The 53,592-nt window shown below is 65.1% G+C and carries 61 protein-coding genes (1 of these 61 running past the window's edge); 20 read left to right on the forward strand and 41 right to left on the reverse strand.

Going from position 1 to position 53,592, the window contains the following annotated elements; all coding sequences use genetic code 11:
- Positions 1-165, reverse strand: partial view of a HupA family protein gene (locus tag ACZZZM_RS16425; protein WP_463596149.1) — the 5' end (the start) only. The gene continues 837 nt to the left of window position 1, outside the view; 165 of the gene's 1,002 nt are visible here — the first part of the coding sequence; it begins with the start codon at positions 163-165; its stop codon lies off the left edge, out of view.
- Positions 166-340: 175 nt separating this feature from the next.
- Here ACZZZM_RS16425 and ychF point away from each other — a divergent pair, with 175 nt between their 5' ends.
- Positions 341-1,438 carry a redox-regulated ATPase YchF gene (gene ychF, locus ACZZZM_RS16430; RefSeq protein WP_463596150.1) on the forward strand — a complete coding sequence of 366 codons (1,098 nt, stop codon included), beginning with the start codon at positions 341-343 and terminating at the stop codon, positions 1,436-1,438.
- A gap of 75 nt (positions 1,439-1,513) precedes the next feature.
- The gene (locus tag ACZZZM_RS16435; protein WP_463596151.1) at positions 1,514-2,095 is read left to right on the forward strand and encodes a hypothetical protein; all 582 of its coding nucleotides are present in this window, start codon (positions 1,514-1,516) and stop codon (positions 2,093-2,095) included.
- Here ACZZZM_RS16435 and ACZZZM_RS16440 read toward each other — a convergent pair whose 3' ends face one another.
- Positions 2,096-2,491 carry a MerR family transcriptional regulator gene (locus ACZZZM_RS16440; protein WP_463596152.1) on the reverse strand — a complete coding sequence of 132 codons (396 nt, stop codon included), beginning with the start codon at positions 2,489-2,491 and terminating at the stop codon, positions 2,096-2,098.
- 42 nt (positions 2,492-2,533) lie between these two features.
- On the opposite strand from ACZZZM_RS16440, the gene ACZZZM_RS16445 reads away from it, so the two are divergent.
- Genes ACZZZM_RS16445 through ACZZZM_RS16460 form a run of 4 tightly spaced genes read left to right on the forward strand, consistent with a single transcriptional unit; the run spans position 2,534 to position 6,385 of the window.
- The gene (locus tag ACZZZM_RS16445) at positions 2,534-3,289 is read left to right on the forward strand and encodes a MauE/DoxX family redox-associated membrane protein (RefSeq protein WP_463596153.1); all 756 of its coding nucleotides are present in this window, start codon (positions 2,534-2,536) and stop codon (positions 3,287-3,289) included.
- A complete protein-coding gene (locus ACZZZM_RS16450) occupies positions 3,289-4,590 on the forward strand; it encodes a hypothetical protein (protein ID WP_463596154.1) in 1,302 nt (433 codons plus the stop codon). The genes ACZZZM_RS16445 and ACZZZM_RS16450 overlap by 1 nt, the downstream gene beginning before the upstream one ends.
- A gap of 41 nt (positions 4,591-4,631) precedes the next feature.
- Entirely contained in the window at positions 4,632-5,897 is a 1,266-nt protein-coding gene (locus tag ACZZZM_RS16455; protein WP_463596155.1) for an alkaline phosphatase family protein, read from the forward strand.
- Between the two features lie 41 nt (positions 5,898-5,938).
- Entirely contained in the window at positions 5,939-6,385 is a 447-nt protein-coding gene (locus ACZZZM_RS16460) for a MaoC family dehydratase (RefSeq protein WP_463596156.1), read from the forward strand.
- A gap of 185 nt (positions 6,386-6,570) precedes the next feature.
- On the opposite strand, the gene ACZZZM_RS16465 is transcribed toward ACZZZM_RS16460, so the two are convergent.
- From ACZZZM_RS16465 to petA, 3 genes are read right to left on the reverse strand one after another with little or no spacing between them, the layout of a single operon-like run.
- Positions 6,571-7,407, reverse strand: coding sequence for a cytochrome c1 (locus ACZZZM_RS16465; protein WP_463596157.1), 837 nt, complete (start codon positions 7,405-7,407; stop codon positions 6,571-6,573).
- Between the two features lie 15 nt (positions 7,408-7,422).
- Positions 7,423-8,712, reverse strand: coding sequence for a cytochrome b (locus ACZZZM_RS16470; RefSeq protein ID WP_463596158.1), 1,290 nt, complete (start codon positions 8,710-8,712; stop codon positions 7,423-7,425).
- A gap of 12 nt (positions 8,713-8,724) precedes the next feature.
- Positions 8,725-9,306 (reverse strand): ubiquinol-cytochrome c reductase iron-sulfur subunit, encoded by a 582-nt coding sequence (gene petA / locus ACZZZM_RS16475; RefSeq protein ID WP_463596159.1) that lies wholly within the window; start codon positions 9,304-9,306, stop codon positions 8,725-8,727.
- A 171-nt stretch (positions 9,307-9,477) separates the two neighbouring features.
- Here petA and ACZZZM_RS16480 point away from each other — a divergent pair, with 171 nt between their 5' ends.
- The 3 genes from ACZZZM_RS16480 to ACZZZM_RS16490 all read left to right on the forward strand — a co-directional run bounded on the left by ACZZZM_RS16480 (position 9,478) and on the right by ACZZZM_RS16490 (position 11,448).
- On the forward strand, positions 9,478-9,930 hold the full coding sequence (locus tag ACZZZM_RS16480) for a tRNA (cytidine(34)-2'-O)-methyltransferase (protein ID WP_463596160.1): 453 nt from the start codon (positions 9,478-9,480) through the stop codon (positions 9,928-9,930).
- Between the two features lie 88 nt (positions 9,931-10,018).
- Positions 10,019-10,861: an oxygen-dependent coproporphyrinogen oxidase gene (gene hemF, locus ACZZZM_RS16485; protein ID WP_463596161.1), complete on the forward strand. Its 843-nt coding sequence runs from the start codon at positions 10,019-10,021 to the stop codon at positions 10,859-10,861.
- Entirely contained in the window at positions 10,852-11,448 is a 597-nt protein-coding gene (locus ACZZZM_RS16490) for a GNAT family N-acetyltransferase (protein ID WP_463596162.1), read from the forward strand. The genes hemF and ACZZZM_RS16490 overlap by 10 nt, the downstream gene beginning before the upstream one ends.
- Here ACZZZM_RS16490 and ACZZZM_RS16495 read toward each other — a convergent pair.
- Together ACZZZM_RS16495 and ACZZZM_RS16500 are read right to left on the reverse strand one after the other, a co-directional pair.
- Positions 11,415-12,152, reverse strand: coding sequence for a hypothetical protein (locus tag ACZZZM_RS16495; RefSeq protein WP_463596163.1), 738 nt, complete (start codon positions 12,150-12,152; stop codon positions 11,415-11,417). The genes ACZZZM_RS16490 and ACZZZM_RS16495 overlap by 34 nt on opposite strands.
- On the reverse strand, positions 12,149-12,982 hold the full coding sequence (locus ACZZZM_RS16500; protein WP_463596164.1) for a hypothetical protein: 834 nt from the start codon (positions 12,980-12,982) through the stop codon (positions 12,149-12,151). The genes ACZZZM_RS16495 and ACZZZM_RS16500 overlap by 4 nt, the downstream gene beginning before the upstream one ends.
- 95 nt (positions 12,983-13,077) lie before the next feature.
- Here ACZZZM_RS16500 and lipB point away from each other — a divergent pair, with 95 nt between their 5' ends.
- From lipB to ACZZZM_RS16515, 3 genes are all read left to right on the forward strand, one after another.
- On the forward strand, positions 13,078-13,764 hold the full coding sequence (lipB, locus tag ACZZZM_RS16505; RefSeq protein WP_463596471.1) for a lipoyl(octanoyl) transferase LipB: 687 nt from the start codon (positions 13,078-13,080) through the stop codon (positions 13,762-13,764).
- Between the two features lie 68 nt (positions 13,765-13,832).
- On the forward strand, positions 13,833-14,075 hold the full coding sequence (locus ACZZZM_RS16510; RefSeq protein WP_463596165.1) for a hypothetical protein: 243 nt from the start codon (positions 13,833-13,835) through the stop codon (positions 14,073-14,075).
- Positions 14,076-14,270: 195 nt separating this feature from the next.
- Entirely contained in the window at positions 14,271-14,945 is a 675-nt protein-coding gene (locus tag ACZZZM_RS16515) for a hypothetical protein (protein WP_463596166.1), read from the forward strand.
- 6 nt (positions 14,946-14,951) lie between these two features.
- Here ACZZZM_RS16515 and queE read toward each other — a convergent pair whose 3' ends face one another.
- The 9 genes from queE to ACZZZM_RS16560 all read right to left on the reverse strand — a co-directional run bounded on the left by queE (position 14,952) and on the right by ACZZZM_RS16560 (position 22,530).
- Positions 14,952-15,584, reverse strand: coding sequence for a 7-carboxy-7-deazaguanine synthase (queE, locus tag ACZZZM_RS16520; RefSeq protein ID WP_463596167.1), 633 nt, complete (start codon positions 15,582-15,584; stop codon positions 14,952-14,954).
- Positions 15,581-16,264: a 7-cyano-7-deazaguanine synthase QueC gene (gene queC / locus ACZZZM_RS16525; protein WP_463596168.1), complete on the reverse strand. Its 684-nt coding sequence runs from the start codon at positions 16,262-16,264 to the stop codon at positions 15,581-15,583. The genes queE and queC overlap by 4 nt, the downstream gene beginning before the upstream one ends.
- Positions 16,265-16,408: 144 nt before the next feature.
- Positions 16,409-16,720: a DUF3617 domain-containing protein gene (locus tag ACZZZM_RS16530; RefSeq protein WP_463596169.1), complete on the reverse strand. Its 312-nt coding sequence runs from the start codon at positions 16,718-16,720 to the stop codon at positions 16,409-16,411.
- 182 nt (positions 16,721-16,902) lie between these two features.
- On the reverse strand, positions 16,903-17,829 hold the full coding sequence (hslO, locus tag ACZZZM_RS16535) for an Hsp33 family molecular chaperone HslO (RefSeq protein WP_463596170.1): 927 nt from the start codon (positions 17,827-17,829) through the stop codon (positions 16,903-16,905).
- Between the two features lie 39 nt (positions 17,830-17,868).
- Complete coding sequence (locus ACZZZM_RS16540) at positions 17,869-18,285, reverse strand: hypothetical protein (protein ID WP_463596171.1); 417 nt, start codon at positions 18,283-18,285, stop codon at positions 17,869-17,871.
- A 7-nt stretch (positions 18,286-18,292) separates the two neighbouring features.
- Entirely contained in the window at positions 18,293-19,207 is a 915-nt protein-coding gene (gene argF / locus ACZZZM_RS16545) for an ornithine carbamoyltransferase (protein ID WP_463596472.1), read from the reverse strand.
- Between the two features lies 1 nt (position 19,208).
- The gene (locus tag ACZZZM_RS16550; RefSeq protein WP_463596172.1) at positions 19,209-20,405 is read right to left on the reverse strand and encodes an acetylornithine transaminase; all 1,197 of its coding nucleotides are present in this window, start codon (positions 20,403-20,405) and stop codon (positions 19,209-19,211) included.
- Positions 20,406-20,551: 146 nt separating this feature from the next.
- On the reverse strand, positions 20,552-21,571 hold the full coding sequence (locus ACZZZM_RS16555; protein WP_463596173.1) for a hypothetical protein: 1,020 nt from the start codon (positions 21,569-21,571) through the stop codon (positions 20,552-20,554).
- Positions 21,572-21,687: 116 nt separating this feature from the next.
- Positions 21,688-22,530 carry an ABC transporter permease gene (locus ACZZZM_RS16560; RefSeq protein WP_463596174.1) on the reverse strand — a complete coding sequence of 281 codons (843 nt, stop codon included), beginning with the start codon at positions 22,528-22,530 and terminating at the stop codon, positions 21,688-21,690.
- A gap of 52 nt (positions 22,531-22,582) precedes the next feature.
- Between ACZZZM_RS16560 and ACZZZM_RS16565 the strand changes: the two genes are divergently transcribed.
- On the forward strand, positions 22,583-23,251 hold the full coding sequence (locus ACZZZM_RS16565; RefSeq protein WP_463596175.1) for a GcrA family cell cycle regulator: 669 nt from the start codon (positions 22,583-22,585) through the stop codon (positions 23,249-23,251).
- Between the two features lie 68 nt (positions 23,252-23,319).
- Here the strand turns inward: ACZZZM_RS16565 and ACZZZM_RS16570 are convergent, their stop codons facing one another.
- A complete protein-coding gene (locus ACZZZM_RS16570) occupies positions 23,320-24,150 on the reverse strand; it encodes an outer membrane protein (protein WP_463596176.1) in 831 nt (276 codons plus the stop codon).
- A 470-nt stretch (positions 24,151-24,620) separates the two neighbouring features.
- On the opposite strand from ACZZZM_RS16570, the gene parE reads away from it, so the two are divergent.
- Positions 24,621-26,603: a DNA topoisomerase IV subunit B gene (gene parE / locus ACZZZM_RS16575; protein WP_463596177.1), complete on the forward strand. Its 1,983-nt coding sequence runs from the start codon at positions 24,621-24,623 to the stop codon at positions 26,601-26,603.
- Between the two features lie 150 nt (positions 26,604-26,753).
- Positions 26,754-28,091, forward strand: coding sequence for a serine hydrolase (locus tag ACZZZM_RS16580; protein WP_463596178.1), 1,338 nt, complete (start codon positions 26,754-26,756; stop codon positions 28,089-28,091).
- 3 nt (positions 28,092-28,094) lie between these two features.
- Here the strand turns inward: ACZZZM_RS16580 and ACZZZM_RS16585 are convergent, their stop codons facing one another.
- Genes ACZZZM_RS16585 through ACZZZM_RS16620 form a run of 8 tightly spaced genes read right to left on the reverse strand, consistent with a single transcriptional unit; the run spans position 28,095 to position 34,190 of the window.
- A complete protein-coding gene (locus ACZZZM_RS16585; RefSeq protein WP_463596179.1) occupies positions 28,095-28,349 on the reverse strand; it encodes a hypothetical protein in 255 nt (84 codons plus the stop codon).
- Entirely contained in the window at positions 28,349-29,419 is a 1,071-nt protein-coding gene (locus ACZZZM_RS16590) for a DUF5700 domain-containing putative Zn-dependent protease (RefSeq protein ID WP_463596180.1), read from the reverse strand. Before ACZZZM_RS16590 ends, ACZZZM_RS16585 begins: the two co-directional genes overlap by 1 nt.
- Positions 29,420-29,456: 37 nt before the next feature.
- Positions 29,457-29,996, reverse strand: a complete 540-nt coding sequence (locus tag ACZZZM_RS16595; RefSeq protein WP_463596181.1) for a GNAT family N-acetyltransferase — start codon at positions 29,994-29,996, stop codon at positions 29,457-29,459.
- An 11-nt stretch (positions 29,997-30,007) separates the two neighbouring features.
- Positions 30,008-30,829: a TIGR00266 family protein gene (locus ACZZZM_RS16600; RefSeq protein ID WP_463596182.1), complete on the reverse strand. Its 822-nt coding sequence runs from the start codon at positions 30,827-30,829 to the stop codon at positions 30,008-30,010.
- Between the two features lie 60 nt (positions 30,830-30,889).
- Positions 30,890-31,783: a hypothetical protein gene (locus tag ACZZZM_RS16605; RefSeq protein WP_463596183.1), complete on the reverse strand. Its 894-nt coding sequence runs from the start codon at positions 31,781-31,783 to the stop codon at positions 30,890-30,892.
- 9 nt (positions 31,784-31,792) lie between these two features.
- Positions 31,793-32,584: a LysR family transcriptional regulator gene (locus ACZZZM_RS16610; protein WP_463596184.1), complete on the reverse strand. Its 792-nt coding sequence runs from the start codon at positions 32,582-32,584 to the stop codon at positions 31,793-31,795.
- A complete protein-coding gene (gene apaG / locus ACZZZM_RS16615) occupies positions 32,581-32,979 on the reverse strand; it encodes a Co2+/Mg2+ efflux protein ApaG (RefSeq protein ID WP_463596473.1) in 399 nt (132 codons plus the stop codon). The genes ACZZZM_RS16610 and apaG overlap by 4 nt, the downstream gene beginning before the upstream one ends.
- A 2-nt stretch (positions 32,980-32,981) precedes the next feature.
- Positions 32,982-34,190 carry a trans-sulfuration enzyme family protein gene (locus ACZZZM_RS16620; RefSeq protein WP_463596185.1) on the reverse strand — a complete coding sequence of 403 codons (1,209 nt, stop codon included), beginning with the start codon at positions 34,188-34,190 and terminating at the stop codon, positions 32,982-32,984.
- Positions 34,191-34,252: 62 nt separating this feature from the next.
- Between ACZZZM_RS16620 and ACZZZM_RS16625 the strand changes: the two genes are divergently transcribed.
- Positions 34,253-35,572, forward strand: a complete 1,320-nt coding sequence (locus ACZZZM_RS16625; RefSeq protein ID WP_463596186.1) for a glycosyltransferase family 39 protein — start codon at positions 34,253-34,255, stop codon at positions 35,570-35,572.
- On the opposite strand, the gene ACZZZM_RS16630 is transcribed toward ACZZZM_RS16625, so the two are convergent.
- The 9 genes from ACZZZM_RS16630 to uvrC all read right to left on the reverse strand — a co-directional run bounded on the left by ACZZZM_RS16630 (position 35,559) and on the right by uvrC (position 46,045).
- Positions 35,559-36,200 carry a hypothetical protein gene (locus ACZZZM_RS16630; protein ID WP_463596187.1) on the reverse strand — a complete coding sequence of 214 codons (642 nt, stop codon included), beginning with the start codon at positions 36,198-36,200 and terminating at the stop codon, positions 35,559-35,561. The two genes, ACZZZM_RS16625 and ACZZZM_RS16630, sit on opposite strands and share 14 nt — an antisense overlap.
- A gap of 38 nt (positions 36,201-36,238) precedes the next feature.
- A complete protein-coding gene (locus ACZZZM_RS16635; RefSeq protein WP_463596188.1) occupies positions 36,239-37,342 on the reverse strand; it encodes a glycosyltransferase in 1,104 nt (367 codons plus the stop codon).
- Positions 37,339-38,391, reverse strand: a complete 1,053-nt coding sequence (leuB, locus tag ACZZZM_RS16640; protein ID WP_463596189.1) for a 3-isopropylmalate dehydrogenase — start codon at positions 38,389-38,391, stop codon at positions 37,339-37,341. Before leuB ends, ACZZZM_RS16635 begins: the two co-directional genes overlap by 4 nt.
- A 46-nt stretch (positions 38,392-38,437) precedes the next feature.
- On the reverse strand, positions 38,438-39,169 hold the full coding sequence (gene recO, locus ACZZZM_RS16645) for a DNA repair protein RecO (protein WP_463596190.1): 732 nt from the start codon (positions 39,167-39,169) through the stop codon (positions 38,438-38,440).
- Between the two features lie 147 nt (positions 39,170-39,316).
- A complete protein-coding gene (locus ACZZZM_RS16650; protein ID WP_463596191.1) occupies positions 39,317-40,270 on the reverse strand; it encodes a GNAT family N-acetyltransferase in 954 nt (317 codons plus the stop codon).
- A 5-nt stretch (positions 40,271-40,275) separates the two neighbouring features.
- Positions 40,276-41,232, reverse strand: coding sequence for a polysaccharide deacetylase family protein (locus ACZZZM_RS16655; RefSeq protein WP_463596192.1), 957 nt, complete (start codon positions 41,230-41,232; stop codon positions 40,276-40,278).
- Positions 41,233-41,274: 42 nt separating this feature from the next.
- The gene (locus ACZZZM_RS16660; RefSeq protein WP_463596474.1) at positions 41,275-41,760 is read right to left on the reverse strand and encodes a tetratricopeptide repeat protein; all 486 of its coding nucleotides are present in this window, start codon (positions 41,758-41,760) and stop codon (positions 41,275-41,277) included.
- Entirely contained in the window at positions 41,757-44,072 is a 2,316-nt protein-coding gene (locus tag ACZZZM_RS16665) for a DUF3857 domain-containing protein (RefSeq protein WP_463596193.1), read from the reverse strand. Before ACZZZM_RS16665 ends, ACZZZM_RS16660 begins: the two co-directional genes overlap by 4 nt.
- A gap of 50 nt (positions 44,073-44,122) precedes the next feature.
- A complete protein-coding gene (gene uvrC, locus ACZZZM_RS16670) occupies positions 44,123-46,045 on the reverse strand; it encodes an excinuclease ABC subunit UvrC (RefSeq protein ID WP_463596194.1) in 1,923 nt (640 codons plus the stop codon).
- A gap of 97 nt (positions 46,046-46,142) precedes the next feature.
- On the opposite strand from uvrC, the gene ACZZZM_RS16675 reads away from it, so the two are divergent.
- On the forward strand, positions 46,143-46,976 hold the full coding sequence (locus ACZZZM_RS16675; protein ID WP_463596195.1) for a class I SAM-dependent methyltransferase: 834 nt from the start codon (positions 46,143-46,145) through the stop codon (positions 46,974-46,976).
- 7 nt (positions 46,977-46,983) lie between these two features.
- Here the strand turns inward: ACZZZM_RS16675 and ACZZZM_RS16680 are convergent, their stop codons facing one another.
- Complete coding sequence (locus ACZZZM_RS16680; protein WP_463596196.1) at positions 46,984-47,178, reverse strand: hypothetical protein; 195 nt, start codon at positions 47,176-47,178, stop codon at positions 46,984-46,986.
- Positions 47,179-47,228: 50 nt separating this feature from the next.
- On the opposite strand from ACZZZM_RS16680, the gene ACZZZM_RS16685 reads away from it, so the two are divergent.
- Both ACZZZM_RS16685 and ACZZZM_RS16690 read left to right on the forward strand, forming a co-directional pair.
- The gene (locus tag ACZZZM_RS16685; RefSeq protein WP_463596197.1) at positions 47,229-48,281 is read left to right on the forward strand and encodes a serine hydrolase domain-containing protein; all 1,053 of its coding nucleotides are present in this window, start codon (positions 47,229-47,231) and stop codon (positions 48,279-48,281) included.
- The gene (locus ACZZZM_RS16690; RefSeq protein ID WP_463596198.1) at positions 48,278-48,904 is read left to right on the forward strand and encodes a DUF2272 domain-containing protein; all 627 of its coding nucleotides are present in this window, start codon (positions 48,278-48,280) and stop codon (positions 48,902-48,904) included. The genes ACZZZM_RS16685 and ACZZZM_RS16690 overlap by 4 nt, the downstream gene beginning before the upstream one ends.
- A gap of 103 nt (positions 48,905-49,007) precedes the next feature.
- On the opposite strand, the gene ACZZZM_RS16695 is transcribed toward ACZZZM_RS16690, so the two are convergent.
- Genes ACZZZM_RS16695 through ACZZZM_RS16715 form a run of 5 tightly spaced genes read right to left on the reverse strand, consistent with a single transcriptional unit; the run spans position 49,008 to position 51,608 of the window.
- The gene (locus ACZZZM_RS16695; RefSeq protein WP_463596199.1) at positions 49,008-49,652 is read right to left on the reverse strand and encodes a F0F1 ATP synthase subunit B family protein; all 645 of its coding nucleotides are present in this window, start codon (positions 49,650-49,652) and stop codon (positions 49,008-49,010) included.
- Positions 49,645-50,136: a F0F1 ATP synthase subunit B family protein gene (locus ACZZZM_RS16700; RefSeq protein ID WP_463596200.1), complete on the reverse strand. Its 492-nt coding sequence runs from the start codon at positions 50,134-50,136 to the stop codon at positions 49,645-49,647. Before ACZZZM_RS16700 ends, ACZZZM_RS16695 begins: the two co-directional genes overlap by 8 nt.
- A gap of 54 nt (positions 50,137-50,190) precedes the next feature.
- Positions 50,191-50,418 carry a F0F1 ATP synthase subunit C gene (locus tag ACZZZM_RS16705; protein ID WP_044330387.1) on the reverse strand — a complete coding sequence of 76 codons (228 nt, stop codon included), beginning with the start codon at positions 50,416-50,418 and terminating at the stop codon, positions 50,191-50,193.
- A 45-nt stretch (positions 50,419-50,463) separates the two neighbouring features.
- Positions 50,464-51,249: a F0F1 ATP synthase subunit A gene (locus ACZZZM_RS16710; RefSeq protein ID WP_463596201.1), complete on the reverse strand. Its 786-nt coding sequence runs from the start codon at positions 51,247-51,249 to the stop codon at positions 50,464-50,466.
- 41 nt (positions 51,250-51,290) lie between these two features.
- Entirely contained in the window at positions 51,291-51,608 is a 318-nt protein-coding gene (locus ACZZZM_RS16715; protein ID WP_463596202.1) for an AtpZ/AtpI family protein, read from the reverse strand.
- A gap of 273 nt (positions 51,609-51,881) precedes the next feature.
- Between ACZZZM_RS16715 and radC the strand changes: the two genes are divergently transcribed.
- The gene (gene radC, locus ACZZZM_RS16720) at positions 51,882-52,565 is read left to right on the forward strand and encodes a RadC family protein (RefSeq protein ID WP_463596203.1); all 684 of its coding nucleotides are present in this window, start codon (positions 51,882-51,884) and stop codon (positions 52,563-52,565) included.
- A 198-nt stretch (positions 52,566-52,763) separates the two neighbouring features.
- Here radC and ACZZZM_RS16725 read toward each other — a convergent pair whose 3' ends face one another.
- Entirely contained in the window at positions 52,764-53,357 is a 594-nt protein-coding gene (locus ACZZZM_RS16725; protein ID WP_463596204.1) for an EF-hand domain-containing protein, read from the reverse strand.
- Between the last annotated feature and the right edge of the window lie 235 nt (positions 53,358-53,592).

The raw sequence follows: 53,592 nt of genomic DNA on the forward strand, positions 1-53,592 counted from the left end.
AGTGGCTGCCAGCGGAAGCGCCGCATAGGTCGGCGACGCAGTCGGTGTCGGAGTGGGCGTGGCAGTCGGGGTCGGCGTCGGGCTGGGGGTGTCGTTGCCGCCCTTGCAGCCGGAGAGAATAATGGTCGCTGCGGCAGCGCTCATGAAGATGTGACGGCGAATCATTCCCAACTCCTCGGAATACGGTCTTTGCCCTTAAGGGCTCGGCCCCCCTGTACCCCAGATGAACGGGGGTAGGTCAAGCCAAGCCCGACGAGCATGAGACCAACGTGCTGGAAAAGCCGCCGGGAAGCCTCTATCGGGCGCGCTTCTCCATCATTTCTTCGAACGGGCATTTCTCATGGGTTTCCGCTGCGGCATCGTTGGTCTGCCCAACGTCGGCAAATCGACGCTCTTCAACGCACTCACCGAAACTGCAGCGGCGCAGGCGGCGAATTATCCGTTCTGCACGATCGAGCCGAATGTCGGCAACGTTGCGGTCCCCGATGCGCGGCTGAACAAGCTCGCCGAAATCGCCGGCTCGGCCAAGATCATCGAAACCCAATTGGGCTTTGTCGATATCGCCGGCCTGGTGCGCGGCGCGAGCAAGGGCGAAGGTCTTGGCAACCAGTTCCTCGGCAATATCCGCGAAGTCGATGCAATCGTCCATGTGCTGCGCTGCTTCGAGAATGACGACATCCAGCATGTCGACAACAAGGTCGATCCGATCGCCGATGCCGAGACGGTCGAGACCGAGCTGATGCTCGCCGATCTGGAATCGCTCGAGAAGCGCGTCCCCGCCGCCGCCAAGAAGGCGACGCAGGGCGACAAGGACGCAAAGGTCGTCGCCTCCGTGCTTGGGCAGGCGCTCGAGCTGCTGCGCGAAGGCAAGCCCGCGCGTCTCACCCAGCCGCGCGATGCCGAGGAAGCACGCGCCTTTGCCCAGGCGCAGTTGCTCACCGGCAAGCCCGTCCTCTATGTTTGCAACGTCAACGAGGAGGACGCCGCGAACGGCAATGCGCTGTCCGCCAAGGTCTTCGAGAAGGCCAAGGCCGAGGGCGCCGAGGCAGTGGTCGTCTCGGCCGCGATCGAAGCCGATATCGCAACCATGCCTGCCGAAGAGCGCGGCGACTTCCTGGCCGAGCTGGGCCTTGAGGAAACCGGCCTCGCCCGCGTGATCAACGCTGGATACAAGCTCCTGCACCTGCTGACCTTCTTCACTGTCGGCCCCAAGGAAGCACGCGCCTGGACGGTGCATCAGGGCGCGACTGCACCCGAGGCCGCAGGCGTGATCCACACCGATTTCGAGAAGGGCTTCATCCGCGCCGAGACGATCGCGTTCGACGATTATGTCGCGCTGGGCGGGGAATCGAAGGCGCGCGAAGGCGGCAAGCTGCGCGCCGAGGGCAAGGCCTATGTCGTCCATGACGGCGACGTGATGCACTTCCTGCACAGCTAATACGCAAGCGCGAAGGTCTGGCGCTCGGGATTTTGCGTGTTAGCGTGGTCGCACACTAACACCGAAAGGTTCCGCATGCCCCGTCTCGCAGTTCGTGCCCTCGCCGCAGCGGCGTTACTAGCCCTTTCCGCGCTTCCTGCCGGTGCCCAACAGGCGCCCGCCGCCGCACCCGTGGCAGACCCGTTTGCCGGCCTGCCCGCGCCCAAGGCCGAGGACGTCGCCTCGATCGAAGGCATCCTGGCGGCGCTGTACGGCTCGATCTCTGGCGATGTCGGGCAGAAGCGCGACTGGGACCGCTTTCGCTCGCTTTTCTATCCCGGCGCCAAGCTGATGCCGACGGGCACGCCCAAGGGCGCCGAGGTGGCGCGGGTGCGGGCGCTGACGCCGGAGGATTATGTCCGCACCAGCGGGGCTTTTCTGGAGCGCATCGGCTTCCACGAAGTCGAGATCGCGCGGAAGATCGAGCGCTACGGCCATGTCGCGCACGTTTTCTCGACCTATGACGGCAAATCGCAGAGCACCGACCTGCCGCCCTCGATCCGCGGCATCAACAGCATCCAATTGTTCAACGACGGCAAGCGTTGGTGGGTGATCAACATTTTCTGGATGCAGGAATCCGAGGCGTTTCCGATCCCGAAGGAATATCTGCCGGGCTGATCACCCCTCGAACGCCGAGAGGATCGGGCACGGCCCTGCCCCGCCCTTTCCGCATTCGTGCGCGAGCTTCTGGAGCGAATCGCGGGCGCGGGTGAGTTCGGCGATCTTTTGGTCGAGCGCCTCGATGCGCTCGCGGGCAAGGCTGCGGGCCTGGGCGCGATCGTCGCGGGCGTCCAGGTCGAGCAACTCGGCGATCTGATCGAGGGTGAACCCCGCCGCCTGGGCCGAGCGGATGAAGCGCAGCCGGCGCGCGTCCACTTCGCCATAGCGGCGGACGCCGCCATAGAATGCCGCGCGCTCGGGCGCCTCGAGCAGCCCGCGGCGCTGATAATAGCGCACCGTCTCGACACCGACGCCGCCCGCCGCGGCGAGTTTTCCGATGGTCATTCCCGACATCGCTTGACTCCGTACCATGGTACAGGGGCTATATAGCGCGGCATGGCGAACGAATCCAAGCGCGCTGCGCTCTATCGCATGGTCATGCCGGGGCATGTCTGCCCTTATGGCGTGAAATCCAAATGGCTGCTCGAGAGCCATGGCTATGCGGTCGACGATCACTGGCTGACGACGCGCGCCGAGACCGATGCGTTCAAGGCCGACCATGGGGTCGCCACGACGCCGCAGACCTTTATCGGCGGCAAGAGGATCGGCGGGAACGACGATCTGCGGCGTTTCCTCGGCAAGCGCGTCCCCGAAAAGGGCGCGACCAGCTACACGCCGATCGTCGCGGTGCTGGGGATGACCGCGCTGATGGCGATGGCGGCGAGCCATGCCGTGACGGGGTCGCCCTTCACGGTGCGCGCCGCCGAATGGTTCGTGAGCTTCGGGATGATCGTGCTGGCGATGCTCAAGCTGCAGGATGTCGAGCGCTTCTCGACCATGTTTCTCAATTACGATCTGCTTGGCAACCGTTGGGTGCCCTATGCCTATCTCTATCCCTTTGCCGAGGGGCTGGCAGGGGTGCTGATGGCCGCGGGGGTGCTCGACTGGCTGTCGATCCCGCTGGCGTTGTTCATCGGCGGCGTGGGCGCGGCTTCGGTGTTCAAGGCGGTGTATGTGGACAAGCGCGAACTGAAGTGCGCTTGCGTGGGCGGCGCGAGCAATGTGCCCTTGGGGTTCGTCTCGCTCACCGAGAATTTGTTCATGATCGGCATGGCGGTGTGGATGCTGGTTCGCCCTATGGGGGGCATGTGATGCGCGCGGCTTTGACGGCTCTGGCCCTGCTCGCCCCCGGCATTGCCGCGGCGCAGGATCATTCGATGCATGGCGTGCCGATGCCGGCTCCCGCGCCTTCGCCGACGCCGGCGCCTGCCCCGCAGGATCATTCGATGCACGATATGGGCGCGAAGGCACCCGAACAGGCGCCCAATGCTTCGCCGGGCTCGGGCACGGCTCTGCTGCCCGCTGCCGAAGGCGCGATGCACGGGCTGCATCTTACCGCGGGAGACTGGATGGTGATGGCGCATGGGGTGGTCAATCTGGTTCACACCGATCAGGGCGGACCGCGCGGCGGGGACATGAGCTTCGTCCAGTCGATGGCGATGCTGAGCGCCAGCCGCGAACTGGAGGGCGGCCGGGTGGAGTTCCGCGCGATGGGCAGCCTCGAGCCGGCAATGGGCCAGCGGGGCTATCCCAACCTGTTTGCGAGCGGCGAGACTGCGCATGGCCGGCCGCTGGTCGATCGGCAGCATCCGCATGACTTGTTCATGGAGCTCTCGGCCCGCGCCGAATTGGATGTCGCGCCGGGCACCAGCCTCTCCCTGTACGGCGGCCCCGTCGCCGAGCCTGCGCTCGGTCCCAGCGCCTTCATGCACCGCCGCTCAGCGCGCTATCTGGCGCTGTCGCCGATCTCGCACCATTGGTTCGACAGCACGCACATCACTTATGGCGTGGTGACCGCAGGCGTGCGCAACCGGACTTTCCAGCTCGAAGGCTCCGCGTTCAAGGGCCGCGAGCCGGACGAGGAGCGCTGGAATCTCGATGCCCCGAAGCTCGACAGCTGGAGCGTGCGTGCGACCTTCACGCCATCACCGAACTGGGCGGTGCAGCTCAGCCATGGCAGGCTGAAGGAGCCCGAGGCGCAGCATGCCGGCGAGGACGAAAGGCGGACCACCGCGAGCGTGCATTATGCGCGGGGCGGCTTTTCGGCGATGCTTGCCTTCGCGGCAAAGGACCGCGTGCCGGGCGATACGCTGACGGCCTGGGTCGGCGAGGCGAATTGGGACCTGTCAAAGCATCACAGCCTGTTCGGGCGAATCGAGAATGTCGCGAATGACGAGCTGTTTCCGGATCACGCGCATCCGCTGCACGATCGCAAGTTTCGCGTTACGCGGTTCGAGGGGGGCTATGCCTATCGCGTGCCGCTGGGCGACGCGGTGCAGCTCGCTTTGGGGGGGAGCGTTGCCGCTTATGCCAAGCCCCGCGCACTGGATGGCTTTTACGGCCGCGCGCCGGTGAGCGGCACGCTGTTCGCACGGCTTTCGCTTGGCGATTAGGAGACTTTCGCGCGCAACAAAGCGGTGCCACAAGTCTGGCCATGCGCTCAATTTTCACTCTCGCCGCGGTGCTCGCCGCTTTCCTTCAGCCAGGCGCGGCCGCCACCGCCGCCGCGCAAACCGTGGCAACGGAGGCCGGGCCGCCGGTCACTATCCTGATCTCGATCGACGGCTTTCGGCCCGATTATCTCGAGCGCGGCGTCACTCCCAATCTCTCGGCGCTCGCCGCGAAGGGCGCGAGTGCAGCGATGCGGCCGAGCTTTCCGAGCAAGACCTTCCCCAATCACTGGACGATCGTCACCGGCCTGCGCCCCGACCGCAACGGCATCGTCGCCAACAAGATGGAGGATGCCGCCCGCCCCAAGGAAGTCTTCACCATGGCGACCGACGATCCGTTCTGGTGGAACCAGGCCGATCCGATATGGGTGGACGCGGAGAAAGCGGGCATCCGCACCGCGACGATGTTCTGGCCCGGCTCCAACGTGCCCGTGGGCGGCACCAAGGCGCAGCAATGGCCGTATAAGATCACCGGCGGCACGCGGCCTTCGGACTGGGCGCAGTTCAACCAGATGATCAGCGACGAGCAGCGGGTCAATGGCGTGCTCGACTGGATGCGCCGTCCAGCGGCGATCCGCCCCCGCTTCGTCACTACCTATTTCGACTTGGTTGACACGATCGGCCATGAATACGGCCCCGATGACCAGCGCACGACCGATGCGGTTGCCGAGATCGATAGACGCATCGGCGATCTGGTGGCCGGGCTGGCGCAGCTGAACCAGCCCGCCAATCTAGTCATCGTCGCCGATCATGGCATGGCGCAGACGAGCAGCGAGCGCGTCGCCTTGCTGACCGATTATGTTGCCAAGGACGATTTCCGCCTGGTCGAAGGCGGCCCCTATGCCAGCCTGTTCCCGGCCGAGGGCAAGCAGGCCAAGGTCGAAAAGGCTTTGCTGGGCAAGCATCCCCATTTCGAATGCTGGCGCAAAAGCGAGATCCCGGCGCGCTTCCATTATGGAACGCACCCGCGCATCCCGCCGATCCTGTGCCTGGCTGAACCGGGCTGGGAAGTGGGCGATCGCGCGCCCAGGGAGCCGGGCGTCGGCGGTGCCCATGGCTATGATGCCGAATCGCCCGAAATGGCGGCCTTGTTCATTGCCAACGGCCCGGACTTCCGCCCGGCGAAGCTGCCGGCGTTCGACAATGTCGATGTCTATCCGCTGCTGCGCCATTTGCTTGGGCTAGGGCCCAAGACGGGTCTGGACGGAACCGACACGACCTTCGTGAAGGTGCTGACCGCCCGCAGGTGAGCGGCCTTGCCAAACATCGGTTTTCATCCGAAACTGAAGCCATGCTCTATCTCGACGATATCCAGCCCGGCATGAAGCGCAGCTTCGGCCGCTATGAAGTCACGCGCGAAGAGGTCATCGACTTCGCCGGCAAATATGACCCGCAGCCATTTCACTTGTCCGACGAGGCTGCGGCGGCGACGCATTTCAAGCGGCTTGCCGCGAGCGGCTGGCACACCTGCGCGATGACCATGTCGATGTTCGTCGCCGAGATGAAGGCAAACCCCCAAGCCAGTTTGGGCGCGGCGGGAATCGACGAATTGCGGTGGCTCAAGCCGGTCTATCCCGGCGACGTGCTGCGCTGCGAGACCGAAGTGCTGGAAGTGACCCCTTCGCGCAGTCGCCCCGAAATGGGCAGCGTGCGCAGCCAGATGCGGACCTTCAACCAGGACGACGTGGCGGTGCTGAGCTTTATTTCGCTCGGGCTGATCGGGCGGCGGCCGGGCTGAGCGACCCCCCCCGGAACGGGGAGGTGGCAGCCGCAGGCTGACGGAGGGGGCACGCCACTAGCGGATCGCCCGCGGCACGCCCCCTCCACCAGCTTCCTGGTCCCCCTCCCCGTTCCGGGGAGGATCTAGAATCAAAAAGGCCGGGGTCTCCCCCGGCCTTTTCTGTTTGAGTCCTCAGCCGAAGCTCAGTGCTTCACGCCGCGCCAAACGGTCAGATACGCGCCATAGGCCAGGATCGTCGCGAAGATCAGGAAGCCGATCACTGCGAAGCCGGCCATCTTGCGGGTCTGCGCATGGGGCTCGGCAGTCCAGACGAGGAACGCCGAGACGTCCTTGGCCATCTGATCGACCGATGCGCGGGTGCCGTCGACATACGTCACCTGTCCTTCGCTGGTCAGCGGCGGCGGCATCGAGATGTTGAGGTTGGCGAAATAGGGATTGAAGAACATGCCCTCGGGCGGCTTGGCATAGTCGGGGAAGTGCTTGACCGCTTCCGCCGACGGCTTTTCGCCATAGCCGGTCAGCAGCGAATAGAGATACGCCCCGCCATCATGCCGCGCCTTGGCCATCAGGCTCAAATCGGGCGGGCTGCCGGTGCCGGCATAATAGACCTTGGGGATGCGATCCGAAGGCAGATTGTCGCGCTCGCCCCAGGTGCCGCCCTTCTCGTCGAACTGCGGATGCTTGGTGCCCCAGTCCTTGGCGATCTTCTTCACTTCGGCCTCGGTGTAGCCGAGCTGATGGAGTTCGCGGAACGAGACCATGTTGAGCGAGTGGCAGGTCGCGCAGACTTCCTTGTAAACCTGGAAGCCACGCTGGAGCTGCGCATTGTCGAACTTGCCGGTGATTCCGTCCGAGGCGAGATCGAGCTTCTTGGGATGCTTGTGCATCGCATGCTCGGCGGTCTCCGCCTCAGGCTCGGTGATCATCGTCTTGACCGTGCCAAACAGCGCGAGGCCGAGCACGAAGACGAACGCGCCCCCGATGAGGAATTTGAGCGAACGGATGAAGAGCGGAAACATTGGTCCTAATTCCCCTTACGCGCTCAGCGCCGTTTCGGTCATCCGCGAACCACCCTTGTCGCCCAGCACCGCCTCGGTGATCGAGTTGGGCAGCGGCTTGGGACGCTCGAGGCGCGAGATGATCGGCACGATGATCAGGAAGTGCGCGAAATAATAAGCGGAGGCGATCTGGCTGGTGATCACGACCCAGGGCGTTGCCGCCGAGCCGCCGCAATAGCCGAGGATCAGCACGTCGAGCACCAGCACCCAGAAGGCGATGCGATACATCGGGCGGAAATTGCCCGAGCGCACCGGCGACTTATCGAGCCAGGGCAGGAAGAACAGGATCAGGATCGACCCGAACATCGCCACCACGCCCCACAGCTTGGCCGGGATGATGAAGTCCGCGGTGAAGGCGCGGAGAATCGCGTAGAACGGCCAGAAATACCATTCGGGAACGATGTGCGCCGGCGTCGAGAGCGGGTTCGCCGGGATATAGTTATCGGGGTGGCCCAGATAATCCGGCAGGAAGAAAATGAAGATCGAGAAGACGATCATGAACACGCCGACCCCGAAGCCGTCCTTCGCCGTATAATACGGATGGAACGGCACGGTATCCTGCTCGCCCTTCACTTCCACGCCGGTCGGGTTGCCCGAACCGGGGATGTGCAGCGCCCAGATGTGCAGGATGACTGCACCCAGGATCACGAACGGCAGCAGATAATGGAGCGAAAAGAAGCGGTTCAGCGCGGCATCGTCCGGCGCATAGCCGCCGAGCAGCCAGATGCGGACCCAATCGCCGACCACCGGGATCGCCGAGAAGAAGCCGGTGATGACCTGCGCACCCCAGAAGCTCATCTGACCCCAGGGAAGCACATAGCCCATGAACGCGGTTGCCATGGTCAGCAGGAAGATCGTCACGCCAAGCAGCCACACCATCTCGCGCGGCGCCTTGTACGATCCGTAATAGAGCCCGCGGAACATGTGGATGTAGATCACGGTGAGGAACATCGAGGCGCCGTTGGCGTGCGCGAAACGCAGGAACCAGCCGGCGTTGACGTCGCGCATGATGCCGACATTGACCGAATTGAATGCGCTGGCGGCCGAGGAGTGGAAGTGCATCGCCAGCACGATGCCGGTGATGATCTGCACCATCAGCGCGACCCCGGCGAGGACGCCGAAGTTCCAGAAATAATTGAGATTGCGCGGGACCGGATAGCCGGCGCCGACAGCGTTATAGACGAAGCGCGGAAGCGGCAGCTTCTCGTCGAGATACCGCATCAGCGGGTTCTTCGGCTCGTAATGCTTTGCCCAGGGGAAGCTCATTGGCTGCTATCCTCAACCGACCACGACGACAGTGTCGGACGTGAATTCATATTCGGGAACCATCAGGTTCGTCGGCGCCGGACCCTGACGGATGCGGCCCGCAGTATCGTATGCCGAGCCGTGGCACGGGCAGAAATATCCGCCGAACGGTCCGCGATTTTCGCCCTCGCCCGCGCCCAGCGGCACGCAGCCGAGATGGGTGCACACCCCGAGCGTGATCAGCCAGTTCTGCTTGCCTTCCTTCGTGCGGTCGGCGAGCGACTGCGGGTCGCGCAGGCTGGAAATCGGCACGGCATCGGCCTGTGAGATCTCGGCAGGCGTCAAATTGCGAACGAACAAGGGCTGCTTGCGGAAGCTCGTCTTGATCGCCTGGCCCGGCTCGATCGCCGACAAATCGATCTCGGTGCTCGAAAGCGCGAGCACGTCGGCCGAGGGGTTCATCGAATTGACCAGCGGCAGCACCACGACGCCAGCGCCCACGGCGGCGACCGAGGCCGCGGCATAGGTCAGGTAATCGCGGCGGCGCGGATTCTCGATCACGTCGCCGGGCGGGACCACCGTCTGGGTCGGGGAAACACCATCTTGCGTTGCCATGCTTCAGCCCTTGCACTTCAAAACTGCCCGCGGCGAACGCGCGGGATACGGACGTAGAGCCGCCCGGTTGCCCCCGGTGGCTTGGGGCGCTGATAGACGCGGGGATGCGCGTTTGCCAACAGCATTTTGACGGGCTTGTTCGCCGGCTGTGGAGAGCGCTAAGCGCGCACCATGCGCATCGCCCTGTTCCAGCCCGAGATCGCCGGCAATGTCGGTGCCGTCCTGCGGCTCGCCGCGTGCCTTGGGGCGGCGGTCGACCTGATCGAGCCGATGGGCTTTCCGTGGAGCGACAAGCGCCGCAAGCGATCGGCGATGGACTATGAGGATCATGTCGAGATCGCGCGCCATGCGGATTGGAATGCGTTCGCGGCGCAGGTACCGAGGCGGCTGGTGCTGTTCAGCACCAAGGGGGATACGCTGTTGCCCCAGGCAGGCTTCGACGCTGGGGACACCCTACTTTTCGGATCCGAAAGCGCCGGCGCGCCGGATTATGTCCACCTTTGCGCCGATCTGGTGGTGCGAATCCCGCTGAGGCCGGAGGTGCGTTCGCTCAACCTTGGCGTGTCGGCGGGCATCGCGCTCGCGGAAGCGCTGCGGCAGACCGATGGCTGGCCGGAGGGCTAAACACTCGCCTCCCCGGAAGGGAAGGGAATTTTAGTGAGACATTCTGCCCGCTCGACTTGTCCGCCCCGGTGCGGATAGGGACACGGCCATGAAACCGCTCGACACCCAACAGCAAACCGCGCGCACCTGGTTCGAGAGCTTGCGGGACCAGATCTGCGCGGAGTTCGAGCGCATAGAGTCCGAGACGGGATCGGATGCGCGTTTCGAATATGCCTCGTGGGACCGCACCGATCCCTCGGGCGCCCCCGGCGGCGGCGGGGTGCGCGGGGTGATGAAGGGCGAGGTCTTCGAGAAGGTCGGGGTCAACGTCTCGACCGTCGGCGGCGCATTCGAGGGCGATTTCGCCAAGACCATCCATGGCGCCGCAGAGAACCCCGAATTCTTCGCGACCGGCATCAGCCTGGTCGCGCATATGGCGAATCCGCATGTGCCCGCAGTGCATATGAACACGCGCTTCCTGTGCACCACCAAACGCTGGTTCGGCGGGGGTGCGGACCTCAACCCTCCAATTCCGTATGAAGCGGACACTGCCGAGTTCCATTCGGTTCTCAAGGCCGCCTGCGACCGCCATGATTCGGCGCATTATCCGCGCTTCAAGCAATGGGCCGACGATTATTTCTACATCCCGCACCGCAAGGTGCATCGCGGCGTCGGCGGGATCTTCTACGATCATCTGGAGAATGACTGGGACGCGGATTTCGCCTTCACCCAGGATGTCGGCCGGGCCTTTCTCGAGATTTTCCCGGCGCTGGTCCGGCGGCGGATGGGGATGGCGTTCACCGCGGCCGACAAGCAGCGCCAGCTCGAGTGGCGCGGGCGCTATGCCGAGTTCAACCTGATCTATGACCGGGGGACTTTGTTCGGGCTCAAGACCGGCGGCAATGTCGATGCGATTCTGATGAGCCTGCCGCCGATGGCTGCGTGGGACTGACGCCGGTCCCCGGCGACCATCTCGCCACGGTGGTCACGGCGCTCGAAATGGTCGAGCGGCCGCGGCCCAGGCCCCTGCCCGCCTCGCCCTTCCGGCTGGTCCGCTGGGAAACGCCCGATAGCGACCGCTATCGCGCATTGTTTCGCCGCGTCGGCGGGCCGTGGCTATGGTATTCGCGGCTGGCGATGGACGAGGAGCGGCTGCGCGCGATTCTCGATGATCCGCAAATCCATGTCTATGCTGCAGTGGATCGCGCCGGCGTCGAGATCGGCATGGTCGAGCTCGATTTCCGGACCGAGGCGATGTGCGGGCTGGCCTATTTCGGGCTGGTCCCGGAATTGACCGGCCGGGGGCACGGCAATTGGCTGATGGCGCACACTTTGGCGCTGGCGTGGCGGAAGGAGGTCCAGCGGCTGTGGGTGCACACCTGCACCCTCGATCATCCCGCAGCGCTGGGCTTTTATTGCCGGCATGGCTTCGTGCCGACCAAGCGGACGCTGGAGACCTTTCCCGATCCGCGCCTGCTCGGGCTGCTTCCGCCCGAGACTGCGCCTCAGATCCCGCTGCTCGGTTCGGTCCGCCGATAGGCCGAGACGCGCACCAGCGCGAGCGTGATCCAGGCCAGTCCGCCGATGACGGCGATCAGCACATAGCCCGCCGCTTCCAGGATCTGATTATCGCCGGCCATCGCGCTGGCGAGCCCCAAGAGCACGCTGCCGAGCAGGATCACGAACAATGCGGCGAGGAGCGTCGCCGCGACGGCGCCGAGCAGCACCAGCCAGCGGACACCGTCGCTGCGCTGCCAGCCCTGGCGGAATGCGCCGAGAATGCCCTGTTCGGGGGCGGCGACCAGCGCCGGCACCGCAAGCCATGTTTTCCCGAATATCAACAGCCCTGGCAGCAGGAAAAGCGACGCGCCAAGGCCGAACAGGACCGAGCCGATCAAATCGACTGCGATCAACGGCAGCAGCTGGCGCAAGGTGAGCGCCAGCGCCTCCCCCAGCGTCCGCTGCCCAGGGCGCAGGAACAGCATGAACACCGCAAAGGTGCCGAAATCGATGAACAGATTGGCGAGCAGGAACGACAGCAGATTGTCGCTGTAGAACTGGCGGACGGTCTCGTTGAGCTTGGCCGGGTCCGGATCGGTCGGCAGCCCGCCCTGCGCCATCAGCAGCAGGATGCCGAGGATCGGCAGCACGAAGAACACGCCCGCGAGCGCGCTCAATATCTGCCGGTCGCTGCGCCACATCGCCCCGGCGTCGGCGAATACGCCGGAAATCGAAAGTCTCATGCGATGACCACGCCCTCGCGCAATCCCATCGCGGCGGTCAGCGCCAGATAGAGCTTGGCCGTGAAAGCCGGGATGAGCATGGTAAAGCCCGTCTGGACCGCGGCGACAACGATCGACGTCAACACACCGGCCAGGCTGACGCCGGCGCTGTCACCGCCCGCGATCAACGCGAAGACGCTGCCGAACACGGTCTTTGCCGCGAGGATCGATACCCAGGAGACGAGCATGAAGAGCAGGATCACGCCGATGACGCGCCACGTCATCCCGCGCGTCAGCTTGAAAGACTGGCTGAGCGTGCTCAGCCAGCGCCCCTCGCGGACGATTACCGGCGTGATCACGATCAGCCGCGCCATTGCCCAGAGGAAGAATGCGACGAACAGAATGGCGTAAATGGCGACGAAGCTTGCGAGACCCGGGCCAAGCTCGAAATCGCGGCGCTGCGCGATCGCCATCATATCGACTCCGTTCGCACCAAGCACGATCGGGATCGGCAGCAGGAGGACGAGGCAGACGGCGAGGCAGACAATCGTTACGGCGAGCGCCGCGGGCAACCGCTTGACCGCAAGCTTTCCGGCGCCGTTGCTGTCGGCCATGTCGAGCGCCATCGCGGTGATCGCCAGCGTACCCCAGATCGAAAGCAGCCCGAAGGCGAGCTGGACGAGTTGCAGCGTCAGGATCAGCCCGGCGTTCGCGCCTTCCATCGCGGCCTGGAAATTGCCTTCGATCGAAGCGGGGACGAAGAACGCCAGCAGCGCGATCGGCAGGATCGCAGCTATATTGTCGCTCAAAAATTCGGCCGTCCGGTCCCAGACGGTGCCCATCTTCACCATTGCCGCGTCGTCCCCTTCACTCTTGCCGTGTTAGCCGCCGGGCAATCCCTTGCCAATGCTTGCGTAATCGCGCCGAGGGGCGCAATCGCGCGGCGATGACTGCGGACGTGGAATGGCGGGTCGAGCCCGCGCCGATCGATTATGGCCAAGCGCTTGCCGAAATGGAGGCGCGTGCTGCCGCGGTCACCGCGCATCAGGCGCGCGATCTCGTCTGGCTGCTCGAGCATCCTCCGGTTTACACCGCCGGCACCAGCGCCAGCGACCCCGCCGAATTGCTCGACGCGCGCTTCCCCGTGCACAAGACCGGGCGCGGCGGGCGATACACCTATCACGGCCCTGGCCAGCGCATCGGCTATGTCGTGATGGACCTGCGGGCGCGGAAGCGCGACGTGCGCTGCTATGTCCATTCGCTCGAAGGCTGGGTGATTGCCGCTTTGGGCGAGATCGGCATCGACGCGTTCCGCGCAGCCGGCCGCATCGGCATCTGGACGCTCGACCGATCCGGCCAGGAAGCCAAGATCGGTGCCATCGGCGTGCGCATCCGCCAATGGGTGACGCTCCATGGTTTCGCCGTGAACCTGAACCCCGACTTGACGCATTTTGGCGGAATCGTGCCCTGCGGGATCGCCGAATATCCGGTTACCAGCGCTGCCGCCCTCGGGCTGGAGGTCACGCCTGAGCGGTTCGACGCGGCACTTTCAGCCACTTTTTTGCCCTTTTTGGACGCACTCTCGCTCGATAAGACAATTTCGTGTCTTGAGGCGGGAACACGAAACGTCTAATACCCACTCCGGTTTGGGTTATTGGGCGTATCCGTCTTTCCAAATCCATTATCTAGGGAGCTATTCTAATGCGTGCAGTCATTTCCACGATCGTGATCGCCAGCGCGGCCCTCCTGGCCTCGGCTTGCACCAGCAACGAGACCACCAACGTCACGAACACCACCGAAGTCGTTCCGGTCGAGAACGCCGCGACCGACACGATGGTCACGACCTCGAACATCGACGCCGGCGCGCCGATGGGCAACATGGGCGACACGATGTCGACCACGAACACCTCGACGACCACCAACACCACTGGCAACGCCATGTAATCACGCGCAAGCGTGAGTTGGACAAAGGGCCGCCCGGGCAACCGGGCGGCCCTTTTCTTTTGTCCGCTTGCCGCCCCGGCCGGTGCAGTCGGCTCACCGCATTTACGGGTGCCGAGCGCCTGTCCCGAAAAAAGGGGCTTGGGCCGCGACTCGAAAACCCGTACTCGTGCCCGTTCATCAAAAGTAGAGGGCAAGATGCTCGTTCCGCGTATCGTATTCGCGTTGGCCGCTGGAACCGGCCTGTTCGCTGCAGCGCCCGCTTCGGCGCAATTCTTTTTCAAGCCGGCCAGCCTGGCGGGCGCACCCGTGACCGGCGCAGAGCCGGGCATGGTCGGCCCCGCGCTTCCCGGCGCGACCCCGGGCGAGCTGCGCGCAGCCCTGGTGTGGAACCTGCGCGCCGCGCTCAACGTCGCGGCGCTGCAATGCCAGTTCGAACCGACACTGCTGACGCTCGATTATTACAATGCCACGCTCAAGGATCATTCGACCGAGCTGCGCGATTCCTATGCGGTGCTCGAGAAATATTTCGTGCGGACCGCGGCGAACAAGAAGGCCGGCCAGACCGAGCTCGATAAGTTCGGCACGCGGGTCTATTCGGGTTTCTCGACCGTAGGCGGCCAGCTGTCCTTCTGCCAGACCGCGGGCTCGATCGGCCGCGACGCGCTGTTCACGCGCCCCGGCAAGTTCGGCGATCTGGCTGAAAGCCGCATGCGCGAGCTGCGCCAGAGCCTGCTCGCCTGGGGCGAGCAATATCGCCCGATCGCGTTCCGCCAGCTCTTCTCCGTCAGCGGCAGGCTGCCGCCCTTCGGCGACAACAAGTGCTGGAAGAAAAATGCCTATGACGCGAAGAAGTGCGGGCCGCTGGGCTGAACTGACCTAGCGCAAGCCCAGCAGCTTGTGTGTCTGGAGCGAGAGCCGCCAGCGGGGCCGCGCCATCGCCAACGCCAGCGCGGCATCCACATTGGCCTGGCCACGGGCGTCGTCCATCGGCTGGATCAGGAAATGGGCGAAATCCCAGCCTTCGATCGCGTCGAGGTCGGTGCCGGGCTGCGGCCAGACCAGCTTGAGTTCGTCGCCCGAACGCTGGACGATCTGGCTTCCCGCCTTGGGGCTGATGCACACCCAGTCGATCCCGCGATGCGCGGGCAGCGTGCCGTTGCTTTCGATGGCGATGCGGAAGCCGCGGGCGTGCAGCGCGTCGACCAGTGCGTCATCGACCTGGAGCATCGGCTCGCCGCCGGTAAGCACGACGAAACGGCGCTCGGCCCCGCTGCCCCAATAGCCTCCGACAGCGTCTGCCAGCACATTCGCATCCGCGAACTTGCCTCCGCCCGGGCCGTCGGTGCCGACGAAATCGGTATCGCAAAAGGTACACACCGCCGCGGCGCGGTCCTGCTCGCGGCCCGACCATAAATTGCACCCGGCGAACCGCACGAACACTGCGCGCGCACCGGCATTCACCCCCTCGCCCTGCAGCGTGAGGAACATCTCCTTGACCGCATAACTCATGGTTTGGCGGCGTAGCGCGTCGGATCGGGCAGTCCGGCTTCTTCGAAACCGCGCGCGCGCAGCCGGCAACTGTCGCACAGCCCGCAATGCAGGCTGCCGGGCGCGGGATCGTAGCACGACCAACTCATTCCCGCGTCGAGCCCCAGCCGCGCTGCTTCGCGGGCGATATCGGCCTTGCTCATATGCTGGAGCGGCGCCTGGATGCGGAAGGGCTTGCCCTCGACCCCGGCCTTGGTGCCCAGCTCGGCCATCGCCTCGAACGCCTGGATGAATTCGGGGCGGCAATCGGGATAGCCGGAATAATCGAGTGCATTGACGCCGATATAGATGTCGCGAGCGCCCGCGGCCTCTGCCCAGCCCAAAGCGAGGCTGAGGAAGATGGTGTTGCGCGCGGGCACATAGGTCACTGGGATGTCGTCACCAACACCGCCCTTCGGCACATCGATATCGTCGGTGAGTGCCGATCCGCCGAACGCGCGCAAATCGAGCGGCATCACGACGTGACGCTCGGCGCCCAGCGCCGCCGCGATTCGCCGCGCCGCGGCCAGCTCGACCTGGTGGCGCTGATTATAGTCGATCGACAGCGCGAGCACGCGGTGCCCGTCTTCCTTGGCGCGCGCGGCGCTCACCATCGAATCGAGCCCGCCGGAAACCAGTACGATCGCAACGCTTTGAGTCATGCGGGTTCGCCTAGCCGGATTCTGCCGGAATCAAAATGGGCCGCCCGAAGGCGGCCCAGGTTCAGGGAAAACCCTTGCCAGAGAGGAAGCTCCGGAAGGAGCGACCATCACGGTAGCGCACGCTATATGAAGAAAGCGTGAAGTTCAGCATGCCCCTAGCAGGCGGCCTTCATATTGATCCGCGAAGGGCGAGCCGTCCGAGACGCCCTGAGTGTCGAGGCTGAGCAGCTTGCCGCTCTCGACCGTCAGCGTCGTGCGACCATGACCGTGACCGGCGCAGGTGTAGCGCACGGTCACCGAGCGTGGCGTGTTTTCCATCACGAATTGCTGGCACTGGGTCGCGCCATGCTGGATCTGGAGCAACGCCGCGGGCTTCGTGAGGCAGAGCTTGCGGATGTGGCCGGTCGCGTCCTTGAGCTGCCACTGGCCGCGCTCGATTGCGCGCAGCGCGGTCAACGGCTCGGCGCGTTGCGCAGTTGCGGCGCCGCTCCCGAAGATGAGCAGAGCAGCGGCTATGGCCGAACGCAGAACATGCCTTGGACTCACTTTCCAACTCCCCGCCCCCGGGCAATCCACGCGCACCTTTCGGCGAATCGCGCTCATCCTGTTGCCAGTGGATATGCGCTACGCGCCGCGAATTACAACGGTCGCGAAACGAAATCGGCGGCCCGGAGCGGGAATTGCTTCGAGCAGAACGCGCAATCGACTGAGATCACGCCATTCTCGTCAGCCATTTCGGCGCGTTCGGCTTCGGGGAATTTGGACAATACTTGCAGGATATAATCCGGCCCGCAGCGGCATCCGCGCGAAAGCTCGACACCCGGCAGGATGCGGACTTCGGATTCCTCGTTGAACAGGCGCCAGACCAGGGTCTCGAGCGGGATTGCCGGATCGGCCAGCTCATCCGCGCCCATGGTTGATGCCAGCGCCTCGACATGCTCCCATTCGGGATGATCAAGCCGGGTGTGCAGCCGCTCGCGGCCAACTTCGCCCTCGGGAAGATGCTGGAGGAAGATGCCGCCGGCGATGCGCTTGCCCGCTGCATCGCGGCCGAGACCGATGCGCACCAGGCTGGGGATCTGCTCGGACTGCAGGAAATAGCTCTCCGCCGCCTGGCCGATCGTATCCCCATCCAGCGGCACGATGCCCTGATAGCGCTCCTTAGTCGTCTCCTGATCGAAAGTGATCGCGAGATGGCCCTTGTTGAACAGGGCGTAGACCGAGGGGTTCTTGCCCAGCTGCGCCAGCCGCTCGGCATCGAACTGCACATAGCCGCGTAGCTCGCCATTCTTGTAGTCGCACACCAGCAGCTTGACGATGCCGCCCTGGGTCTGCGCCTGCAGCGTCATCTGGCCACCGGCCTGCTTGAGCGTCGCGCCCAGCAAAGCGGTAAGCGTCAGCGCCTCGGCAAGCAGCCGCTCGATCGGATCGGGATAGGCATGCGCCGACAGGATCTCGTCGAGCACCGGCCCCAGCCGCGTGATGCGGCCGCGGGCGTGGCGATCGGGAAGAGTGAAGCCGAGGGTGCGATCGAGTTCGGTGGAGGGAGTGTTCTGATTTTCCATTGCAGCGGCGAAATGGGGTCGCAAGGTGCCGAAAGCAACTCAGCTTCTGGCCTGGGGGCTCGACATGCGACCGGCCAGCCATAGTAGCCAGCCGCCACCGATGCCCGCTAGCATCGCCCACGCCAAGCAGTGCGCCACCCGCATGAAGCTGTCCATCTGATCCAATATGCCGGTGACGGCGCTCCCCATCGGCCAGATCGCATCGAACCAGTAATCGAGACTGGTGGCCAGCAATGCGGCGGCAGTCCCGGCCGCGACCGCCCAGAGTCCGATCCGCTCGGCAGTGTTGCGCGCGCTTCTGCCGGCCCTAAACAGCCCAAGCGCGTTTCCGGCAGCAATCAGCATCGCCAGTTCGGGTCCGTAAATCTCCCGGCTCTGGGGCAATATGGCCGGTGCTACGAATATCAGCACGGTCAGGCCGAGGAACATCAAAGCAATTCCCCAAATGACCGTCATCTTCCGCTCAAATCTGCCCGAAGCACCAGCGCAGCACCGATTTCTGCGCATGCAGCCGGTTCTCGGCCTCCTGCCAGATCAGGGACTGCGGACCGTCGATCACGGCATCCACCACTTCCTCGCCGCGATGCGCGGGCAGGCAGTGGAGGAAAGCCGCCCCCGGCTTGGCCGCCGCCATCAGCGCTTCGTCGACCTGGAAGGGCATCATCGCCGCGAGCTTGGTCTCGGCATGCCCCTGGCCCATCGAAATCCAGGTATCGGTGACGACGACGTCCGCGCCTTCGACCGCTTCCTTCGCGCTGCCGACGACGCGCGCACGGCCCTTGCCGCGGGCGACATCCGCGTCGCTCGGCTGGAAGCCCTGTGGGCAGGCGGCGACCACGTCGAACTGCATCAGTCCGCCGGCCTCCATGATCGAGGCGAGGACGTTGTTGCCGTCGCCGAGCCACGCAACCTTGAGGCCGGGCAGCGCGCGGCCGCTTTCGATGATCGTCAGCAGGTCCGCCATGATCTGGCAGGGGTGCGAGGCGTCGGTGAGGCCGTTGATCACCGGCACGCTGGCATATTGCGCCATGTCGACAACCTTTTGGTGATCGTCGGTGCGGATCATGATCGCGTCGACATAGCCCGAAAGGATGCGCGCGGTATCGGCGATGCTCTCGCCTCGGCCGAGCTGCATCGATCCTGCGTCCATCACGATCGACGTGCCGCCAAGCTGGCGGATCGCCATGTCGAACGAGACGCGGGTGCGCGTGGAGTTCTTTTCGAACACCATCGCGAGGACGTGGCCCGCGAGCGGCGCGTCGCTATCGGGCTTGCCCTTGGAGAAACCGGCGCGCGCGGCCTTGCGGTCGATCGCATCGGCCAGCATCGCGGCGACTGCATCGGCGCCGGCGTCGGACAGGTCGAGGAAGTGGCGCACCTCAATCATCGCTGGGCGGCGCGAAGGCCCGCGCGCCGGCGCTCAGCCGCTCGATGCACTCGGCGATGTGATCCTCGTTGATCACCAGCGGCGGCAACACGCGAAACACATTCTCCCCCGCCGCGACCGTCAACAGCCCGTGATTGTCGCGCAGATGCGCCACGAAATCGCGCGCGACTGCGGGCTCCTTCAATTTGATCCCGAGCATCAGCCCCTTGCCGCGAATCTCTTCGAACAAGTGATCGTGGTTGGGGATCATCTGCTCGAACGCCTGGCGCAGCCGGTCGCCCATCTTGACGACGTTTTCGAGGAAGCCTTCCTCAAGCATCACGTCGAGCACCGCCTGCCCCGCCGCCATCGCCAGCGGATTGCCCCCGTACGTGGAGCCATGGGTGCCGATCACCATGCCCTTCGCGGCCTCTTCGGTCGCGAGGCAGGCACCGAGTGGGAAGCCCGCGCCGATGCCCTTGGCCACGGTCATGATGTCGGGCTCGATGCCGTAATGCTCATAGGCCCACATCTTGCCGGTGCGCCCGTATCCGCACTGGATCTCGTCGAGGATCAGCAAGAGGCCATGCTCGTCGCACGCCTTGCGCAGTCCCTGGATGAACTCCGGCGTGCCCGCGGTCATCCCGCCCTCGCCCTGCACGGTCTCGACCAGGAAGCCCGCGGTCTCGTCGTCGATCGCGGCCAGCGCGCCTTCGAGATCGTTGAACTTCACATAATCGAAGCCCGGCAGCAGCGGTTCGAAGCCGTCGCGCATCTTGGCCTGATCGGTCGCCGAGATCGCGCCGATCGAGCGCCCGTGAAAGGCGTTCTTGAAGGTGATCAGTTTGTGGCGCTGCGGGTTGCCGTTTACATAATGATAGCGCCGCGCGGTCTTGATCGCGCATTCGATCGCCTCGACGCCGCTGTTGGTGAAGAACACCGTGTCGGCGAAGCTGACGTCGATGATCCGCTGCGCCAGCGCTTCGCCCTGCGGGCTACCATAGAGGTTCGAGACGTGCATCAGCGTCGCGACCTGGTCCTGCAGGACTTTGGTCAGATGCGGGTGGCCATGGCCCAGCGCATTGACTGCGATGCCGGCGGCGAAATCGAGATACTGCTCGCCCTGCTCGCCATAAAGATAGACGCCCTCGCCTCGCACCGGCCGCACCGCGCAACGCGGGTAAACGGGCATGAGCGGGGTGATGGTCACGTCTGGTCTCCTCAAACGAAAAAAGCGGCCATCGGGGCCGCCGAGATGCGCTTTTACGGAGTGGTGAAGGTGAGCGCAACACCGCGCCCTAGGCCGATCATTTGCCAGGGGTTGCACCTGCGGCATGCCCGCCGGCCGATGGCCGATCAGCGTGCCGGAACGTAGGGCTGGAATTCGCAGCGCAGGCGCGGATAGAGCACCCACAGGACCGACGCCGCCTCAGGCGGGAGCGGCGGCTGGCCGGGCATCACGCGCTCCTGCGCCAACGGAACCGTGTCGAACTCACCCACAAGCGTCAGGTCGTTTGGCGAGAGCACCTTGGCCGTCGAGAAACTCTTGTCCGCCTTGACGTAGCGGCGGCCCTTGAAGGTGATCGGCGCACTGGAAGAATACCATTTGCGCCCTTCGGCGAAGGTATAGCCCGCTTGCTCGGTGCCGATCAGTTGTCCGTCGCGCAGCACCATGCGGGGACCGTCATAATCGCCCTCTGGCGTGTATTTCTGGCGCACACCGACGATCTCGAAGCGACCGCTGCCGGGCTTATAGGCGCACCCCTGATCATCCATATGCGTGGACCCCTTTGGCCCGACCGCAGGCGGTCCGGCGACCTTGACCGCCGGACGTTTCGAGCGGACGCGTACCTCGAAATTGCGCGCGCCGGGAGAGACCGTGCGCATCATGGCATCCGGCGAATCGATGACGGTGATTTCCATGCTAGGCGAAGCGAAGACGATGGTGCGCTCATCGTCTGCGATCTTGTCCGAAGCCTTGGTGAAGCGGACGGGACCCGCCGGCCCTGGAGAGGATAGCGTTTCGATATCCTGCAGCACAGCGGCGAGCACGCGCGCGTTGGTGTAGGAGCCGTCGAAAGCGCAGCCAAGGCGATCGCCCTGCAGCCGAACGAAGGAGGGCAAGCCGAACATTGCCTTGTCCGGCAAGGTGATCGATTCGAGGTTGTTCCGGACCCATTTCGGCGTGAGCCCCGCGCGGGTCGCGGCGTCGGCCAGGCTGTTTGCGGGAGCCCCGGCGATCCAGGCCATGCAGATCGACCGTATCGTGGTGGCAACGGGACCCGCCTGCGCCGGCGGAGCGAAGAGCAAAGCCGGGCCTGAAAGGGCCGCAGCAACAACGGCCCGGGCAAATACGATATTATCGACGATACGCATGATCTTCCCCGGCTCAGCGGATATGCCAAGGATTTCGCACATGCCCTTCCAATGCAAGAATATATGCAATCATGTCTGGATTTGTGTGGAAGCGCCGTTGCGAGGCCGCAGGTGCCTCAGCTCTTGATCTTCCAGCCGCTGCGCAGGAGCGCGTAGCAGGCGAAACCAAGCACCACATCGAGCCCGAGGATCACGGCGCTGCCGAGCGCGATCGGCGAGTCCGCGACGCCGAGAAAGCCGTAGCGGAACCCCGAGATGATGTAGAAGAACGGGTTCAGGTGGCTGACCGTCTGGAACAGCGGCGACAGCCGTTCGACCGAATAGAAGGTGCCCGAGAGCAGGGTCAGTGGCCCGACGACGAAATTGGTCACCGCGGCTGCATGATCGAACTTCTCCGCCCAGATCGACGTCATCACGCCCATCAGCGACAGGAACACCGAGCCGAGCAGGCCGAACCACAAGATCGCCCATAGGTGATGCGGCATGACGGTGACGCCCGGCCACAAAGCCATTGCGAGCCAGACGGTGGCGCCCACGCAAAAGGCGCGCGTCACTGCCCCGCCGACCATCGCGGCCAGCAGCTCCGCAGTCGAAAGCGGCGGCATCAGATAATCGACGATCGTGCCTTGGATCTTGCCGACCAGCAGCGAGAAACTGGAATTTGCGAAGGCATTGTTGAGCATGCCCATCATGATCAGCCCGGGCGCGATGAAATCGGGGAAGTGAATCTCGCGTCCCTGCAGGCTCACTGTCCGCCCGCCGCCGCCCAAAGCGACCGAGAAAATCACCAGGAACATGAGCGTCGTGACCGCCGGCGCCCACACAGTCTGGAGCTGCACCTTGAAGAATCGGCGCACCTCCTTGATATAGAGCGTACGAAGACCTCCCCAATTCACGTTGCGGATCACCGGAACGCCGGGCTCGGGAAGGTTTTGACCGAATTCAGGCTGGCTGGGCATCGCGAGTTCGCCTACTCGCTGCCCGCTGGACCCGCAAGACGAAGGAATACTTGTGAGCTGGACCGACGAGCGAATCGAATCGCTGAAGAAGATGTGGGATTCGGGGCTGACCGCCACGCAGATCGCCGAGGAACTGGGCGCGGTGAGCCGTAATGCCGTGATCGGCAAGGCGCACCGCCTGGGCCTTCCCGCGCGCCCCTCGCCGGTCAAGCCCAACGAAGCAAAGGCCGCGGCAAAGGCTGCACCTGCCGCGCCCAAGCCTGCTCCTGTTGCCGCTCCGCCGCCCGCCGCCGCACCGCCGCCCGAGCCCGCGGCGCGCGCAGCGGTCACTTCGACGCCCACGGCGACCGGCGAGTTGTCCTCGGCACCCAAGGCTGCCGACGGCCCCGTGCTCCGCTCGGTCGGCCCCGGCGGCTTCCTCCGCCAGAACCCCGGCGAACAGTCTGCTCCGAGCACCCCCGCCCCGCCGCGCCGCCTGGTCCCGGCCAAGCCGAGCGACGCGATCGCGGGAAAGACGAGCTTGCTCGAGCTCAACGATCGCATCTGCAAATGGCCGCTCGGCCATCCCGGCGAGCCCGATTTCCACTTTTGTGGCGACAAGGTGAACCCAGGCTTCCCCTATTGCGTAACGCATTGCGGCCACGCCTATCAGGCACAGCTTCCGCGCCGCGACCGCCGCCCGCCGCCGCCGCTGCCCTTTGGCGGCCCGCGCGTTCGCTGAGCAAATGAAAGGGGCCGGCGGAGTGATCCGCCGGCCCTTTTTCTGTCTGGTCGGTCTGGGGCTTCCGCTTAGAAGCGGAAGGACAGCGCCGTGCGAATGCCATGATAGTCGAACTTCTCGTCGCTGCGGCGGAAATCGGTGCCGCCTGCGCCCGACAGAACGAACGGGTTGTTCGCCGGCGAAGTGCCACGCGTTGCGCGGACGACATACTCATCGTCCTTATAGCGCGTGTAGAGATATTCGAGGCTCATTGAGATGTTGCTTGCGAGCTTCTGCTCGACACCGCCGCCTGCGGTAAAGCCCCAGGCATCGTCCTTGCCGCGCCCGTCGAATGCATTGAGTGTGTTGGTGGTGCGGAAGCTGTGCTCCACCTTGGCGTAGGTGGCGCCGCCGGTTGCGTAGAACAATGTGTTGTTGCCCGCTGCATAGCCGGCACGCAGGCGCAGGCCCGCGGTCCAGTCGATCTTGCGGGTCATGCTATAGCTGGCCGGCGTCGTGCTGTAGGCGCTAACGCTGTCGCGGATGCGCGATTTGCCGGCATCCAGGACCACACCGAGCACCATGCCGCCGGGATATTGCTGGTCGAAGCCGATCCGAGCCGAATATTCGACATTATCGCGGTCGTTCTCACACTGGCCGGCAGGCGCGTTGCTATATGCGCGACCGTTGCAGAAGCCCGGCGAGAACGCGTTGGGAGCGCCTGCCGCCGCAGTGACCACGGTGTCGCCAAAGGTGCCGTTCAGGTCGCGGTCGAATACGATCGTCTCGCCGACATCGTTGTTCTGCACCGAATAGCCGAAGGTGCCACCGACATAGACTCCGGTGAAGCCATCGTCCTGCGCGAAGGCCGGGGCGGCGGTCGCGAGCAGGGTGGCGGCACTGAACATGAGGATACGCATTGATTTCTCCCTTTGCCGTGGGGCCGGCGCGGCAGATACGAAGCGGTGGCACGATCGGGTCCAAACCTAAGTTACGATTGCGTCGGCCTGTTGCCGCAAGGCAACATGCGCGTTTTTGCAGGGAACCAATTGGCGATGTGCAATCACTGACCTCGCCGCCGCCGTTCAGTCGGAAGGCACACTGTTCTCTTTTTGTTCTTGCCGCCTCGCCTCCGCCGCCATATATCTGCGTCAGGAGGTACCGAGATGATTCATGTCGATCAGAGCAATTGGTCGGGCGTGACAGCGCCCTTGCCGGCAAATGCACGCAGCATCGGCAGCATTCTCCACGATCTGCGCGAAGTCGCGCAGCTTCGCGAGAAGGCCCGTGAAAGCCTAAACTTCCTAAACTTGTCCTCCCAACCGAAGCATCCACAATCGGGTGCCGCGCCTGCCTTGCGTCGCGGAATCGGCTGAACCATACCGCTGGCATGGCTGAAGACCTGTTTGCTTCCCCCAACGCCGTGCCCGGCGCCTATGACGCATCGTCGATCGAAGTGCTGGAGGGGCTGGAGCCCGTCCGCCGTCGTCCCGGCATGTATGTCGGCGGCACCGACGAGCGCGCAATGCACCATCTCGCCGCCGAGATCCTCGACAATGCCATGGACGAGGCAGTTGCCGGCTATGCGACACGGATCGAAATCACGCTCGATGTCGGCAACCGGCTGACGATCACCGACAATGGCCGCGGCATGCCGGTCGATCCGCATCCCAAATTCCCCGACAAGTCCGCGCTGGAGGTGATCCTCTCGACGCTCCACTCGGGCGGCAAGTTCAGCGGCAAGGCCTATGCGACCTCGGGCGGGTTGCACGGCGTCGGCGCCAGCGTGGTCAATGCGCTGTCGATCGACACCGTCGTCGAAGTCGCGCGCGACAAGCAGCTCTATCGCCAACGCTTCTCGCAGGGGCAAACGCTCGGGGCACTCGAGCATCTCGGCGGCACGCCCAATCGGCGCGGCACCAGCGTGGCATTCACCCCCGATCCCGAGATCTTCGGCCCCGAAATGCACTTCAAGCCCGCGCGGCTATACAAATTGGCGCGGTCCAAGGCCTATCTGTTCGCCGGCGTCGAGATCCGCTGGAAATGCGATCCCTCGCTCACCAGCGACGAAACCCCGCCCGAGGCGACCTTCCAGTTCCCCGGCGGCCTTGCCGATCACCTCAAGGAACAGATCGCCGGCCGCGAATGCGCCACCGCGGATTTCTTCTCGGGGTCGCAGGACTTTCCCGGCGAGCAGCAGGGCCGCGTCGAATGGGCGGTCGCCTGGCCGCTGTGGAGCGACGGGTCTTACAGCTGGTATTGCAACACCATTCCCACCCCCGACGGCGGCACGCACGAGCAGGGTCTGCGCACTGCGCTCACCCGCGGCATCCGCGCGTTCGGCGAGCTGGTCGGCAACAAGAAGGCCAAGGACATCACTGCCGACGACGTGATGACCGGCAGTGAGCTGATGCTCTCGGTCTTCATCCGCGATCCGCAATTCCAGTCGCAGACCAAGGACCGGCTGACTTCGCCCGAGGCCGCGGGGCTCGTCGAGAAGGCGGTGCGCGACCATTTCGACCATTTCCTCGCTGACAATATGGACCGCGGCAAGGCGCTGCTCGGCTATGTGCTCGAGCGGATGGACGACCGCCTGCGCCGCAAGCAGGAACGCGAGGTCAAGCGCAAGACCGCCACCAGCGCACGCAAGCTTCGCCTGCCCGGCAAGCTCACCGACTGCTCGGCCGACGATCCCGCCGGCACCGAATTGTTCATCGTCGAAGGCGACAGCGCGGGCGGCTCGGCCAAGCAGGCGCGCGACCGCAAGACGCAGGCGATCCTGCCGATCCGCGGCAAGATCCTCAACGTCGCCTCCGCAACCGCGGCCAAGATCGGCGCCAACACCGAAATCGCCGACCTCGTCCTCGCAATGGGCTGCGGCACGCGCAAGGACTGCCTGCCCGACAACCTGCGCTACGAGCGCATCATCATCATGACCGATGCCGATGTCGACGGCGCGCATATCGCCACGCTGCTGATGACCTTCTTCTTCCAGGAAATGCCCGAGCTGGTCCGCCGCGGGCATCTCTATCTCGCCCAACCGCCGCTCTACCGGCTCACGGTGGGTGCGAAGAGCCTCTACGCCCGTGACGACGCCCACCGCGCCGAGCTCGAGGCGACCGAGTTCAAGGGCAAGAAGGTCGAAGTGAGCCGCTTCAAGGGGCTGGGCGAGATGAACCCCAACCAGCTCAAGGAAACGACGATGGACCCCGCGACGCGCGGACTCCTGCGCATCACGCTGCCCCAGGAATATGAGGAGCGGATGGGGGTCAAGGACCTGGTCGATCGGCTGATGGGAACCAACCCGGCGCACCGCTTCGCCTTCATCCAGGAAAATGCCGCACGGCTCGAGGAAGACGCAATCGACGCGTAAGATTGCGGTTGCGCCCCGAAAGGCAATCGGCTCCCGAGGAAAATCTTGGTATCATGATTTTCTGCGACTAGGGTGCGACCGGCGCGCTTGCCGGGCGCGCCGCGCCGCGTAATGCCCGACTTGTTGATTACATCCGTAGACGAGGTACTGATGCGCCGCCTGATCCTTGCCGTCTCCGCTCTTGCTCTCGCCGCGCCGGCCATGGCGCAGACTCCGCCCGCGCAGGCCGCGGTTGTGCAAACCGGCGCAGTCCAGGCCGCCCCGGCCTTCGAAACGCGCGCGCAGGAGCTGCTCGCGATTCTGGCGGGCACCGGCAATTACGAGACTTATTTCAGCCCCGGTTTTCAGAGCTCGGTTCCCAAGGAGAAGTTCCTGGCGGCCAATGCCCAGATGGGCGCAGTGATCGGCAAGCCGCTCGCAATAGCCGGCATGACGCTCGACACGCCCTATTCCGGTCATGTCCGCATTCGAGGTGACAAAGCGACGGCCAACTTCCTGCTCGTAGTCGATCCCGCCGAGCCCCATCAGGTGACTGGGCTGGGCTTCAAGGGCGTGGAGGCCGGCGAGCGATCGCTTGCTGACGTCCAGGCCGCGATCGCTAAGCTGCCCGGCGCCACCGGCTATGCTTTTGCCAAGCTGGGCGATGGCGCCCCCACGCTGACGCTCTCGCACAATGCCGACAAGCCGCTGGCAGTCGGATCGGCATTCAAGCTGGTGATCCTTGCCGAACTCGTCCGCGCGACCAACAAGGGCGAGCGCAAATGGGACGATATGGTAACGCTAGACGGCGGCCCGCTGCCCGGCGGCGGCTATACGTTCAAGCCCGCCGGCACTCAGGTGTCGCTGCGCGAACTCGCCACCCAGATGATCTCGATCAGCGACAACAGCGCAACCGATATCCTGCTACACACGCTCGGTCGCGAAAAGGTCGAGGCGATGCTCAAGACGATCGGGGTCAAGCCCGATCCGCGCAACATCCCCTATCTGTCGACGCTCGAAGCGTTCAAGCTCAAATGGCTTCAGGAAGGCGCGCTAGCCGACAAATACAACGCGCTCGACGACAAGGCGCAGCGCAAGATGCTGGCAGGCGAAGTCGCCTCGACGGACATGGCACCGCTCCTCAAGATGGCTGGCATCCCCCGCCTGCCGAGCCGCATCGACACGCTCGAATGGTTTTTCTCGCCCGCCGATCTGATCCGGGTGATGAATTGGCTGCGCCGGAATAGCGAAGGCGAAACGGGCAAGGACGCACGCGCGGTGTTGTCCAAGAATCCCGGGCTTGCGGTCGATAAGGCGCAATATGGCTGGGTCGGCTTCAAGGGCGGATCGGAGCCCGGCGTGATCAATTTGACGCTGCTGCTCCAGGGCAGCGACGGCGCCTGGTATGCCGCCGCCGCAAGCTGGAACGACACCAATGCGCCTGTGGAAGACATGCGCTTCGCCGGGCTGATGCAGGCGCTGGTGAAGTTCGCCGGGCCGCAGAAATAGCGGTCAGCCGCGCATCCTGAGTGCATGATAGCGGGCGCGCGCGGCCATGCCGGTGATGATCAGCATCACCCCCAGCCCCAGCACTGTGAACACCAGCCACAGGGGCGCCTCCCACCAAGCGAAGCGCCGCGCAACGAGCAGCGCCGCGCCTGCTGCGGCCAGCCACAGCCCCACCAGCCGCACGCCGCGCGCAACGCCGTGCAGCTCGCGAGCATAAGCGGCGCGCTCGGCAGGATCCTTGAGGTTGGGCGGCGCCATCAGCCGCAGGCGGCCAAGCGCTTGGCCCAGTCCAGTGTGGCCGCATCCAGCGCGGGCATCTCGGCGCTCTTCCCATAGCCCTTGAGCCCCGCATAACGGAGGATCATCGCCGCGCCGGGCTGGTCGATCAGTTCGGCGACCGCGGCATTGCCCTGCTCCGCGGCGATCCCGCGCACTATCACATAGCCGAGATAATAGAGGATCTCGTCACCGTAGAAGCCCAGCTCATAGACCTGATCATAGCCGACGGCCGAGGGGGTGGTCAGCGCGTGGGTCGACAGTGCCAGCAGCGTGACGCTGCGCGAAATCATGTTGACCCCGCGCTGGACGCGGTCGCGATCGGTCTTCGCAGTCAGATCGCTCGCCGGCAGCGCCAGCACATCGCCGACCCAGCTCGCCATGCCTTCCTGCTGGAGCGAGCCGAACAGATTGCCGAGCCTCTCCGCCTCGGGGATCTTCGCCAGGCAGGCCTTGGCCGCGTCGCCTGGCGGCCGCATGCTTATCGCGAGCCCCTGCACTGCATGATAAAGCTCATGCGCCAGGATCACGCGCGCCACCGAGGCAGCAGGGAAGCGTGCGATGTTGAGATAGAATTCGGGCTCGCCGAACGCGAAGCCGCCCGATCGCCCGCCGACGATCAGATAGCCCGCCGCACTGCCCTGGACCCGCGCCGGGGTGAACAACGCGATCCGCGCTTGCACTCCAGCGAGCGATTGCGGATCGGCCATCGCCTCGACGACCGGCGCGATCCTGTCGGCGGCGTCGCGCACTTCGGCGAACTTATAATCGGCATCCACATCGCTGGCACGGTGCTGCGCGGCGGCGAGCAGCGCCTCCGCCAGCCGGCCCTCGTCGGCAGGGCGCTTATACCCCTTGACCTTCCGGATCAGCCCCTGATTGCCCGGCAGACGGGCGATCGCGAGCGCCTGCTCTCGCGTTAACGCCGGGTTGCGCACCGCGGCAAGGACGGCGCGCGCCGTTTCGGCATCGAGCTTGACCGCCAGGCTCTGCGCCCGCGCTTGCCCGGCCAGCGCGATCAGGGCGGCCGCAGCGATCAAGAGCCGTTTCATCTTCGGATATCCTTTCGACTACATTTGTAGTCGTAATCTATATGGCTACCTTTGCCGAGTGGCAAGCGTCCCACTCCTCGCGCAGCAGGCCGTACAGCGTCGTGTCGCGCACGCCGATATGGGTCTCCCATTCGGCGCGCAGATAGCCTTCGAGCTTGAACCCCAGCCGCTCGAGCAGCGCGCGCGATGCCGTGTTCTCAGGGTCGGTATCAGCAAACACCCGGCGCTGCCCCTCGGTGAAGATCTGGCCGATCATCCGCGCCACCGCTTCGGCGGCATAGCCCAGCCCCCAATGCGCGCGGGCGAGCGCATAGCCGATCTCGGTGACATTGCCTTGGCGCTTCTCGACCGCGGCGACGAAGCCGATCGCTATATCGTCACCGGCGCGCGTGATCGACCAGCAGCGCCAATCGGGCGACTTGTCCGCCATCCGCTCGCGGGTCTCGTCCAGAGTCAAATGCGGCCCGTGCGACCACCACCGCATCAGGTCTTCATCAGCATAGATTTCGTGCAATGCCTCGGCATCGTCGGGACGGCGCGGCCGCAGTACGAGCCGCTCGGTTTTCAATACAGGCATGTTCCTGTCGCTCAACGATTGCCCTGCACGAAATCCCCAAGGGGACCCAGTGCCGATCCTTCGCCGCGATTGGGCGGGACCATCGCGATGATGCGGCCGGCGAGCCGGCCGAACGGCAGCGACTGGATCCATACTTTGCCCGGCCCGGTCAGCCGCGCGAAGAAGAAGCCCTCGCCGCCAAAGACCATGTTCTTGACGCCGCCCGCAGTCTCCAGATCGAATTCGACGCTCGGCGTGTACGCCGCGAGGCAGCCGGTATCGACGTGCAGTTGCTCGCCCGGCGCCAGCGTCCGCTCGACGATCGCCCCGCCGAACTGGACGAACACCCAGCCATCGCCTTCGAGCTTCTGCATGATGAAGCCTTCGCCGCCGAAGAAACCGGTCATGATCTTGCGCTGGAACGCGATCCCAATCGAGACGCCCTTGGCCGCAGCCAGGAACGCGTCCTTCTGGCAGATCAGCGTACCACCCACGTCCGAAAGCTTGAGTGGCACGATCGCCCCCGGCACCGGCGCGGAGAAAGCGACGCGGGCCTTGCCCGAACCGTTATGCGTAAACACCGTCGTGAACAGGCTCTCGCCGGTGATCAGCCGCTTCCCCGCGCCGAGCAATTTGCCCATGATCCCCGAAGGCTGGTTGGCGCTGCCATCGCCGAACACCGTGGTCATCCCGACGCTGGCGTCCTTCCAGACCAAGGCGCCCGCCTCGGCCACCGCGCTCTCGCCCGGATCGAGCTCGATCTCGACGAACTGGAGCTCCTGCCCCTTGATCTCGAAATCGATGTCGTCGGAAACGCCCGCCGATTTGTGATGCGCCCAGGGCGAATACGCCACGATATTTCTCCCCCGAATGATCGAGCGGACGATAGGCTTTTCCGGCGCCTTGGCTAGCCGCTACTGCTTCTGTTCGGCTCGGATCTTGGCGAGCATCGCATCGGACTCGGCTTTCGATTTGCGCGCCTTTTCGATCTCCTGCGCGGTTTCCGGCCGGACGCAGAATTCGCTTTCGAAAGCCGTCAGCGGCGCGGCCGCTTCGCCGGGCTTGGCGAATTCCCTGGCGAGGCAGCGCCAGGCGGCCTGCCGCGGAGGCATCAGGTCGATCGGCTGGCGCGCGGGGTCGCGGCGCGCGATCGGCGCTGCGAGTTCAGCGACGAATGCGCTCCAGCCGTCACGATTGCGCTTGCCCTTCTCGCCGCCCGCATCGGGCGCGATCAGGATGCCGGCGCGCATCGCCTCCGCTTCATCGAAGCGGCCCATTTCGCGCAGCGCATTGGCGGCACGCCCGCGCAGAGCGATCGAGCCGAAAGATGAGGCATCGGCGGGAAGCGCCTGCACCGCAGCGACGAACGCCTCGTTATAGCGCCGCGCCTGCTCGCTATCGGGGTCCGCACCCTTGGCTTCCCACGTCGCGGATAGCAGCAGCCACGCGGCCTGCTCGGCATTGCCGCTGCGCGCGGCCAGCCAATGCGCCCGGTAATAGGGCGTCTCGGCCTTGCGCATCGCCTTATAGGCGTCGCTCGCCACCAAGGGCGTCAGTTTGGCCACGGTCTCGGGCGTGAACTTGTCGTAGAGAATGAGCCCGTTGCCCGGGCATTCGGCCATCAGGATCGGAAACTCGATCGAGCCGATCGGCTCGCCATCGGGCATCGCGCCGAACGTGGAATAATGCATCAGCGATGGCCCGGTGAACGCCTCGCCGCCGACCGGGCAAGTCATTGCCACGCCGCTATAATGGGGTGGAAACTTCGGGACATCCTGCGCCAGCAGCGCCAGTGCGATCAGCCCCATTCCCATCGCCTACTCCCCCAGCTTTTCCACCAACGCCTTGACCTTCTTCTGCCGCCATTGCGGCAGCGGCGCGACCAGCCAATAGCCGAGCCGCGAGGATGTAGGCTCGCCGACGATCGCCAGCCGCCCGCTTTCGATATCCGCACGCGCCAGCAATTCGGGCACGGTCGCGCGGCCCAGCCCTTCGGCAGCCGCATCGAGCGCGAGGCCCGCATCGGACACGCGCACCGGCGAGACCGCGTCCTCGGCCAGGCAGCCCGGCCAGCAAATCTTGACGTCCTGACCGCCGCCGGGGCGCTCGACGGTCACCATCCCGTCGCTTTCCAGCGCTTCGCCTTCATGCTCCCCCGGGCCTTCGCTCCAGCGGATCGCCAAGTCGAGATTGGCTTCGGTGAAGTCGATCGTGTCGTCCGCAGGCACCAGCACGAAGCGCAATTCGCCGTCGGCGCGCGCAATCTCCGCCAGCCGCGGCATCAGCCACTTTGCGGTCAGGTCACGCGGTGCCGCGATGGTCAGCGATTTGGACGATTGCCCGGCCTGCATCGCGCGCACGCTTTCCTCGAACTGGAGGAAGCCTGCGCGCAGCGCCGCAAGGCCGGCCTCGCCTTCCTGGGTCAGTTCCAGCCCCTTGGTCGTGCGGCGGAACAGCACGACGCCCAGCGTATCTTCAAGCGCGCGGATCTGCTGCCCGACCGCCGCAGGGGTCACCGCCAGCTCATCCGCTGCGCGCGTGAAGCTCAGGTGCCGCGCCGCTGCGTCGAGCACGCGCAGGCCGTTTAAGGGGAGGTGGGTACGCTTCATCCGATCACCGCCGGAGCCATCAGCGAGAATTTGGGTATCGCCACGTCGAAGCTGGCTCCGTCTTCGCTTATCATCCGATAGCTGCCCTGCATGTTGCCGGTGGGGGTCGCGAGCGGGCAGCCCGAGACATAGTCGAAGCTGCCGCCCGGCACGATCAGCGGCTGTTCGCCCACCACGCCTTCGCCCTCGACGGTGTGGCGCGCGCCGCGTCCGTCGGTGATCACCCAGTGCCGCGTCAGCAATTGCACCGTCAGCGGCGAATCGTTCTCGATGCGGATATGATAGGACCAGAACCAGCGCCCTCGATCGGGCTCGGACTGTTCGGGAAGATAGCTGGCCGAGACGCGCACCGTGATGCCGCGCGTCTCCGCTTCGTCGTTGAACAGCGATTTGATGATCATAAGCCGGCGGTCCGCAGCGCCTGGTCGAGATCGGCGATCACGTCCTCCGGATCCTCAAGCCCGACATTGAGCCGCAGCAGGCCTTCGGTCACGCCCATCTCGATGCGCTTTTCTTCGATCACCCCATAATGGGTCGTGGACGAGGGATGCGTCATAAGCGAGCGCGAATCGCCGATATTGTTCGAGATATCGACCAGTTCGAGCGCGTTGAGCAGGGCATGCGCCTGAGCGCGCCCGCCATCCACTTCGAATGCGAAGATCGGCCCCGCCGCGTCCATCTGGCGCATCGCGAGATTGTGCTGCGGATGGCTCGGCAGCCCCGGATGCAGCACGCGCGGCACGCGACCCTCGAGGAAGCGGCCGACCGCGAGTGCGTTCTCGCTCTGCCGGCGCGCGCGCAGGTCGAGCGTCTCCATCCCCTTGAGCACCACCCAGGCATTGAACGCGCTCAGCGTCGGCCCGGTGTTGCGCGTGAAAGGCAGCAGCACGTCGTTGATGAAGGCCGAGCTTCCGGCGACTGCGCCCGCGAGCACCCGCCCCTGCCCGTCCATCAGCTTGGTCGCCGAATAGGCCACCACGTCCGCGCCGAACTCCATCGGCCGCTGCAGCACGGGCGTAGCAAAGGCATTATCGACCACGCTGATAATGCCGTGCTTCCGCGCAATCCCGCACACGGCTTCGAGATCGACGATATCCATCGTCGGGTTGGCCGGCGTCTCGAAGAAGAACAGCTTGGTCTTTGGCGTGATCGCGTCTTCGAACTGTTGCGGATCGCGCGCATCGACGATCGTCGTGCTGATCCCGAACTTGGGCAGCAAAGTATCGGTCAGCCAGCGGCACGAACCGAACGCCGCGCGCCCCGCCACCAGATGGTCGCCCGTCTCGAGCTGGCACAGCAATGCCGCGGTCATCGCCGCCATGCCCGTCGCCATCGTCCGGCAGGCTTCGGCGCCTTCGAGCAGCGCAATCCGCTCCTCGAGCATCTGCACCGTCGGGTTCTGCAGCCGCGAATAGGTCATGCCGGCCTGCTCGCCGGCAAAGCGCGCCGCGGCGTCGCCTGCGGTGTCATAGGCATAGCCCGAGGTCAGGAAGAGCGCTTCGCTGGTCTCGCCGAATTCCGAGCGCATGGTGCCGCCGCGGACTGCCTGCGTTGCTGGCTTCCACTTGGCGGTGACGCCACGGTCCTGTCCGGTGTTGCGCTTCATGGCGAACGCTTTGCCGGGCGTGGGGGCAAGGCGTCAACTAACTCCCGCATGACGGATGCGAAATGATCGTTTATCGGATGGCCATGCTCGAACGCGTCAAGGCTCTCCGCACTCGCCCCTGGATCGTCGCGCTGCTGATCGGGCTCGCCGCGCAGACGCTGTTCACTCTGCATATCGACCGGCCGACGCGGATCATGTTCGACGAAGTGCATTACGTGCCCGCCGCCCGTGCGATCCTCGATCTGGAGGGGCCGCGCAACGTCGAGCATCCGATGGTCGGCAAGGAATTGATCGCCGCCGGCATGATGGTGTTCGGCGATAATCCCACCGGCTGGCGGATCGTGCCTGCGCTGGCCGGCACCGCGACCGTGCTCGGGGTCTTCGCTTTCCTGTGGCTGCTGCTCGGGAGCATGCGCCCGGCGCTGGTCGGAGCGGCGCTGGCCTTGTTCAACCAGACGATCTTCGTCCAGGCGCGCACCGCGATGCTCGACGTCTTTCTCGGCGCCTTCCTGCTTTGGGGAATCGTTCTGATGCTGTGGGCGATGAAAGGCCAGGGCCGGCAGGTGTGGTGGCGCTGGATCGCGGCCAGCGCAGTGCTAGGCCTCGCCACCGGGGTCAAATGGTCCGCCATTCCCTATATCGCGCTCGCCGCCGCCGCATTCCTGATCATCCGCGCCCACGACGCGCGCGTCGCAAAGCGGCCGCTGGCCACGACGCTCTCGGGCAAGGACCAGCCGCACTGGCCCGACCTCCCCGCCATCCCGGCACTGGCGCTGCTCGGCACCGTCAGCATCCTCGTTTATTTCCTCAGCTTCTTCCCCGCCTTCTTCTACTGGCGCGAGCCGCTCTCGCTGTCGGGGCTCTTCGCGCAGCAATGGGATATGTACGCGCTGCAAACTCAGGTGCTCAAACCGCACACCTACCAGTCCGACTGGTGGAGCTGGCCGCTTCTGCTGCGCCCGATCTGGTATTTCTACGAGTGGGACGATGGCTACCAGCGCGGCGTTTTGCTGATCGGCAACCCGGTAGTGATGTGGGGCGGGCTGCTCGCGGTGCTCGCCTGCTATTGGGCCTGGTTCCGCGAAAAGGCGATCCGGCCACTGGCGGTCGCTTTGCTATGGACGGCGAGCCTGGCGATCTACGTCGTCATCCCCAAATCGCTGGGCTTCTATTATTATTACCACCTCTCGGGCATCTTCATCTGCCTCGCGCTGGCGGTCGCCTTTCACCATTTCGACCGCGGCCGCGATCGCGGCTGGGAGGAATGGTTCGCCGCGGCGAGCCTCGTCGCCTTCATCTATTTCTACCCGATCATAGCCGCATCTCCGCTCGGCAGCGATCAGGGCTTCCGCCGCTGGATGTGGATCCCTAGCTGGGCTTGAATGCCAACTTAGCGCAGCAAAAGCCAAGCGTCAGCGCCTTCACCATCGGCGTCCAGGGCGGATTGGGCATCGGCCCCCGCCGCATCGATGCAGCCATCAGGTTGGACGGATAGAGGATGTTGCCGAATGCATGGGCTGGTTCGGCAAGCGTCATCCGCAACGCGAGGATTGCGAGACCAACTTCACTATTCCAATCCCGCTCGATCGGGAGGACGAAATGCGAGACCGGCATCACCGGCGCGCTGCGGCGTGGCTCGGCGCCGCCGCCGACCGTTCGGAATAGCGGTAGCGGCACAACCCGCTTCAGCCTCCACGGCGCGGGCTCCTTCATCGTAAACGCCACCCGGAAGCTGCGATTGTCAAACAGCGGCCGTCTGGCGCGATGGCCATCGATGTCTATGCGGTAGTCGCGATAGTGGCCGGCAAAGCCCCGCCTGTCCGCTGGCATATCTGCCCACTCGATGTGCAACAGCAGCGCAGAGATCGGCTGGCGAAAACCTTCGGGCAGCACGATTTCGAGCCAGGAATGCTGCGCCGGGGGTATCCCGAAAGCCGAAAAAGGGCGGCTGATGTCGCAAGGCCCATTGGGCGACGTTATTGCAACTGGCAGCAAACCATCGATCGCCACGGACGCCGCGGGAAAGCAGGCGCCGCCGGCAGCGGTGATCAGTACCGCCCCCAGGTGAATCGCGAAGACAGCGCGAAATTCCACACCGCAGCGACCATGATCCCGGCCAGTGCCGACAGCCGCCAATCGCCATGCTGGACATTGTGCAGGAACGCCGCGACGCCGACATTCGCTACCGCCCCCACCGAGCAGACCAGGCAGAAGCTCACCCAGCCGGCCCACATCTCCTTGGCGCCCTTGAGCCGCTGGCCGCGATAGGTCAGCGCGTTGTTGAGGAAGAAGTTGAAGGTCATCGCCACCACGGTCGCGACGATCGTCGCCGCCACGAATGGGGCCGCCATCATCCGAAACAATATGCCGAGCACCAGAAAGTGCAGGCCCGCCCCCAGGGCGCCGATCGCAGAAAACATTGCGAAGCGCACCGGCACGACCCGGCCAAACATCCGGTCGTAGAGCGCGATCAGATATTCCATCGCCACGACGTGATCGAGCTTGCTCTCGCCCTCCGTGCGGGTCCGGAAGATATACGGCACTTCCTTGAAGCGCAGCGGCTGCGGCGACGCGGTCATGATATCGAGCAGGATCTTGAAGCCGATCCCCGACAGAGTCGGCACCAGATCGCGAACGATCTGGGTGCGGATCATGAAGAAACCGCTCATCGGATCGGTCAGATCGACTTTGAGGACCTTGCGAGAGAGCTTGGTCGCAAACGCCGATTTGGCGACGCGATCGCTGTCCCATTCGCCGGTGCAGCCGCCTTCGCAGAAGCGCGATCCGATCACGACTTCCAGGGCATCGTCGCTCTCCAGCGCATCGAGCATTGCCGGCAGCCTGGTTTCGTCATGCTGCATGTCGCCGTCGATTACCGCGACGATCGGCGCCGCAGTCGCGCACATCCCCTCGATGCACGCCGTCGAAAGCCCGCGCCGCCCGATCCGCTGGATTACCCGCACGCGCTTGTCGAGCCGGGCCAGCTCGCGCACCGCCTGGGCCGTGCCGTCCGGGCTGTCGTCGTCGACGAAGATCGCTTCCCAGTTGCGCCCGGCCAGCGCCGCATCGAGCTTCGCCACGAGCGTAGCGACATTGCCGCGCTCGTTGAAAGTGGGGATGACGACCGCGAGTTCGAGCAGATCGGGAGTCACTTGATCTCCCGGAGCACGGCATCGCCCATTTCCGACGTGGTCAGGCTGCCACCCAGATCCGGGGTGCGCGCACCCTTGGCAATCGCGTCGATCACTGCCGTCTCGATCCGCCGGTACGAGGCTTCGTCGTTCAGTGAGTGCCGCATCAGCATACCCGCCGAAAGGATCGCGGCGCAGGGATTGGCCTTGCCCTGTCCGGCAATATCGGGCGCGCTGCCATGGATCGGCTCGTACATGCCGCTGGCCCCGCTCCAGTCGCTCAGAGAGGCCGAAGGCAGCATGCCGATCGACCCGGCGCACATGCTCGCCTGATCCGAGAGTATGTCGCCGAACAGATTCCCGGTGACGATCACGTCGAAATCGGCCGGGCGGCGCACAAGCTGCATCGCAGCATTATCGACATACATGTGCGTCAGCTGGACCTCGGGATACTGCACCGCGACTTCGTTGACCACGTCGCGCCACAGCTGCGAGGTTTCGAGGACATTGGCCTTGTCGACCGAGCAGAGCTTGCCGCGGCGGCGCTTGGCCATCTCGAAGCCGACGATCGCGATCCGCTCGACCTCGGCCTCGTCGTACGACATCCAGTCGAAGCCTTGGCGCAGGCCCTCCTGGTTGGTGCGCCGGCCCTTTTCGCCGAAATAGACGTCGCCGGTCAGCTCGCGGACGATGACGATGTCGAGCCCCTTCACCACATCGGGCTTGAGCGGCGATGCGTCTTCGAGCCCCGGAAACAGCGTTGCCGGGCGGATATTGGCGAACAGCCCCAATTCGCGTCGCAGTGCCAGCAGCGCCGCCTCGGGCCGCAGCCGCCGCTCCAATGCCTCGAAGCGAGGATCGCCGACTGCGCCGAACAGCACCGCATCGGCGCGTTTGGCGAGCGCCAGCGTCTCGGGCGGCAGCGGACGGCCGGAGGCGAGATAGCCCGCCCCGCCGACCGGCGCTTCCTCGAACTGAAGATCGAGTCCCAGCGCTTCGAGCACACGGCGCGCTTGGGTGGTAACTTCGGGCCCGATCCCGTCACCGGGCAGAACAGCAATCAGCGGCATGCCCGCTCCCACATGGTTTCCACGCGCTTTGCCGTCCCCATCCCGCTTACGCAACCGCCCGCTTGAGCCGATCGACCAGCCGGGCGCGCGCCGCCATCACGTCGGCGCCTCGCCCGATCAGCAAGTCGCGTTCGAGAAAATGTCCGGTGAGCTTGAGGCCATCGAGGATATCGTCCCACTCCGCGGCCCCGCCCAGCGTCAGGAAAGCCGGCAGGCGCAGCAGCTTATGCTCATATCCTGTGGCGCCCAGCCTGCTGACGGCAGTGCCGCTCTTTGGGCTGACATAGTGCAGTTCCTGCGTCGCACCCGTCGCCGCGCAACGCTCCAGATCGAGCCCGAACCCCAATTCGGCGAGCAGCAGCAATTCGTACCGCACCAGCGCAACTGCCCAGCCCCGCGCCGCCGGAGCCGCCTCGATCGCCCCGAGCACCCCGTCCAGGGCATCATGAACATGTGGATAGGCATGTCCCTCGGGAAGCACCGATGCCGTCAGTGCCGTCGCCCATTCGAACGCCGCGGCGGGCAAAGCCTCCCCGAACATCGGGGCGCGGCTGTGGATCAGCTCGACGGTAAGCCCCGGCAATTGCTCCGCGGTGCGCGCGCGCCATTCGCCGAGCACGAGGTTCGCCGGCTGCAACACCGGCCGCATGGCCCGCGATCGCCCGCCCCGCACATAGCCGGCCTGCAGCCCATCGCTCTCGGTCAGCGCGCGAACCACCGCGCCATGCTCGCCATGTGCACGGACGCTGAGGATGATGGCTTCGGCGCGGAGATGCATGAGAGCGGTCTAGCTGATCCTCCCCGGCACGGGGAGGGGGACCAGCCGCAGGCTGGTGGAGGGGGCGTGCCGCGAGAGAAGCCTTATGAGGAGAGCCCCCCTCCGTCACGCTTCGCGTGCCACCTCCCCGTGCCGGGGAGGATCGGATTATCCCCGCCGCAATTTCTTCGCCAACTTGCCCAGACCCGCACCCTGAACGCCGCTTTTCACCAGCGCCACGCTGCGGTTGAACCCGCCGAGCGCGGCCATAGTCACGCGATTCGCCAGCGACGGCCGCAGCAGCAGCAAATCGACGCACGCCACCCCGTCGGTGGCGAACTGACGCTTGTGTTGCCCTTCCCCTTCGGTGAAATCGAAGCGCGCGAAGCGGTTCTCGTCGAACAGCTCGCGCATCGCCCCGAGCTGGAGCACCGCGCCGGGCGAGAGATCGTTGAACGCGGGATCGTGCCCGACATGCGCATAGATCACATTGTCGCCGACAATCGGGCAATAGAGATAGGCCGCGGGTTCGCCCGCAATGTAGAGCAGCCAGGCGCGAACGCGGCCCGCCGCCGCCATCGTCACCATCTCGCGCAGGAATTCCAGGCTGTCAGGCAGTCCCGAGCCGAGCAGCCGCTCCTGATAGGTGCGCAGCGAAATCCGCCGCGCGACATCGTGGAATTCGTCAAGCTCTTCGGGCCGCGAGAAGCTGCGCACGTCGAGATCGCCGCCGCTTTCCGCCGCGATCTTCTTGGCCTTGCGCTTGAGGCTCTGCCGCGCGTTCGACGACAATCCGTTCCACCAGGCATCGAACCCGATGCTGAAATCGATGAAATAGCGCGTGTAACGCTGCCGCACGAACGAGAGCATGTCGCCCGAAGCCGCGACCATCATCTCGCACAACCCCTCGGGAAGCGAAGTCACCGCATAGCCATGCGCGTCGCGGTCGAGCGCCGGCAGTTCGGGCAGCATCCCTGCGCGCGCTTCTTCCAGGCTCAGCGGGATACGGACCAGCGAGCGCTGGATCGCCATCAGCGTGCGCGCGCCGATCTCGAACTTGAGCTGGATCGGCTTCGCCCTGGTTGAATTTAGGGCGGCAGGCTGGGCGGCAATATCGCTCATCGCATTCACGCGGCGCGTTCCTCGATCAGGTTCGACCAGAGCTGCTCGGCCTGGCGCAGCCGCGTGCGCAGCATGCTCGGCCCCAGCGGCCTATCGTCCCGGCCGAGCTTCATCGCCGGCCGGTCGCCAAAAAACTCAGTCACCAATACCCCCCGGCGATCGGCCAACATCGCACACAGCGCCGCGAAACGGCGCACATGCACGGCGTTAGGCCGTGTGCCCGCGCGATTTGCAAGCTCGAAGCCGTGGCTGACGATCGTCACTGCGGCATGATCGTTCACAACCGCATGATCGAGCGCCGCCCTCATCTCGCCTGCGGAGAGCGCACAGACCTGGAAATGGCGCAGATGGCCCTGCCGGTCCTCGATCAGCGTCACCGGCACTTCGATCAGCCCGCAATGCTCGATCGGCGCAATCTGCCTGACGGGCAGCGAAATCGCGCTCGGCCAGGGATGCTCGGAGCCGTTATGGCTGCTGTCATATTCGAAGCCGAGCTTGGCCAGCGCACCCAGCGTGTCGTCGCTCGCCGAATAGCTGCCCGAGCGGAATGCGATCGGCTCGGGCGCGCCGGCGGCCACCAGCATATCGCTCGCGCCCGAAAGCAATTCGACCTGCTCGTCGAAACTATAGTCGATCAGTTCGAAGGGGCCGAAGGTCGCGCCCTTGTCGCCTGCATGCGCCCCGGTCCAATTGGGATGCAGGTGCAATTGCACTTCCTGCCCCGCCTCCAGGATCGCCGCGACGACCCGCTTGATCGGATCGAGGCCGTAGACCAGCGCCGGCATCGGATCGACAAAGAAGCACGCCTTCAGCCCATGCGCCTTGAGCTGCGCCAGCTGCCACGCCACGCCCACCCCCGCCGGCTCCAGCGAGCGCTGGACGATGGTATCCATGTCCAGCCCCGCCACATGGTGCCGCCACATGAGCTCGGTATCGATCGTGATGAAGACGCGCGTCGCCATATCGGGGGGCTTAGCCGACGCGCGTGAAGATTTCCCCAATGATCAGGGCTTGATCCCGTAGCGGGCGTAATCCTCGTCGATCCGCGCCGACATCATCCGTGCCGCGCGCAGATCCTCCGCGCTGCCCTTGGCGTCGCCGGCCCGCTTGCGCACCACGCCGCGCAGATACAGGCTCGCGCCCTGCCCCGGCGAAAGATCGAGCGCAGCGTCAAGATCGGCGAGCGCATCTTCCATCTTGCCCATCCGGAAATAAACCATAGCCCGACTGTCATAGATCGACGCCGGATTCTCCGCGAGCTCGATCCCCTTGGTGCAGTCCCTGAGCGCTGATTCCAGTTCCAAATTCATCGTGCCCTTCACCCAGCAGCGCTGGTTGAGCAGAACGGAATTGCCCGGCATCGTCTTGATCGCCGCGTCCAGCGCCGCGATCGCTTCGCCGGCGCGGCCCGCTTCGCCGAGCAATTGCGACTGTTCGGATAGGAAGGTGACCTTCTCCGATCCGCCCTCGGCCAGCCGCGTGGCGATCATCGCCAGTGCCTCTTCGCGCTGCCCCGCGCGGAAGCGCAAGGTGGCGAGCAGGCTGGTGCCCTCGGTCGAGCTCGGATCCAGCACCAGCCCCGCTTCGGCATCGGCGCGCGCGCCGATATCGTCGCGCAACATCGTCCGCGTCTGCGCGCGCCAGAAATAGAGCCGGGCGCTGGCTCGATCGCGATCGCCTTGTCGAGGTCGGCCAGCGCACCCTTATAATCCCAGATTCCATTGAGGAAGCTCGCGCGATTGGTATAGCCCAGAATCTTGTCCGGCTCGTCGGCAATGGCCTTGGCATAGGCGGCCATGATCGGTGCGAGCCTTGCCCGGTCGGCCTCGGCGACGATCTTCCAGCGCGGCGGATAGGAGGCAGGCGCGAGCATCCGCAGCGGACGGCTCTGCGCAAGCGCCACCTGCGCCCGGGTCGCGGCCAGATCGGCAGGCGCGATTTCGCCGCCATCGGTGCCGATACGGTCTTCCAGCGTCGCCCAGCCTCCCTCCAGCGACACCGTCCGCGCGATGCTCACTCCGGCGAAGCGTGTCGGGAAGCTCCGCGTCCCCTCCACTTCGAATCCGGCGCCCTGATCCGGCAGACGAACCCGGATGCGCGCCAGCGAGGTCATCGGCATCGGCGAGATCATCACCGGCAGGTCCTTCCACGCCGGCCGCGCGCGATCGGGCGCGAAGCTGAACAGGGTGAGCGTCTTGTCGAGATCGGCGCGATAGCGGCCGTCGCTCATCTTCCACGGCGTCCCGACAATGCCTTTCGCAGTCAGGGTCGCAGTGGCGGTCTCGGCGTCGTACGTGAGCGTCCGCTCGCCCACCAGTGCATCGCCGATCGTCGAATTGACCATCATCTGCGCGATGTTGGAAAGCTGCTCCTTGTCGGCCTGATTCATGCCGGCATGATACATTTCGCCCAATCCGCCCCGCGCCGTGAGCGTGATTGTGAACGGCGTCGGCAGGCTCAGCCCGGCCGACTGGTCATATTCGATCGAAATCTCCGCCATCGCCCGCGCCGGAATGCGCATCGGCAGCGGCATCAGCTCGGCACCCGCCAGGCGCAGCGGCAGCACATTGCGGAACGGCGGGGTGTCGTCGAGGTCCGCCAAGCGGCTACCGCTGCCGGTACCGTCCAGCCACAGGCTCTCGCCGCCGATCACGGCGCGGACGATGACATGGTCGAACGCCCCGGGGCTCGGGAGCCGTTGCGCGACCAGATCGCCCAGGCTGCTATGAGCCACCGTCGGCTCGCTCTCGATGCCTAGCTCGTGCAGGATCGCGAGCAGCAGCAGCGTCTTGGCCTTGCAGTCGCCATAGCGCAGCGACCAGGTGTCGGCGGGCTTTTGCGGCGTGTAGTTTCCGCCGTCCATGCCCTTGAAGAGATAGCGGACCTCGTCCTGCACCAGCTGCAGCGCCAGCGCTGCCCGCATGCGCGGGTCGCTCGACCGCGCCGCGATCTTCGCGACTTCGCCGGCGAGCGGGCTGCCCGCCGCGATCGACCCCTCGGTCTTGTAAAGCGGCGCCATCACCCGAGACACCGCACCCCAATCGGCGAAGGTCGTCGCCTCCAGGATATTGAGCTTGCGATAGCGGATCGGCGCATCGGCAGGCAGCTCGGCTGGCTTCGCCAGCGGCAGCGCGATCTCGATTTCGTTATAGCCGCCGCGCTGCACCACCTGCGGCGCCAGGCCATCGGCATAGCTCCGCCAATTGAGCGTCGTCCCGATCGGCCAGGAAAGGCGAGCGCGACCGAATTTGATCCGCGTCGGCGCGGCGGCCAGCGGCACAACCGACTGGACATTGCCCTGAAGCGTCTTGTCGCGGCTGGTCACCGAATAACTCAGCCGCAGCACATCGCCTACGCGCAGCCCTTCTACCGTCAGCGTCGCAGTCAGCGTGCCGTTGAGCTGCCACTGCTCGAGCTGCTCCTCGCGGCGCAGCACCTGGAAGCGCTGTCCGGCAGCGATCAGGTCAACCCGCTCGGCGCCCCGGACGATCTCTGCACGGTGGACGATCAAATCGCCGTCATCGGGCTGCCACGGCAGCGTCACCGTGCCCAGTTCGCGCATCGTCTGCGTCGTCGCGATGCGGGTGGCCTGATCGGTATAGGCCCAGACCTGACCGTCGCCGACGCGCTGCTGCTGATCCATGATCACCAGCGCCGGATCGGCATCGGTCAGCTTGGCGGCATCGAGCACATGCGGCGCCGCGATCCAGGCCGGCGCCGCCTGATAGAGTGGCTTGTCTCCGGCATGCGCAATTCCGGCCGACGACAAAAGCGCAAGCGCCACCAACAATTTACGAAACATCCAGCCCCCCGATTTGCATCAAGACTAGCGTCTTGGCGAAACTCGGCAAGTCATCCTGAATGGAAATAGTCGTGCAATTGCTGCGCCATTGCCTTGCTGACGCCCGGCGCTTTTTGCAGATCCTCCAGGCTCGCCCCGCGCACCGCGCGCGCGGTGCCGAAATGCATCAGCAGCGCCTTCTTGCGCGCCGGGCCGATGCCCGGGACTTCGTCGAGCGGCGAGGCCCCGATTGCCTTGGCGCGCTTCTGGCGGTGCGCGCCGATCGCAAACCGATGCACTTCGTCGCGCAGCCGCTGGAGATAGAAGAGCACCGGCGAATTGACTGGCAGCGTGATCTCGCGTCCGTCCATCAGATGGAAGACCTCGCGTCCCTCGCGGCCGTGGTCCGGGCCCTTGGCGACGCCGACCAGGCATACATCCTCGATTCCGAGATCTTCGAGCACGCCCTTCACAGCGTTCAATTGCCCGCGCCCGCCGTCGATCAGCACCAGATCGGGCCAGTCGCCCTGCGTTCGGTCGGGGTCCTCGGCCTGCGCGCGGGCGAAGCGCCGCCCGAAGACCTCGCGCATCATCCCGAAATCGTCGCCGGGGATGGTGTCGGGATTCTTGATGTTGAACTTGCGATACTGCCCCTTGCGGAAGCCCTCAGGCCCCGCGACGACCATCGCGCCGACGGCATTGGTCCCCTGGATATGGCTGTTGTCGTAGATTTCGATCCGCTCCGGGCTGTCGGGCAGCTCGAACAAATCGGCGATCTCGGCGAGCAATTTGGCCTGGGTCGTGCTCTCGGCCATCCGCCGGTCGAGCGCTTCGACTGCGTTGCGCTGCGCCTGCTCCATCAGCCGCCGCCGCGTGCCGCGCTGGGGCACGCTCAGCTCGACCTTGTGCCCCGCGCGCTCGGCCATCGCCTCGGCAAGCAGCGCCGCTTCCTCAAGCTCGCGATCGACGAACACGTTCCGGGGCGGCGGCACTTCCTCGTAGAATTGCATGAGGAACGCGCTCAGCACTTCGTCCTGCGGCACATCGTTGGTGTGCGCCGGGAAGAAGCTGCGATGCCCCCAATTCTGGCCGCCGCGGATGAAGAAGGCCTGGATCCCCATCACCCCCTGCTTGCATGCCATCGCGAAGATATCGGCATCGCCCATGCCCTCGGCGTTGATCGCCTGGCTGCCTTGGACGAAAGTGAGCGCCTTGAGCCGGTCGCGCAGCACCGCGGCCTGCTCGAAGTCCATCGCCTCGGCCGCGGCCTGCATCGCCTCGCCTAATTTGGCCTGCACCTTGGTCGATTTGCCCTGCAGGAAGTCCTTCGAATCCTGCACCAGCTCGGCATAGCCCGCTTCGTCGATCCGCCCCACGCACGGCGCCGAGCAGCGGCGGATCTGGTAGAGCAGGCACGGCCGGTCGCGCGTCGCGAAGAACCCGTCGGTGCAAGAGCGCAGCAGGAACAGCTTCTGCAGTGCATTGAGCGTCTTGCGTACTTGCCCCGCCCCCGCGAACGGCCCGAAATAATCGCCCTTCGCCCGCCGCGCGCCGCGGTGGAGCTGGACGCGCGGAAAGCTGTGATCGTGGCGCAGCAGGATGAAGGGGAAACTCTTATCATCGCGCAGCAGCACGTTGTACGCCGGACGATAACGCTTGATCAGCTGCGCCTCGAGCAGCAGCGCCTCAGCCTCGTTGTTGGTCGTCACGATCGTCATCGATCGCGTCTGCGCGACCATCCGCTGGAGGCGCTTCGAAAGCCGCGATACCTGCGTGTAGTTGGTCACGCGGTTCTTGAGCGCCCGCGCCTTGCCGACATACAGCACATCGCCGCGCGCATCCTGCATCCGGTACACGCCGGGCCGAGTCGGCAGCGTCTTCACGACATTGCGGATCGCGGCCACGCCCGCGTCGAGGTCCGGAGTCTCCGAACCGCGCACCGCATAGGTCGCCTTTTCCTCGTTGAAGCGATTGGGGGAATTGGGGTCGGACATCTTCGCTCAACGATCTAGGGACGCGCTCGAACTCCCGGCAACTTGGAAGCGGCGCAAAGACGTGTCATGCTCGGTTCGAACACCCAGGAGAGTCGCCATGAAGCATCTTCTCGTCCCTTTCCTGCTCGCTCTCGCCGCCCCGCTCACTGCACATGCCCAAGCGGTGCCGCCCGCGATCACCGCCGCGCTCGCCGATCCGCTCCGCCCCGAAACCGATCGCGCCCGCGATGCCAATCGCCATGCCGGCGCGATCCTCGCCTTTGCGGGCGTGAAGCCCGGCGACAAGGTCGGCGATTTCATCATGGGCGGCGGATATTGGACGCGCATCCTGTCCGCTACGGTCGGCGCAGAGGGTCATGTCTGGGCCTATCAGCCCGCCGAGTTCATCAAGTTCAATCCCGATTACGCCGTCCAGCAAAAGACCGCGGTCGAGCCTTACAAGAACATCACTGCGTCCAGTGATTCGCTCGCAACCTACGCTTTCCCCGCCGGGATGGACGTCATCATTACCGTCCAGAACTATCACGACCTGCATCTGAAACAGTCGCCCCCGGGCTTCGCCGCAGTGGTGGCCAAGCGGCTGTTCGACGCGCTCGAGCCCGGCGGCGTGCTGCTGGTGGTCGATCACGTCGCCAATACCGATCCCGGCTTCGCCGCGGCCGAGGCGCTCCACCGCATCGATCCCGCCGCCGCGCGGGCCGAGATCGAAAGCGCGGGCTTCAAGTTCGATGGCGAGCTGGCGCTGCTCCGCAACCCCGAGGACCCGCACACCGCAAAGGTTTTCGACCCCGCGATCCGCGGCAAGAGCGATCAGTTCATCTACCGCTTCCGCAAGCCGTCAGTAGTGACGCTTTACGGCAACGAGAAATGTCCAACGAACGCCAGGGATACGCGTCCGGTCGTCTGTGCCCGAACAGCGGGGAAGCGCTAGCCTGAGCCTAGGGTACGGCAGCGTTGCGCTCCATCTCGGCGGCGCGCGCTTCGATGCGGTTGATCTCGGCGGCGGTGCGGGCCTGAATTTCCTCGGCCGTGAGCGGCAGCGGGTTGGCGCTGCGCCATGCCGCGAACAGAGCGAGCAGGATCAGCAGTGAAGTGAGGATCGCGGCGAGGTTCAGCCAGCTTCGCATGGTCATGCCAGCGCATTAGCTTGACCGCGGGTGGGGCGCCATGCTCGTGTGTTAGCATGCTGAAGCTCGCTCTCGCCTTTGCCCTGGCGCTTCCGGCCATCGCCCAGGCCCAGCCCGCCGATCCGCGGTCGCAGGCGCTGGCCGCGCAACTGGCGCCGCTCGAACACCCGACTGCGATCTTCGTGACCGGCCCGGATGGCGATTACAGTGCGGCGAGCAAGGGGCTCACCCCCGACATGCCGATGCGGATTGCCAGCAACACCAAGACCTTCGTCGCCGCGACCTTGTTGCGGCTGTGGGAGCAGGGCCGCGTGGATCTCGACGCGCCGATCGGCCCGCTGATCGATCCGGTTCTCGACGCGAAGCTCAAGGCCGACAAATACGATACCGCCACCATCACCGTGCGCCACCTGCTTGGCCACTCCGCCGGACTCTATGATCACGGCAGCGACCCGCGCTACGAAGCCGCGATGCGCAGCGATCCCGGCCATAAATGGACGCGCGAGAGCCTGATAAGCCTGCTCACCGAATATGCCGACCCCCAGACCGCCCCCGGCACCGAATTCAAATATTCGGACGACGGCTACATCTTGCTCGGCGAAATCATCGAGCGCGTGACGGGCAAGAACCTCGCCGCCGCAGTGCGCGAGCAATTGAAGCTGGACGCGCTCGGCCTGCGCTCCGCTTATTGGGAAGTGTTCGAACAGCCGCGCAAGGGCGCCCTCCCCCGCGCGCGCCAGTTTCTCGGCGATACGGACGTGACCGCCGTCGATGCCTCGTTCGATCTGTTTGGCGGCGGCGGCATCGTGATGAGCCCGCGTGACTTGGCGATCTTCTTCAAGGCGCTGTTCGAGGGCCGCATCTTCGCCCGCCCCGCCACGCTCCAGGTGATGCTCGGCGAAGGCCGCCACAAGAATGCCGACACCTATCGCTTTGGCATCTTCGTCCGCCACACCCCCCAGGGCGATGTATATTGGCACAGCGGCTTCTGGGGCACCTACGCCGCCTATTCGCCCGAAACCGGCATGGCCGCGGCGGGCATGAGCGCAAACCAATCGGGTTTCAAGGCAATGACTACCCTCGTCAATGCGGCCCTGACCGCCAAGTGATAGGATCGATCGCCGCCCGCCTGGTCGCCGTCGCCACGCGCGAATGGGACAGTTTCCGCCGCACCACGCGCCGTCTCGACGATAGCTGGCACCTCGGCGCCAATCTCGACGAGCCACCCTTCACGGCGCGCATCGGCGATTATTGGGATGCAGTCGGCCGCCCCGACTGGAACGGCCTGACCCCCGAGCCCTGGTCGGCGGCCTTCATCAGTTGGTGCTTCGCCGAAGCCGGCGCGGGCGACGCATTCTGGGGCGACGAGACCCACTCACTCTATGTCGATCGCATCCGCCGCCATGACGGGATGAGCGACAAACTCACTCTCCGCGATCCCGCGCTCGCAATCCCGCGCGTTGGCGATCTGATCTGGAATTCGCGCGGCGAGCGCGATCCACCCGCAAGCTATGCCGGGGCGCTCGAACAGTTGGACGAACAGCGCTTCTTCGACTCGCATGTCGATGTGGTGGTCGAAGTCGTCGATGGCCGGTGCAGCAGCATCGGCGGCAATGTCTGGTTCCAGAAGGTCGGCGGTTCGGTCACCCGGTCGGATTGGCGGCTCGATGCTCAGGGCCGGCTCGCCGACGACCGCAAGATCTGGATCGGCGTGATCCGCAACAAGCTCTAGCGGAGCGCTGCGCCGAGCCGTTATTCTCATCCAGCGGCAACCCAAACGAAAAACCCCGGCGCAAGGGCCGGGGCTTCTCTAACCTCGCATCGGCTAACCGGGCTCAGTTCAGCCGGCCCAGCCCCGCGATCGTCTTGTCGACCAGCGCCTTGTCGGCACCCGCATCGTGCTTCTGCGCGATGATCGCGGCGGCGGCCTTGGTGGCGGCCTCGGCGGTCTTGGCGCGGATTTCCGAGATCGCAGCGCGCTCGGCGGCGGCGATCTTGTCCTCGGCCATCCGTCCGCGGCGCGTAGTCAGGTCCTTGGCATCCGCCTCGGCCTTGGCGAGAACGCCCTTGGCTTCTTCGTCGGCATGCGCGATCATTGCGGCAGCCTCGGCTTCGGCGCCGGCGATCTTGCGGGCATATTCGTCGCGGAGCGTTTCGGCTTCGGCGCGGAGTTGCTTGGCTTCGTCGAGACGCGTGCGGATCGCTGCAATCTGATTGTCGAGCCCGCGCGTGATCAGCGACGGCACCTTCTTCCAGAGCAGGATCGCGATGAACACCGCCATCGCGATAGAGACCCAGACGGTCGCGTCGAGCCCGAAGATTGCGGGATCGGCGTGATGGCCTTCGGTCGGGCCGACGCCGCCATGCTCAGTGGTCAGCGCTTGGGCGCCGGTATGCGGCACGGCCATGCCTTCGCCATGCTTGGCCTCGGCAAGGTTGTGCGCGACTTCGGCATCGCCGGGGGTCTGGGGATCAGCCATTGAGCGCTGCCTTCACTGCCTGCTGCGCCTCAGCGGGGCTCACCGTTGCGCCCGAGATCCGCGCGACGATCTCTGCCGCCGCTTCGGCCGCAACCGCTTCGATCTCGGCCATCGCGGCCTGGCTGGCGCTCGCGATGCGCGCCTCGGCCTCGGCCAGCTTCGCATCGTTGGCGGCATTGCCGGTCCCGAGGACGATCTCGGCATTGGCCGCACCCTGGGCGCGTGCCTCGGCGACGCGCTTCTGGGCGGCTTCGCGCGCCGCATTCTCCTGCACCCGCCAGCTTTCCTCAGCATGGTCCGCCGCGGCACGCGCGGCTTCCGCCGCCGCAAGATCGCCCGCAACCGACTGGTCGCGCGCGTCGACGGTCGACAACACCCGCGGCAGCATCATCTTGCCGACCACGAAGAAGACGAAGCCGAACGTCAGCAGCAGCCAGAAAATCTGGGACGCAAACGTCTCGGCGAGCTGAGAGATCTGAGGCATTTCAATCCTGTCCGGTTGCGGGCCGGGGCGAACCCCGGCCCGAAACGGAGAAAGTTAGGCGACGAAGATCAGGATCATCGCGACGACGAACGCGAGCAGGCCGAGAAGCTCGGCGGCCGCGAAGCCGATGAAGAGACGGCCCTGCTGGCCATCGGCCGCGCCCGGATTGCGCAGCGCGCCCTCGAGGAACGAACCGAACACGTTGCCCACACCGATGGCGGCCATGCCGGCGCCGATGGCGGCCAGACCTGCACCGATCAGCTTTGCTGCTTCTGCGTCCATTTCAAAAACTCCTGCTTCGATATCTGTAGGTTGGGTGGAAAAAACTTAGTGCAGATGCTCGGCGTCGTGAATGTACAGCGACGTGAGCAATGCAAAGACATAGGCCTGGATGCCGGCGACCAGCACTTCGAGTGCGGAAATGCCGATCATCAGCGCGAAGCTGGGGATGCCGACGCCGAGGCCGGGGACCAACCCGGCATTGCCGGCATTGATCACGAAGCCCGCGAGCACCTTGAGAAGAATATGCCCGGCGATCATCGCCACGAATAGTCGCAAGCCCAGCGAGAAGGGGCGGACCATGAACGAGACGAGCTCGATCACGGGGATCAGCCAGATCAGCCACAGCGGGGTGCCGTGCGGCACGAACAGCGAGAAGAACTTCAGACCATGCTTCCAGAAGCCGACGATCAGCACGATCGAGAAGCTCATGATCGCCAGCACGCCAGTCACGGTGAAATGGCTGGTGAAGGTGAAGGGGTGCAGGCCCACCAGCCCCAGCGGGAGAAGTCCCAGCAGGTTGGCGAACAGGATGAACATGAACAGCGAGAAGATGTAGGGGACGTATTTGCGCCCGCCATGACCGATATTGTCGTCGACCAGCTTGGTAACGAAACCGGTGAAATTCTCGACCAGCATCTGGCCGCGGGTGGGGATCACCTGGCGCTTCATGCCGAGCAGCATGAATGCCCACAGGGCAACAGCCGCCGCCAGCATCCACACCGCCGAATTGGTGAGGACGATCGGGTGACCCGCGATGCTGAAGCCCGGATCCCAGACAGTCTGGATCTCGAACTGGTGCATCGGGTCGATCTTGCCTGATTCAGCCGCCACGCTTGTTCGTCCGCCTCATTAGCCAAAGCGCCCGAAGAATCTCACTTCGAGCGCTTGTTCGAAATCCGAATGATATTCCTGAACGCCGCTATGATGCCCAGGAAGAGCAGCGCGAGCAGGAGCCAGGGGGAAGTGCCCAGAAAACGATCGAGCACCCACCCGATCAGCGCACCTCCGGCCATACCGCCGATCAGTTCGGCCAGCACGCGATTGCCCAGGTTGTAATCATCCTGGCCTTTATCGGCGCCGGTGCCGTTCCTGATCGCCTCGTCCGATTTCGCTCGCCGCAACCGCTCGTCGAGCGAGTCCAGGCGTGCATCCTCGGGCAAGGGGTCCAGTCCGGGCTGTTCTTCGGCCAAATCGCTTCTCCCAGATGCCGCATGCGGCAGGGCCAAGCGCTTGTGCCCAAAGGCGAGCCCGCCAAGGCAGGGGCGCTTTAGCAGGGTGCTGGGGTGAGTCAACCGTTGCGACGCAGCCCGGATCGGCCTCGCCCAGACGACCTCGCGGGATCACGTCACCCTGACGGCTACAGCCGTCATCCCTGCGAAAGCGGGGACCCTGGCTCCCCGCTTTCGCAGGGATGACGATAGTAGAGCGTTGCGCCCGCCCAATCGTCCACGCATACCTCGCTCATGTCCGACGACACCCCCGACAATAAGGGCCATCGCGAGCGCCTGCGCCGGCGGATGTTCGAAGGCGGTGCGGAAGCACTGCTCGATCACGAGCTAGTCGAATATATCCTCGGCCTCGCCATCCGCCAGGGGGATACCAAGCCGCTGGCCAAGGCCCTGATAAAGGAATTCGGCGGCATCGCCGGCGTCCTCACCGCGGATGCGGAGGCGCTCACTCGCGTCAAGGGAATGGGCGAAACCAGCGCCGCCGCGATTAAGATCGCCCACGCCGCCGCCCTCCGCCTGCTCCGCGAGCAGGTCGCCGAAAAGCCCGTCCTGGCCAATTGGCAGGCCCTGCTCGACTATCTCCGCGCCGACATGGCGCATCACAGCATCGAGCGCTTCCGCGTGCTCCATCTCAATTCCAAGAACATGCTGATCCGCGACGAACTGATGTCCGAAGGCTCGATCGACGAGGCCGCAGTCTATGTCCGCGAAGTCATCCGCCGCGCGATCGATTTGGGTTCGGCCGCACTGATCCTCGTCCACAACCACCCCTCGGGCGATCCCTCCCCAAGCCGCGCCGATATCGAGATCACCCGCAATATCGCCGAGGCCGGGAAGCGCCTCAACATCGCCGTCCACGACCACATCATCATGGGCGCGAACGGCCATTCGAGCCTGCGCGGCCAGGGGCTGATTTAGCAGCTGAGCCGAGCCTTAAATCAACCGTCACCCCCGCCCGCTTCTTCCTTCCATGCAGCCAATCAAAGCGGATCCCCGCCTTCGCGGAAGACGAATTCGGAACGCGGCCAACGCCCCGACCTAGGGAAACGCTCCACAACCAACCGCCCGCCGGAGGCAAGTCCGGCGGGCGTCGGGAGTCACGCCATGCGTGCGGCGTTACGAAGCCTTGGGCGTCAGGAACGCAGTCAGTTCCTGCTTGTTGATGCTCGTGCTCTTGTCGGCATCGGCCGAAGTGAAAGCCTGGGTGGCCCAGGTCTTGCCCTCCGGCGAATCCGCCGTGAAATTCGGCTCGACCGCCTTGCGCAGGGTGCCCATCCAGGTAGTGAACTCGGTGGCGTTCAGCGCGCCGTCGGCATCCTTGTCATAGGTCCCGAAATCGCGGCCCACGGCCTCAGCCACCTGTTCCTGGCTCGCTGCAGGCTGTGCGGCAGGGGCCGGCTGCGCCGCGGCGCTCTGCGCCGGCGCTGCCGGAGTGGGGTCGGTCGGCGCAGGCTGGGCCGCAGCGTCGGCCGACTGGGCCGGAGTCGGCTGCGCAGCCTGAGCGGCGGGAGCAGTCGTGGCCTGCGGAGCAGTCGCCGCTGTTGCGGGAGCATCAGTCGCGTCGGGCGCGGCGTCGTCGGTCGCCGGAGCTGTCGTAGTCGTGGCAGGCGTTTCCTGAGTCGTCTGCGCATCGGTTGTTGCCGGCTTGTCCTGCGCAAAGACGGGCGCGGCAACCAGCATGGATGTAGCAAGAAGAACGGTCTTCAACATTATAATCTCTCCTTCATGGTGCTGCATCGATACTTAACGACGCCAGCACTGATCTCGAATATCTCAACCTTCCAACCTATGAACTTTCTGTAATGTTCCGTTCTTTAAAGCCTGTAGCCTCGTCTTATCGTGCAGTTGTGTCGGCTCATCGCTTTGCATTTGCCGTGTGGCGCTTTGGCAACGCCTGCGCCATGATCACTGTCTTGTGGGGCGTCATGATCGATCGTCGCCATTT

This window comes from Sphingomonas sp. AC522, assembly GCF_979258125.1.

What these genes read in the sequence shown, in the direction of transcription:
- hslO (WP_463596170.1), bottom strand. Translation starts at nt 17,829, where the DNA reads ATGGAAAATCAGAACACTCCCTCCACCGAACTCGATCGCACCCTCGGC.
- lipB (WP_463596471.1), top strand. Translation starts at nt 13,078, where the DNA reads ATGACTGCGGACGTGGAATGGCGGGTCGAGCCCGCGCCGATCGATTAT.
- ACZZZM_RS16585 (WP_463596179.1), bottom strand. Translation starts at nt 28,349, where the DNA reads ATGGCGCCGCCCAACCTCAAGGATCCTGCCGAGCGCGCCGCTTATGCT.
- ACZZZM_RS16620 (WP_463596185.1), bottom strand. Translation starts at nt 34,190, where the DNA reads ATGAAGCGCAACACCGGACAGGACCGTGGCGTCACCGCCAAGTGGAAG.
- ACZZZM_RS16560 (WP_463596174.1), bottom strand. Translation starts at nt 22,530, where the DNA reads ATGCCCAGCCAGCCTGAATTCGGTCAAAACCTTCCCGAGCCCGGCGTT.
- ACZZZM_RS16540 (WP_463596171.1), bottom strand. Translation starts at nt 18,285, where the DNA reads ATGACGGTCATTTGGGGAATTGCTTTGATGTTCCTCGGCCTGACCGTG.
- ACZZZM_RS16725 (WP_463596204.1), bottom strand. Translation starts at nt 53,357, where the DNA reads ATGTTGAAGACCGTTCTTCTTGCTACATCCATGCTGGTTGCCGCGCCC.
- ACZZZM_RS16695 (WP_463596199.1), bottom strand. Translation starts at nt 49,652, where the DNA reads ATGGCTGATCCCCAGACCCCCGGCGATGCCGAAGTCGCGCACAACCTT.
- ACZZZM_RS16465 (WP_463596157.1), bottom strand. Translation starts at nt 7,407, where the DNA reads ATGTTTCCGCTCTTCATCCGTTCGCTCAAATTCCTCATCGGGGGCGCG.
- ACZZZM_RS16455 (WP_463596155.1), top strand. Translation starts at nt 4,632, where the DNA reads ATGCGCTCAATTTTCACTCTCGCCGCGGTGCTCGCCGCTTTCCTTCAG.
- ACZZZM_RS16555 (WP_463596173.1), bottom strand. Translation starts at nt 21,571, where the DNA reads ATGCGTATCGTCGATAATATCGTATTTGCCCGGGCCGTTGTTGCTGCG.
- ACZZZM_RS16580 (WP_463596178.1), top strand. Translation starts at nt 26,754, where the DNA reads ATGCGCCGCCTGATCCTTGCCGTCTCCGCTCTTGCTCTCGCCGCGCCG.
- ACZZZM_RS16665 (WP_463596193.1), bottom strand. Translation starts at nt 44,072, where the DNA reads ATGTTTCGTAAATTGTTGGTGGCGCTTGCGCTTTTGTCGTCGGCCGGA.
- queE (WP_463596167.1), bottom strand. Translation starts at nt 15,584, where the DNA reads ATGAGTTATGCGGTCAAGGAGATGTTCCTCACGCTGCAGGGCGAGGGG.
- ACZZZM_RS16470 (WP_463596158.1), bottom strand. Translation starts at nt 8,712, where the DNA reads ATGAGCTTCCCCTGGGCAAAGCATTACGAGCCGAAGAACCCGCTGATG.
- ACZZZM_RS16500 (WP_463596164.1), bottom strand. Translation starts at nt 12,982, where the DNA reads ATGGTGAAGATGGGCACCGTCTGGGACCGGACGGCCGAATTTTTGAGC.
- ACZZZM_RS16460 (WP_463596156.1), top strand. Translation starts at nt 5,939, where the DNA reads ATGCTCTATCTCGACGATATCCAGCCCGGCATGAAGCGCAGCTTCGGC.
- ACZZZM_RS16595 (WP_463596181.1), bottom strand. Translation starts at nt 29,996, where the DNA reads ATGCCTGTATTGAAAACCGAGCGGCTCGTACTGCGGCCGCGCCGTCCC.
- leuB (WP_463596189.1), bottom strand. Translation starts at nt 38,391, where the DNA reads ATGCCGCTGATTGCTGTTCTGCCCGGTGACGGGATCGGGCCCGAAGTT.
- hemF (WP_463596161.1), top strand. Translation starts at nt 10,019, where the DNA reads ATGAAACCGCTCGACACCCAACAGCAAACCGCGCGCACCTGGTTCGAG.
- ACZZZM_RS16590 (WP_463596180.1), bottom strand. Translation starts at nt 29,419, where the DNA reads ATGAAACGGCTCTTGATCGCTGCGGCCGCCCTGATCGCGCTGGCCGGG.
- ACZZZM_RS16515 (WP_463596166.1), top strand. Translation starts at nt 14,271, where the DNA reads ATGCTCGTTCCGCGTATCGTATTCGCGTTGGCCGCTGGAACCGGCCTG.
- ACZZZM_RS16655 (WP_463596192.1), bottom strand. Translation starts at nt 41,232, where the DNA reads ATGGCGACGCGCGTCTTCATCACGATCGATACCGAGCTCATGTGGCGG.
- ACZZZM_RS16705 (WP_044330387.1), bottom strand. Translation starts at nt 50,418, where the DNA reads ATGGACGCAGAAGCAGCAAAGCTGATCGGTGCAGGTCTGGCCGCCATC.
- petA (WP_463596159.1), bottom strand. Translation starts at nt 9,306, where the DNA reads ATGGCAACGCAAGATGGTGTTTCCCCGACCCAGACGGTGGTCCCGCCC.
- ACZZZM_RS16440 (WP_463596152.1), bottom strand. Translation starts at nt 2,491, where the DNA reads ATGTCGGGAATGACCATCGGAAAACTCGCCGCGGCGGGCGGCGTCGGT.
- recO (WP_463596190.1), bottom strand. Translation starts at nt 39,169, where the DNA reads ATGCATCTCCGCGCCGAAGCCATCATCCTCAGCGTCCGTGCACATGGC.
- ACZZZM_RS16625 (WP_463596186.1), top strand. Translation starts at nt 34,253, where the DNA reads ATGATCGTTTATCGGATGGCCATGCTCGAACGCGTCAAGGCTCTCCGC.
- ACZZZM_RS16660 (WP_463596474.1), bottom strand. Translation starts at nt 41,760, where the DNA reads ATGATCGCCACGCGGCTGGCCGAGGGCGGATCGGAGAAGGTCACCTTC.
- ACZZZM_RS16700 (WP_463596200.1), bottom strand. Translation starts at nt 50,136, where the DNA reads ATGCCTCAGATCTCTCAGCTCGCCGAGACGTTTGCGTCCCAGATTTTC.
- ACZZZM_RS16650 (WP_463596191.1), bottom strand. Translation starts at nt 40,270, where the DNA reads ATGAGCGATATTGCCGCCCAGCCTGCCGCCCTAAATTCAACCAGGGCG.
- ACZZZM_RS16680 (WP_463596196.1), bottom strand. Translation starts at nt 47,178, where the DNA reads ATGACCATGCGAAGCTGGCTGAACCTCGCCGCGATCCTCACTTCACTG.
- parE (WP_463596177.1), top strand. Translation starts at nt 24,621, where the DNA reads ATGGCTGAAGACCTGTTTGCTTCCCCCAACGCCGTGCCCGGCGCCTAT.
- ACZZZM_RS16605 (WP_463596183.1), bottom strand. Translation starts at nt 31,783, where the DNA reads ATGGGGCTGATCGCACTGGCGCTGCTGGCGCAGGATGTCCCGAAGTTT.
- ACZZZM_RS16480 (WP_463596160.1), top strand. Translation starts at nt 9,478, where the DNA reads ATGCGCATCGCCCTGTTCCAGCCCGAGATCGCCGGCAATGTCGGTGCC.
- ACZZZM_RS16570 (WP_463596176.1), bottom strand. Translation starts at nt 24,150, where the DNA reads ATGCGTATCCTCATGTTCAGTGCCGCCACCCTGCTCGCGACCGCCGCC.
- ACZZZM_RS16450 (WP_463596154.1), top strand. Translation starts at nt 3,289, where the DNA reads ATGCGCGCGGCTTTGACGGCTCTGGCCCTGCTCGCCCCCGGCATTGCC.
- ACZZZM_RS16610 (WP_463596184.1), bottom strand. Translation starts at nt 32,584, where the DNA reads ATGAAGCGTACCCACCTCCCCTTAAACGGCCTGCGCGTGCTCGACGCA.
- ACZZZM_RS16445 (WP_463596153.1), top strand. Translation starts at nt 2,534, where the DNA reads ATGGCGAACGAATCCAAGCGCGCTGCGCTCTATCGCATGGTCATGCCG.
- ACZZZM_RS16675 (WP_463596195.1), top strand. Translation starts at nt 46,143, where the DNA reads ATGAAGCATCTTCTCGTCCCTTTCCTGCTCGCTCTCGCCGCCCCGCTC.
- ACZZZM_RS16435 (WP_463596151.1), top strand. Translation starts at nt 1,514, where the DNA reads ATGCCCCGTCTCGCAGTTCGTGCCCTCGCCGCAGCGGCGTTACTAGCC.
- uvrC (WP_463596194.1), bottom strand. Translation starts at nt 46,045, where the DNA reads ATGTCCGACCCCAATTCCCCCAATCGCTTCAACGAGGAAAAGGCGACC.
- queC (WP_463596168.1), bottom strand. Translation starts at nt 16,264, where the DNA reads ATGACTCAAAGCGTTGCGATCGTACTGGTTTCCGGCGGGCTCGATTCG.
- radC (WP_463596203.1), top strand. Translation starts at nt 51,882, where the DNA reads ATGTCCGACGACACCCCCGACAATAAGGGCCATCGCGAGCGCCTGCGC.
- ACZZZM_RS16510 (WP_463596165.1), top strand. Translation starts at nt 13,833, where the DNA reads ATGCGTGCAGTCATTTCCACGATCGTGATCGCCAGCGCGGCCCTCCTG.
- ACZZZM_RS16685 (WP_463596197.1), top strand. Translation starts at nt 47,229, where the DNA reads ATGCTGAAGCTCGCTCTCGCCTTTGCCCTGGCGCTTCCGGCCATCGCC.
- ACZZZM_RS16495 (WP_463596163.1), bottom strand. Translation starts at nt 12,152, where the DNA reads ATGAGACTTTCGATTTCCGGCGTATTCGCCGACGCCGGGGCGATGTGG.
- ychF (WP_463596150.1), top strand. Translation starts at nt 341, where the DNA reads ATGGGTTTCCGCTGCGGCATCGTTGGTCTGCCCAACGTCGGCAAATCG.